The sequence below is a fragment of the Streptosporangium jomthongense genome, from assembly GCF_042650425.1.
Classification (GTDB): Bacteria; Actinomycetota; Actinomycetes; order Streptosporangiales; family Streptosporangiaceae; genus Streptosporangium.
On the sequence record NZ_JBHSBC010000019.1, the window covers coordinates 114789 to 170735 of the forward strand.

51 protein-coding genes and 1 riboswitch (2 of these 52 running past the window's edge) are annotated in these 55947 nt (G+C 71.9%); of the genes, 25 read left to right on the top strand and 26 right to left on the bottom strand.

Translation table 11 applies throughout. The features are described 5' to 3' along the window. Nucleotides 1-284: the 3' portion of a hypothetical protein gene (locus tag ACFOYY_RS19550; protein ID WP_386190517.1), read on the top strand. 340 nt of this gene lie to the left of the window's left edge; the window shows 284 of its 624 coding nt (coding positions 341-624); its start codon lies off the left edge, out of view; it ends in the stop codon at nt 282-284. 227 nt (nt 285-511) lie between these two features. Here ACFOYY_RS19550 and msrB read toward each other — a convergent pair whose 3' ends face one another. After that, complete coding sequence (msrB, locus tag ACFOYY_RS19555; RefSeq protein ID WP_352011308.1) at nt 512-913, bottom strand: peptide-methionine (R)-S-oxide reductase MsrB; 402 nt, start codon at nt 911-913, stop codon at nt 512-514. Nucleotides 914-1283: 370 nt separating this feature from the next. Between msrB and ligD the strand changes: the two genes are divergently transcribed. Next, the gene (gene ligD, locus ACFOYY_RS19560) at nt 1284-2279 is read left to right on the top strand and encodes a non-homologous end-joining DNA ligase (RefSeq protein WP_352011309.1); all 996 of its coding nucleotides are present in this window, start codon (nt 1284-1286) and stop codon (nt 2277-2279) included. A 12-nt stretch (nt 2280-2291) separates the two neighbouring features. Here ligD and ACFOYY_RS19565 read toward each other — a convergent pair whose 3' ends face one another. Continuing rightward, entirely contained in the window at nt 2292-3329 is a 1038-nt protein-coding gene (locus ACFOYY_RS19565; RefSeq protein WP_386190522.1) for an ATP-dependent DNA ligase, read from the bottom strand. 41 nt (nt 3330-3370) lie between these two features. Further along, a complete protein-coding gene (locus ACFOYY_RS19570; protein WP_352011311.1) occupies nt 3371-4093 on the bottom strand; it encodes a dihydrofolate reductase family protein in 723 nt (240 codons plus the stop codon). A gap of 126 nt (nt 4094-4219) precedes the next feature. Here ACFOYY_RS19570 and ACFOYY_RS19575 point away from each other — a divergent pair, with 126 nt between their 5' ends. Then, nucleotides 4220-4609, top strand: coding sequence for a hypothetical protein (locus ACFOYY_RS19575; RefSeq protein ID WP_352011312.1), 390 nt, complete (start codon nt 4220-4222; stop codon nt 4607-4609). Nucleotides 4610-4619: 10 nt separating this feature from the next. On the opposite strand, the gene glgX is transcribed toward ACFOYY_RS19575, so the two are convergent. Together glgX and ACFOYY_RS19585 are read right to left on the bottom strand one after the other, a co-directional pair. After that, a complete protein-coding gene (gene glgX, locus ACFOYY_RS19580) occupies nt 4620-6737 on the bottom strand; it encodes a glycogen debranching protein GlgX (protein ID WP_352011313.1) in 2118 nt (705 codons plus the stop codon). A gap of 331 nt (nt 6738-7068) precedes the next feature. Beyond that, a complete protein-coding gene (locus ACFOYY_RS19585) occupies nt 7069-7497 on the bottom strand; it encodes an OsmC family protein (protein ID WP_352011314.1) in 429 nt (142 codons plus the stop codon). Between the two features lie 199 nt (nt 7498-7696). On the opposite strand from ACFOYY_RS19585, the gene ACFOYY_RS19590 reads away from it, so the two are divergent. Further along, nucleotides 7697-8227 carry an RNA polymerase sigma factor gene (locus ACFOYY_RS19590; RefSeq protein ID WP_362775535.1) on the top strand — a complete coding sequence of 177 codons (531 nt, stop codon included), beginning with the start codon at nt 7697-7699 and terminating at the stop codon, nt 8225-8227. Further along, nucleotides 8224-9342, top strand: a complete 1119-nt coding sequence (locus ACFOYY_RS19595; RefSeq protein WP_386190529.1) for a hypothetical protein — start codon at nt 8224-8226, stop codon at nt 9340-9342. The genes ACFOYY_RS19590 and ACFOYY_RS19595 overlap by 4 nt, the downstream gene beginning before the upstream one ends. A gap of 57 nt (nt 9343-9399) precedes the next feature. Here ACFOYY_RS19595 and ACFOYY_RS19600 read toward each other — a convergent pair whose 3' ends face one another. Then, nucleotides 9400-9951 (bottom strand): hypothetical protein, encoded by a 552-nt coding sequence (locus tag ACFOYY_RS19600; RefSeq protein ID WP_386190532.1) that lies wholly within the window; start codon nt 9949-9951, stop codon nt 9400-9402. 197 nt (nt 9952-10148) lie between these two features. On the opposite strand from ACFOYY_RS19600, the gene ACFOYY_RS19605 reads away from it, so the two are divergent. Further along, a complete protein-coding gene (locus tag ACFOYY_RS19605; protein WP_352011318.1) occupies nt 10149-10748 on the top strand; it encodes a hypothetical protein in 600 nt (199 codons plus the stop codon). Here the strand turns inward: ACFOYY_RS19605 and ACFOYY_RS19610 are convergent. Both ACFOYY_RS19610 and ACFOYY_RS19615 read right to left on the bottom strand, forming a co-directional pair. Then, nucleotides 10741-12369 (bottom strand): isovaleryl-CoA dehydrogenase, encoded by a 1629-nt coding sequence (locus tag ACFOYY_RS19610; protein ID WP_362775541.1) that lies wholly within the window; start codon nt 12367-12369, stop codon nt 10741-10743. The genes ACFOYY_RS19605 and ACFOYY_RS19610 overlap by 8 nt on opposite strands. A gap of 4 nt (nt 12370-12373) precedes the next feature. After that, nucleotides 12374-13822: an ankyrin repeat domain-containing protein gene (locus ACFOYY_RS19615; protein WP_386190537.1), complete on the bottom strand. Its 1449-nt coding sequence runs from the start codon at nt 13820-13822 to the stop codon at nt 12374-12376. 96 nt (nt 13823-13918) lie between these two features. On the opposite strand from ACFOYY_RS19615, the gene ACFOYY_RS19620 reads away from it, so the two are divergent. The 3 genes from ACFOYY_RS19620 to ACFOYY_RS19630 all read left to right on the top strand — a co-directional run bounded on the left by ACFOYY_RS19620 (nt 13919) and on the right by ACFOYY_RS19630 (nt 16061). Next, a complete protein-coding gene (locus ACFOYY_RS19620) occupies nt 13919-14635 on the top strand; it encodes a DUF1707 SHOCT-like domain-containing protein (RefSeq protein ID WP_386190539.1) in 717 nt (238 codons plus the stop codon). A 92-nt stretch (nt 14636-14727) separates the two neighbouring features. Continuing rightward, nucleotides 14728-15231, top strand: coding sequence for a SigE family RNA polymerase sigma factor (locus tag ACFOYY_RS19625; RefSeq protein WP_352011322.1), 504 nt, complete (start codon nt 14728-14730; stop codon nt 15229-15231). Then, on the top strand, nt 15228-16061 hold the full coding sequence (locus tag ACFOYY_RS19630) for a hypothetical protein (protein WP_386190542.1): 834 nt from the start codon (nt 15228-15230) through the stop codon (nt 16059-16061). The genes ACFOYY_RS19625 and ACFOYY_RS19630 overlap by 4 nt, the downstream gene beginning before the upstream one ends. On the opposite strand, the gene ACFOYY_RS19635 is transcribed toward ACFOYY_RS19630, so the two are convergent. The 5 genes from ACFOYY_RS19635 to ACFOYY_RS19655 form a co-directional block, all read right to left on the bottom strand. Further along, entirely contained in the window at nt 16047-16817 is a 771-nt protein-coding gene (locus ACFOYY_RS19635) for a sirohydrochlorin chelatase (protein WP_352011324.1), read from the bottom strand. The two genes, ACFOYY_RS19630 and ACFOYY_RS19635, sit on opposite strands and share 15 nt — an antisense overlap. Continuing rightward, nucleotides 16814-17542, bottom strand: coding sequence for a phosphoadenylyl-sulfate reductase (locus tag ACFOYY_RS19640; protein ID WP_352011325.1), 729 nt, complete (start codon nt 17540-17542; stop codon nt 16814-16816). Before ACFOYY_RS19640 ends, ACFOYY_RS19635 begins: the two co-directional genes overlap by 4 nt. After that, entirely contained in the window at nt 17539-17682 is a 144-nt protein-coding gene (locus ACFOYY_RS19645) for an Insertion element protein (protein ID WP_184616917.1), read from the bottom strand. The genes ACFOYY_RS19640 and ACFOYY_RS19645 overlap by 4 nt, the downstream gene beginning before the upstream one ends. Nucleotides 17683-17710: 28 nt before the next feature. Next, entirely contained in the window at nt 17711-19393 is a 1683-nt protein-coding gene (locus ACFOYY_RS19650) for a nitrite/sulfite reductase (RefSeq protein ID WP_352011326.1), read from the bottom strand. A gap of 363 nt (nt 19394-19756) precedes the next feature. After that, on the bottom strand, nt 19757-19903 hold the full coding sequence (locus ACFOYY_RS19655; protein ID WP_386190547.1) for a hypothetical protein: 147 nt from the start codon (nt 19901-19903) through the stop codon (nt 19757-19759). Between the two features lie 129 nt (nt 19904-20032). Between ACFOYY_RS19655 and ACFOYY_RS19660 the strand changes: the two genes are divergently transcribed. The 6 genes from ACFOYY_RS19660 (at nt 20033) to ACFOYY_RS19685 (ending at nt 25128) form a co-directional block, all read left to right on the top strand. Further along, nucleotides 20033-20431, top strand: a complete 399-nt coding sequence (locus tag ACFOYY_RS19660; protein WP_352011328.1) for a YccF domain-containing protein — start codon at nt 20033-20035, stop codon at nt 20429-20431. A gap of 79 nt (nt 20432-20510) precedes the next feature. Beyond that, nucleotides 20511-21476 carry a YihY/virulence factor BrkB family protein gene (locus ACFOYY_RS19665; RefSeq protein WP_352011329.1) on the top strand — a complete coding sequence of 322 codons (966 nt, stop codon included), beginning with the start codon at nt 20511-20513 and terminating at the stop codon, nt 21474-21476. Between the two features lie 18 nt (nt 21477-21494). After that, nucleotides 21495-21575, top strand: a riboswitch (ZMP/ZTP riboswitch). Between the two features lie 33 nt (nt 21576-21608). Beyond that, on the top strand, nt 21609-22865 hold the full coding sequence (gene glyA / locus ACFOYY_RS19670; protein WP_352011330.1) for a serine hydroxymethyltransferase: 1257 nt from the start codon (nt 21609-21611) through the stop codon (nt 22863-22865). A gap of 300 nt (nt 22866-23165) precedes the next feature. Next, nucleotides 23166-24284, top strand: coding sequence for a ribosome small subunit-dependent GTPase A (gene rsgA, locus ACFOYY_RS19675; RefSeq protein WP_362775553.1), 1119 nt, complete (start codon nt 23166-23168; stop codon nt 24282-24284). 178 nt (nt 24285-24462) lie between these two features. After that, on the top strand, nt 24463-24831 hold the full coding sequence (locus ACFOYY_RS19680; RefSeq protein WP_352011332.1) for a hypothetical protein: 369 nt from the start codon (nt 24463-24465) through the stop codon (nt 24829-24831). 51 nt (nt 24832-24882) lie between these two features. Then, nucleotides 24883-25128: a hypothetical protein gene (locus tag ACFOYY_RS19685; RefSeq protein WP_352011333.1), complete on the top strand. Its 246-nt coding sequence runs from the start codon at nt 24883-24885 to the stop codon at nt 25126-25128. A 97-nt stretch (nt 25129-25225) separates the two neighbouring features. Here ACFOYY_RS19685 and ACFOYY_RS19690 read toward each other — a convergent pair whose 3' ends face one another. From ACFOYY_RS19690 to ACFOYY_RS19705, 4 genes are all read right to left on the bottom strand, one after another. Next, nucleotides 25226-25540, bottom strand: coding sequence for a WhiB family transcriptional regulator (locus ACFOYY_RS19690; RefSeq protein WP_012893126.1), 315 nt, complete (start codon nt 25538-25540; stop codon nt 25226-25228). Between the two features lie 103 nt (nt 25541-25643). Continuing rightward, nucleotides 25644-26558, bottom strand: a complete 915-nt coding sequence (locus tag ACFOYY_RS19695) for a sucrase ferredoxin (protein ID WP_362775555.1) — start codon at nt 26556-26558, stop codon at nt 25644-25646. Nucleotides 26559-26960: 402 nt separating this feature from the next. Beyond that, nucleotides 26961-28454: a glycerol-3-phosphate dehydrogenase/oxidase gene (locus tag ACFOYY_RS19700; RefSeq protein WP_386190553.1), complete on the bottom strand. Its 1494-nt coding sequence runs from the start codon at nt 28452-28454 to the stop codon at nt 26961-26963. Further along, the gene (locus ACFOYY_RS19705) at nt 28451-29026 is read right to left on the bottom strand and encodes a TetR/AcrR family transcriptional regulator (RefSeq protein ID WP_352011336.1); all 576 of its coding nucleotides are present in this window, start codon (nt 29024-29026) and stop codon (nt 28451-28453) included. Before ACFOYY_RS19705 ends, ACFOYY_RS19700 begins: the two co-directional genes overlap by 4 nt. Before the next feature lie 46 nt (nt 29027-29072). Here ACFOYY_RS19705 and ACFOYY_RS19710 point away from each other — a divergent pair, with 46 nt between their 5' ends. The 3 genes from ACFOYY_RS19710 (at nt 29073) to ACFOYY_RS19720 (ending at nt 33904) form a co-directional block, all read left to right on the top strand. Then, the gene (locus ACFOYY_RS19710) at nt 29073-30647 is read left to right on the top strand and encodes an FAD-binding oxidoreductase (protein ID WP_386190638.1); all 1575 of its coding nucleotides are present in this window, start codon (nt 29073-29075) and stop codon (nt 30645-30647) included. Between the two features lie 88 nt (nt 30648-30735). After that, the gene (locus ACFOYY_RS19715) at nt 30736-32253 is read left to right on the top strand and encodes a metallophosphoesterase family protein (protein WP_352011337.1); all 1518 of its coding nucleotides are present in this window, start codon (nt 30736-30738) and stop codon (nt 32251-32253) included. Between the two features lie 49 nt (nt 32254-32302). Then, nucleotides 32303-33904 carry a bifunctional 3'-5' exonuclease/DNA polymerase gene (locus ACFOYY_RS19720; protein WP_386190557.1) on the top strand — a complete coding sequence of 534 codons (1602 nt, stop codon included), beginning with the start codon at nt 32303-32305 and terminating at the stop codon, nt 33902-33904. On the opposite strand, the gene ACFOYY_RS19725 is transcribed toward ACFOYY_RS19720, so the two are convergent. The 5 genes from ACFOYY_RS19725 to ACFOYY_RS19745 form a co-directional block, all read right to left on the bottom strand. Then, nucleotides 33886-35127 (bottom strand): MFS transporter, encoded by a 1242-nt coding sequence (locus ACFOYY_RS19725; protein WP_386190560.1) that lies wholly within the window; start codon nt 35125-35127, stop codon nt 33886-33888. The two genes, ACFOYY_RS19720 and ACFOYY_RS19725, sit on opposite strands and share 19 nt — an antisense overlap. Before the next feature lie 112 nt (nt 35128-35239). Next, nucleotides 35240-37213: a serine/threonine-protein kinase gene (locus ACFOYY_RS19730; RefSeq protein ID WP_386190563.1), complete on the bottom strand. Its 1974-nt coding sequence runs from the start codon at nt 37211-37213 to the stop codon at nt 35240-35242. An 89-nt stretch (nt 37214-37302) separates the two neighbouring features. Further along, complete coding sequence (locus tag ACFOYY_RS19735) at nt 37303-38709, bottom strand: YlbE family protein (protein ID WP_386190566.1); 1407 nt, start codon at nt 38707-38709, stop codon at nt 37303-37305. Nucleotides 38710-38756: 47 nt separating this feature from the next. Then, a complete protein-coding gene (locus ACFOYY_RS19740; protein WP_386190568.1) occupies nt 38757-40208 on the bottom strand; it encodes an FdrA family protein in 1452 nt (483 codons plus the stop codon). After that, the gene (locus ACFOYY_RS19745; protein ID WP_352011342.1) at nt 40205-41107 is read right to left on the bottom strand and encodes a DUF2877 domain-containing protein; all 903 of its coding nucleotides are present in this window, start codon (nt 41105-41107) and stop codon (nt 40205-40207) included. Before ACFOYY_RS19745 ends, ACFOYY_RS19740 begins: the two co-directional genes overlap by 4 nt. A gap of 226 nt (nt 41108-41333) precedes the next feature. Here ACFOYY_RS19745 and ACFOYY_RS19750 point away from each other — a divergent pair, with 226 nt between their 5' ends. Together ACFOYY_RS19750 and ACFOYY_RS19755 are read left to right on the top strand one after the other, a co-directional pair. Next, nucleotides 41334-42902 carry a PucR family transcriptional regulator gene (locus tag ACFOYY_RS19750; RefSeq protein WP_352011343.1) on the top strand — a complete coding sequence of 523 codons (1569 nt, stop codon included), beginning with the start codon at nt 41334-41336 and terminating at the stop codon, nt 42900-42902. A 10-nt stretch (nt 42903-42912) separates the two neighbouring features. After that, the gene (locus tag ACFOYY_RS19755; RefSeq protein WP_352011344.1) at nt 42913-43134 is read left to right on the top strand and encodes an RNA-binding S4 domain-containing protein; all 222 of its coding nucleotides are present in this window, start codon (nt 42913-42915) and stop codon (nt 43132-43134) included. A 3-nt stretch (nt 43135-43137) separates the two neighbouring features. On the opposite strand, the gene ACFOYY_RS19760 is transcribed toward ACFOYY_RS19755, so the two are convergent. Next, a complete protein-coding gene (locus ACFOYY_RS19760; RefSeq protein ID WP_386190571.1) occupies nt 43138-45540 on the bottom strand; it encodes a terpene synthase family protein in 2403 nt (800 codons plus the stop codon). A gap of 284 nt (nt 45541-45824) precedes the next feature. On the opposite strand from ACFOYY_RS19760, the gene ACFOYY_RS19765 reads away from it, so the two are divergent. From ACFOYY_RS19765 to cutA, 4 genes are read left to right on the top strand one after another with little or no spacing between them, the layout of a single operon-like run. Continuing rightward, entirely contained in the window at nt 45825-47222 is a 1398-nt protein-coding gene (locus tag ACFOYY_RS19765) for a uracil-xanthine permease family protein (protein WP_386190574.1), read from the top strand. After that, the gene (locus tag ACFOYY_RS19770) at nt 47219-48112 is read left to right on the top strand and encodes an FAD binding domain-containing protein (RefSeq protein WP_386190577.1); all 894 of its coding nucleotides are present in this window, start codon (nt 47219-47221) and stop codon (nt 48110-48112) included. The genes ACFOYY_RS19765 and ACFOYY_RS19770 overlap by 4 nt, the downstream gene beginning before the upstream one ends. Further along, nucleotides 48109-48591 (top strand): (2Fe-2S)-binding protein, encoded by a 483-nt coding sequence (locus ACFOYY_RS19775; RefSeq protein WP_449343619.1) that lies wholly within the window; start codon nt 48109-48111, stop codon nt 48589-48591. Before ACFOYY_RS19770 ends, ACFOYY_RS19775 begins: the two co-directional genes overlap by 4 nt. After that, nucleotides 48588-51032 (top strand): aerobic carbon-monoxide dehydrogenase large subunit, encoded by a 2445-nt coding sequence (gene cutA / locus ACFOYY_RS19780; RefSeq protein ID WP_386190580.1) that lies wholly within the window; start codon nt 48588-48590, stop codon nt 51030-51032. Before ACFOYY_RS19775 ends, cutA begins: the two co-directional genes overlap by 4 nt. On the opposite strand, the gene cydB is transcribed toward cutA, so the two are convergent. From cydB to ACFOYY_RS19795, 3 genes are all read right to left on the bottom strand, one after another. After that, nucleotides 50990-51931 carry a cytochrome d ubiquinol oxidase subunit II gene (gene cydB, locus ACFOYY_RS19785; protein WP_352011349.1) on the bottom strand — a complete coding sequence of 314 codons (942 nt, stop codon included), beginning with the start codon at nt 51929-51931 and terminating at the stop codon, nt 50990-50992. The genes cutA and cydB overlap by 43 nt on opposite strands. 12 nt (nt 51932-51943) lie before the next feature. Then, the gene (locus ACFOYY_RS19790; protein ID WP_352011350.1) at nt 51944-53383 is read right to left on the bottom strand and encodes a cytochrome ubiquinol oxidase subunit I; all 1440 of its coding nucleotides are present in this window, start codon (nt 53381-53383) and stop codon (nt 51944-51946) included. Nucleotides 53384-53850: 467 nt separating this feature from the next. Next, nucleotides 53851-54726, bottom strand: a complete 876-nt coding sequence (locus ACFOYY_RS19795) for a polysaccharide deacetylase family protein (protein ID WP_362775581.1) — start codon at nt 54724-54726, stop codon at nt 53851-53853. Between the two features lie 282 nt (nt 54727-55008). Between ACFOYY_RS19795 and ACFOYY_RS19800 the strand changes: the two genes are divergently transcribed. Beyond that, nucleotides 55009-55947 carry the 5' portion of a fatty acid desaturase family protein gene (locus ACFOYY_RS19800; protein ID WP_386190642.1) on the top strand. Its footprint extends 9 nt past the window's final position, so 939 of the gene's 948 nt are visible here — the first part of the coding sequence; the start codon lies at nt 55009-55011; the stop codon falls past the right edge of the window.

Genomic DNA, 55947 nt, shown 5'->3' on the forward strand with positions numbered 1-55947 from the left:
TGGCCTACTTCGTCGAGCACAAGGCGACCAAGCGTCTGAAGGACATCCGGATCGTCGGCGGCTACCTGCGCATCTACACCGACCTTCCCGACTCCGCGAGCAACTCCAAGCAGGCCCTCAAGCTCTGCGAGACGGGTCGTGACTATCTCGTCGGGGAGGTCGGCGATCCGAACCCGGTGGTCTTCGTCCAGGCGAGGTTCGGCGAGAACGGCAACCCCGTCCTGGCGAACATCATCGGCTCCAAGGACCGTGACTGCCGCCTCACCTACCCCGAGCCGAAGTGACGACGGGTCATCTCACCCGGACCCTGGTCCTGCCACAGATCCTGCAGCGCTGGGTGATCACCCGGCCAATGGTCTCGACGATCTCCCACCTGTGCCGGAGGTGCACGGTTGCTCCCTGAGCAAGAACACGTTGCGGAGGCGGTAGCGTACTTTGAGTTATGGCGCCGTGCCGTGCCGGGCTCCCGCGCTCCCCATGGGGGATCGCGTCGCGGGGCGCCGGGCGCCGGTTATTCGGCGGGTTCGAGCCGCAGGGACACGGAGTTGATGCAGTAACGGTCGTCGGTCGGGGTGCCGTAGCCCTCGCCGTGGAAGACGTGACCGAGGTGGGAGTCGCAGGTCGCGCACCGGACCTCGACCCGGACCATGCCCAGCGAGCGGTCCTCGATCAGGGTCACCGCCTCCGACTGCGACGGCTCGTAGAAGCTGGGCCAGCCGCAGTGGCTGTCGAACTTGGTGTCCGAGCGGAACAACTCGGCCCCGCAGGCCCGGCAGCTGTAGACGCCCTCGGTCTTGGTGTCGACGTACTCACCGGTGAAGGGGCGCTCGGTGCCCGCCTGGCGGAGCACGTGGAACTCCTCGGGAGAGAGCTGGACGCGCCATTCGGCGTCGCTCTTGACCACCTTTTCCATCCCTCAAGCCTATGCGCTCCCGGCGGTGTCCCCGGGTGGTTCCCGCCGTACACCCGGGAGGAAAAAATCTTGGAGGCGAAGCATCCATTTATGCCGGTTTTGGCGTCTTTAGAGATGTGGGGGGTATTTCGCCTTCCTGCTGAAGGGTGAGATCGTCCGCCCGGTCGTCCGAGGATCAACAGGACGGCCGAAGAACGCCGCCGGCCGGGTGACGCGCCAGCGCTCGGACCGGAGAGCAGGTGGACGGTCACGTGGTCCGTCCCGTCGAGTACGCGGTCCCGCCGCCGCGGCGGCTCCGGGACGGACCCGCCCCACGGCCCGTCGTGTGGGAGCGGGCCCCTGAGGGCTCACAAGGGGTACGGTCGGACGTATGCCGTCGCCGTACATCGAACTCACTGTCGAAGACAGGGTGATCAAGGTCACCAATCCCGACAAGGTCTACTTCCCCGAGATCGGGGTGACCAAGCGGGAGCTCGTCGAGTACTACGTGAGCGTGGGCGAGGGGGCACTGCGCGCCCTTCGTGACCGTCCCACCCACCTCAGGCGCTACCCGGACGGGGTCGAGGGGGAGGAGATCTACCAGAAGCGGATGCCCGTCAAGCGGCCCGACTGGGTGCGCACGGCCACGGTCCGCTTCCCCAGCGGGCGCACCGCCGACGCGTTGTGCGTGACCGAGGTCGCCTCCCTGGCCTACTGCGCCAACCTGGGCACCATCGACTTCCACCCCTGGCAGGTGCGCTCCGGTGACACCGAGCACCCCGACGAACTGCGCGTCGACGTCGACCCGCAACCGGGAACGGGCTTCGCGCAGGCGCGGCAGGTGGCCTTCACGGTCCGCGACATCCTCCAGGAGCTCGGCGTGACCGGCTTCGCCAAGACCTCGGGCGGCCGGGGCGTCCACGTGGCCGTGCGCATCGAGCCGCGCTGGGACTTCGTCCAGGTGCGCCACGCCGGCATCGCCCTCGCCCGCGAGGTCGAGCGCCGGGTGCCCCACCTGGCCACCACCGCCTGGTGGAAGGAGGAGCGGGGCGAGCGGATCTTCATCGACTACAACCAGAACGCCCGCGACCGGACCCTGGCCGCCGCCTACTCGGTGCGGGCCAGGCCGAACGCCCCGGTCTCGGCCCCGCTCACCTGGGAGGAGCTGGCCGACGCAGACCCGCGCGACTTCGACATCCGCACGGTTCCGGCCCGCTTCGCCAAGCTGGGCGACGTGCACGCCGCGATCGACGACCAGGCCTTCTCGATCGAGCCACTGCTCGAATGGTACGAACGCGACGGCGCGCAGGACCTGCCCTATCCCCCCAACTACCCCAAGATGCCCGGCGAGCCGAAGCGGGTGCAGCCGAGCAAGGCGCGAGACTGATCCACCGGCCCCTCAGCGGGCCAGGATGTCGTCCAGGTCGTAGGAGACGGGCTGTTCGAGCTGCTCGAACGTGCACGACTCCGGGGTCCGGTCGGGACGCCAGCGGCGGAAGTGGGCGGTGTGCCGGAAACGCGTGCCCTCCATGTGGTCGTAGGCGACCTCGATCACCAGCTCGGGCCGCAGCGGCACGAACGACAGGTCCTTGGTCGCGCTCCACTTGGAGATCGCCCCGGGCAGGGACTCGGCGCTCCACGGGTGACCGTCCTGGCTCACGTACGGCGCCAGCTCCTCGACCAGCTCCGCCCTGCGCTTCATCGGGAAGGAGGCCGCGACGCCGACGTGCCTCAGGGCGCCCTCGGCGTCGTAGAGGCCGAGCAGCAGGGAGCCGACCACCGGCCCCGACTTGTGCTCGCGGTAGCCCGCGACCACGGCGTCCGCCGTGCGCTCGTGCCTGACCTTGAACATCGCCCTCTTGTCCGGCTGGTACGGCAGGCCGCCGGGCTTGGCCACGATGCCGTCGAGCCCGGCGCCCTCGAACGTCTCGAACCACTCGGCCGCCCGCTCCTGCGAGGTGGTCACCGGTGTCAGCCGTATGCTCCGGCCCGCGTCGCCGAAGATCGACTCAAGGCGTGCCCTGCGCTCGGCGAAGGGGACCTCCATGAGGGACTCGTCGCCGAGGGCAAGCAGGTCGAAGGCGACGAACGAGGCGGGCGTCTGCTCGGCCAGCAGCCTCACCCGGGAGGCCGCGGGGTGGATGCGCTGCTGCAGGGCCTCGAAGTCGAGCGCCTGGCCGCCGCGGATGACGATCTCCCCGTCCACCACCACCCGCTCGGGCAGCTCCGCCCGCACCGCCTCCACCAGCTCGGGGAAGTAGCGCGTGAACGGCCGTTCGTTGCGGCTGCCGAGGTAGACCTCGTCGCCGTCACGGAAGACGACGCACCGGTAGCCGTCCCACTTCGGCTCGTAGAGCATGGTGCCGTCCTGCGGCGGCAGGGACTTGACGGCCTTGGCCAGCATCGGTGCGACCGGGGGCCGCAGCGGCAGGTTCATGTCACTCCTCGTCGTCCGTTCGTCGGGCTAGCCTGACCTTTCTACCGGAGAGGACGGACATACCTGGTGAACAGGAAACCGTCCTCCTCCAGGACGTGGGCCAGGTCCAGCCGGACCGACGCCGGAAGGCCGTTGAGGATGCGCGCCGCGGGGCCGCCGGTCAGCATCGGGCTCACCGTCAGGCACAGCTCGTCGACCAGGTCGGCCTCGGCGAGCTGGGCGTTGACCTTGGGGCCGCCCTCGCACAGCACCCGCCCCAGGCCGCGTGAGGCCAGCTCGGCCAGCGCCGCGGCCAGGTCGATCCGGTCGCCACCGGCCACGATCACCTCGGCCACCTCGGCCGTCTCCGCACGCCGCCGCGCGGGAGCCGCCTCACAGGTGACCACGATCGTCCTGGCGTACGGCTCGGCCTCGGTGAACAGCGGGCTTTCGAGGTCCAGGTCGAGCAGCCGGGTGAGCACGGCCACCGGCGGCGCCGCAGGACGCCCCGCACGCAGGTGACGCCACGACTCCCGGGGCCTGGCGGGGCCGTACCCCTCGGCCCTGACCGTCGTGGCGCCGGCCAGGACGACGTCGGCCTGCCCGCGCAGCACCCCGAAGATCCGCCGGTCGCCACGGCCCGACAATCCGCCGGACAGCCCGTCGAGCCAGGCGGCCCCGTCGGCGCTGGCCACCATGTTGAGCCGGACGCACCGTTCGCGGGGATAGGCGTAGAGCCGGGCGAGATCGACCTCGTCGGAGGCGGCCGGGTGGATGAGACGCATCCTCCTACCTTGGCACAGGAGACCGTACGGCCCTCCCGCGAGAACGTTCGGTAACGGATTCGACACTTCCGGTGAAATCGGGGCGAGTGGCGTTACATGATGCGGCAAAAGAGACGGGGAGGCAGTGTGGGGCTGGCCGCGATCGTGACGTGGTTGATCACCGCGATGTTCGGCGTCCGCCTGTTGCGGCTGTGGCTGCTCCACGGCGGGCCACGCAGCCAGGCGGCGAAGGTCACCCGCTTCCCCGCCGCGCTGCTCTTCGCCCACCCGATGCTCGCCATGTCGGCCCTGAGCTGCTGGGGCGCCTACCTGGTCACCGACCGCCGGGTGCTGGCCTGGCTGGCGTTCGGGGCGCTCGCGCTGACGGCCCTGCTCGGCTTCACCATGTCCACCCGCTGGCTCGGCGGCGGCCGTCACGCGCGCGGCGCCGGCCAGCGCCCGCCGGTCCTCACGATCCTGCTGCACCTTCTCGCCGGGCTGACCACCTTCGTCCTCATCCTGCTGACCAGGCCCTAGCGAGGCGCCGTCAGGGGCGGCGGCAGCGCAGGATCCTGATCGAGCGGGAGGTCACCGGGACGTGGGCGTCGGCGGGCCAGGGCCCCTCGTGGGCGGCCTCGTCGCCGCCCTCCCGCGCGGTGTCCAGCACGGACAGCCAGCGCGCGCCGTACCTGGCGCCGGGGACGGTGAAGGTCAGGTCCTCGTGGTGGCCGTTGATCAGCAGCAGGAACGAGTCGTCCACGATCGGCTCGCCACGCGGGCCGGGTTCGGTGATGGCCGCGCCGTTCAGGAAGACCGCCAGCGACTTGGCGTAGCCGGTGTGCCAGTCGGCGGCCGACATCTCCTCGCCCGAGGGGGTCAGCCAGACGATGTCGCGGGTGCCGTCCTCGGCCTTGCGGCCGTGGAAGAACCGGCGCCGCCGGAAGACGGGGTGCTCGCGCCGCAGCTCGGACAGCCCCCTGACGAAGTCCAGCAGCTCCTTGTCGGTCCCGGCCGGGGACCAGTCGATCCAGGAGATCTCGTTGTCCTGGCAGTAGGCGTTGTTGTTGCCGCCCTGGCTCCTGCCGAACTCGTCGCCGGCCAGCAACATCGGCACGCCCTGCGAGACGAACAGGGTGGTCAGCAGGTTGCGGCGCTGACGGCGGCGCAGGGAGGTGATCTCCGGGTCGTCGACCGGACCCTCGGCGCCGCAGTTCCACGAGCGGTTGTCGTCGGTGCCGTCCCGGTTGTCCTCCCCGTTGGCCTCGTTGTGCTTGCGGTCGTAGGAGACCAGGTCGGTGAGAGGGAACCCGTCGTGGCAGGTGACGAAGTTGATGGAGGCGACGGGACGGCGCCCCGAGGTGGCGTACAGGTCGGCCGAACCGGTCAGCCGCGAGGCCAGCTCAGGCAGCGCCGAGCCGTTGCCGCGCCAGAAGTCGCGCACGCTGTCGCGGTACTTGCCGTTCCACTCGGTCCACAGCGGCGGGAAGTTGCCGACCTGGTAGCCGCCGGGCCCCACGTCCCACGGCTCGGCGATCAGCTTCGCCTGGGAGATGACCGGGTCCTGCTGGATCAGGTCGAAGAAGGCGCTCAGCCGGTCCACGTCGTGCAGCTCACGGGCCAGGGCGGAGGCCAGGTCGAACCGGAAGCCGTCCACGTGCATCTCCAGGACCCAGTAGCGCAGCGAGTCCATGATGAGCTGCAGGGCGTGCGGGGAGCGGACGTTGAGGGAGTTGCCGCAGCCGGTGTAGTCGAGGTAGTAGCGCCGGTCTCCGTCGTGCAGCCGGTAGTAGGCCGCGTTGTCGATGCCCCGGAAACCCAGCGTCGGCCCCATGTGGTCGCCCTCGGCCGTGTGGTTGTAGACCACGTCGAGGATGACCTCGATCCCGGCGTCGTGCAGCGCCCGCACCATCGCCTTGAACTCCAGCACCTGCTCGCCGCGCTGCCCCGAGCTCGAATAGGCGGCGTGCGGGGCCAGGTAGGCGATCGTGTTGTAGCCCCAGTAGTTCGTCAGCCCGCGGGCGACCATCGCGTGCTCGGGCACGAACTGGTGCACCGGCATCAGCTCGACCGCGGTGACGCCCAGGGCCAGCAGGTGGTCGATGACCGCCGGGTGCGCCAGCCCCGCGTAGGTGCCGCGCTGCTCGGGCGGCACCGCGGGGTGGCGCATGGTGAGCCCCCGCACATGCGCCTCGTAGATCACGGTCTGGTGGTACGGCGTGCGCGGCGGCCGGTCGTTCCCCCAGTCGAAGAACGGGTTGACCACCACGTTCTTCGGCATGAAGGGGGCGCTGTCGTCGTCGTTCCTGCTGGCCGGGTCGGTGAAGGGGTAGGAGAACAGCGACTCGTTCCACCTCAGTTCGCCCTCGACCGCCTTGGCGTAGGGGTCAAGCAGCAGCTTGGCGGGGTTGCAGCGGTGGCCGCGCGAGGGGTCGTGGGGGCCGTGCACGCGGTAGCCGTACCGCTGGCCGGGGGCGACCCCGGGGAAGTAGCCGTGCCAGACGAAACCATCCACCTCGGGCAGGTCGACGCGCTCCTCACGGCCGTCGTCGTCGAACAGGCACAGCTCGACGCGTTCGGCGACCTCGGAGAACACCGAGAAGCCGGTGCCCGCGCCGTCCCACGTGCCGCCCAGGGGGTAAGGCTCTCCCGGCCAGATCTCGCGCATGCGGCCCTCAATCTCCCTCAGCTAGCCCTCGTGCGCACAGGTGCCGTCGCCCTCCTCACCCTGGTCCGGGGGACACGAAACGAGGGGGCGGGAGCTCACAAGGTGTGCGGACTTTCCTCTGACGGTCTCGGCGGTCTCGGCCGGACGGTGGCCGTGAAAGAGGGACGGCCCGCCCGGCTGAATGGGGGTCGCCTGAGTGTACGCGCCCGGGGTCACCGGGTGGAACGCCTGGCCGCAAGGCTTTAACCTGCGCTTTTCCCGCCTCGCGGGGATGGGACGCAGGTCTCCCGGCCGCGCCGCTGAGGCGGGCACGGCCGGAAGACACGCTCGATCAGCCGACCAGTTCGGCGTTGAGGCTGATCGTGGTGCCGGAGAGGGCCTTGCTCACCGGGCAGTTGGCCTTGGCCGTCTCGGCGGCCTTCTGGAACTCCTCCGCCGACAGGCCCTCGACCTGGCCGCGGACGGAGATGACGATCCCCGTGATGCCCTCGCCCGGCTGGAAGGTCACCTCGGCCTTGGTCTCCAGGGACTGCGGCGGGGTGCCCGCCTGGGCCAGGCCGTGGGACAGGGCCATCGAGAAGCAGGAGGAGTGCGCCGCCGCGATGAGCTCCTCGGGCGAGGTCTTGCCGTTGGCCTGCTCGGCCCTGGAGGGCCAGGACACGTCGAAGGTGCCCACCTTGGACGAGTCCAGCGAGACGGTGCCCGATCCGTCGAGGAGCGAGCCCTTCCACTGGGTCGTCGCGGTACGTGTCGTCGCCATGGCGATGTCCTTTCGATCACGAAGCGTTAACCAGGAACGACCCTACTCGCCGAGATCACGAGGCTTGTCCCCGGAGCCGTCCGTCGCCCCCGTTCCCGAGGCGATTCGATTACCCGGCGTTACCTTACAAATGGAATCTGTAATCGATCCCTTGGTGGTGGACGTAAGAAACATGACGCCAGGTGGGGAAGGGGCGACCGTGCCGGAGGACGAGGAGAAGTGGTTCGAGGAGATGTTCCGCGCCTTCTACGAGCCCGTCTGGGCCTACGCGGCGCGCCGGGTCGGCTTCACCGGGGCCGATGACGTCGCCTCGTGCACCTTCCAGACGGCCTGGCGTAAGAGGAACAGGATTCCCAGGGACGACGACCGCGCCGTCGTCGCCTGGCTGTACCGCGTCGCCTGGGGGCACGTGCGCAACGCCACCCGCGGCGAGGGGCGCAGACAGCGCCTCATGGCGCTGCTGAGACAGCTGCCACCGGAGCTGTCCGGTGACGGGACACACGACGAGGAAGAGGTCAGGACCGCGATGGAGACGGCCATGGCGCGCCTGCGCCCCAAGGACGGAGAGGTCCTCCGCCTGCACTACTGGGAGGACCTCGCGATCGATGAGATCGGCGGGGTTCTCGGTCTGACGCCGAACGCGGTCAGGGTACGGCTGTGCCGGGCCCGCATGAGGCTGGCGGACCTGCTGCGGGGCATGTGCCTGTGGTGCGAGGAGGCGGGCCGGTGAGGGCGCGGGGACGAGACCGGTTCCGCGAGCTCATGGTCCGCTGCAACCCCGTGCCCCCGCACGAGGCGCGGCGGAGGATGGGCGACGGGCAGGAGGAGGTCCTACGGCGGATCATGAGCGAGAGCACCCCCCGGCGGGCGCGGGGCAGGGGGTCGGTCCTGGTGGTGGCCCTGCTGGCGACCGCCGTCGCGGTGGCGGTCCTGCCGAGGGTCGTGCAGCGGGGACAGCCGGGAGACCGGCAGGGGGCGGGGGAGGGCCCGCCGCCGGGCGCCGCCGCCTCGCGCACCGGCCCGCCCATCACCGCGGACCTGGCACGGATCGTCCACCTGTCGGCGGTCGAGCCGCTGCGCGGCCATCCGCTCCCGATGTCGTCCTTCCCCCGGGCCTCGGCAGGGTTGCTCGGCCTGGCCCGGCTCGCCGGTTCCCGCCCGGGCAGGCAGGAGGGGCCGTGGAGCTACGTCGAGACCGAGGAGTGGCTGCTGGCCACCAGCGTCACCCGGGACGGCACGACCTCGCGGATGACACCGTGGGTCGTCAGCCGCTGGACGCCGCAGGACGATCGGGGCACCTACCACAGGACGCGCAGGCCAGGAAGGCCGTTCGGGAGCGGCGGCTGGGCCGGTATCACGCCAGGGGCCGACCAGGCGACGGCCACCGAGGGCGGTGATAACACTGAGACCGGCGCCGCGGCGGACCTCGGCCCCAGGGCGGCCGCTCTGTCGCGCTCCGAGGAGGAGCTGCGCGACCAGCTGCTCGACGGGGAGCCGCAGGCGGGCATGACGCGCACGCACCGCCTGGTCAGGGCCGTCGAGGACCTGCACTCCCACGACGTGGTCGAGCCCGACCTCCGCGCGGCTCTGTGGCGGACGCTCGCCGCCCAGGAAGACCTGCGGGACATCGGGCAGGTCAGGGACCGCAACGGCAGGCCAGGGCGGGCCTTCGGGTTCGAGGACGGGCCGCTGCTCGGGGTGTTCGTCGTCAGCTCGGCGACCGGTGGGCTGCTGGCGACCGAGCTGATCAGGCTCACGGGCCCGGGGGAACCGCGCCCGGCCGTCGAGGAGTACCGGACCTACCTCACCGCCCGGTGGGTCGCCGGTCCCGGCCTGACCTCATGACCGGCGGCGGCGCCGTACGGTGCGATCCCGCCCAAACCGTACGGCGCCGTCGCCCTCTCATCGGCCGGGGCACTCACGCAGGCTGGGATGGGCGTTGACCCAGCGCCGGTCGGCGACACCCCGGAGATTGCCGTATCCCGACCCGCCGGGAAAACAGGCCCCCTCCTCGTCCCGGTTCCTCTTGACGAGGAAGACGAAGGGGCGGTCGTTCCTGAGGGACATGAAGAGGCCGATCCCGTCGACCCTCCTCGTGCCCGGCACCTTGATGGCCTGCCGCGATCCCTCGTAGGCCCTGCGGTCGTAGAGGCAGACCGCGTTGCCGGGAACGCCGTCCTCGTCGCAGTCGTGCTCGGCGCCACGCCTGGCCGGGCCGCACGACGGGGGCCGGAAGGTGATCACCTCGGCGCCGTCGTCGTAGGAGACCGTGTCCGGCGGGACGAAACGCCCGTCGGGTGCCTTCGCGAGCTGTTCGGCCACCGCCCGCGCGACGTCGGCCTGACACGGGGAGGGACGTTCGACGGAGGGCGGCACCGGCGTGGCCGGGGGACCGGTGAGCAGGCAGGAAAGCGCGCCGCACACCGCTCCCAGGGCTTTCAGGCTGGTCGTCATGTTCGATCCTTTTGGTGGGGGTGAAACCGGCCGTCTTCCGAGGGCGGGGACGGGCCGGAAACGACGCGTCCGCCGGGGAGGGGCCGCTCTCGCGCCCTCGCGGATCAATGAATATCCGGCCGCCGCTCGTAATGAACTCCGCTGCGACGGACGTTTACCACCGGAGAGCAATTCTTTGTCAGGACGGAGCGCTTCGGATGAGGACCCCCGGACCGGCCCGCACGGGCCACCGCGATCCGCTGCCGAGGGACGGCAGCCGGGACTGCGGCGTGCTGGAACGGGTGATCCACCGGCGTTGGACGGGGACACCGCGCAGGGAGCTCGTCGCCGCGATCGACGAACTGGCGAGCTTGCCGGTCCACCTGGCGACCCGGCTGTCCGAGGACCTCGACGGGATCTGGCTCGGCGCCGACCTGCTGCCCGAGCCGCCAGAGCCGGACGACTCCTGCGACGCGCGGGTCGCCGCGGAGTCGGCGGGCATCCACATGGGGCGCACGATCGTCGTCACCGGAGGGGCGCACTCGTCGGGCTCGCTGGTCCACCACATGATCGGTCACGCCCTGTGCCAGATGGACGAGATGGACCAGACCCCTGAGTGGCGCCGGATCATGCGCTTCTGCCGCCCCCTGCTGGTTCTCGACCGCTACCGCGACTGCCCGGCCGAGTGGTGGGCGGAGAGCTACGCGCTGTGCGCCGCCAACCGGCTCGACCGGCTGACCAGGCTGCTCGCCGACGACGTCCAGAGCGCGGCGGCCGTCGCCGCCTACCACCAGAGACGCCAGGGATGGGTCAGATGACGGCCCGGCCGATCACGGCCTCCAGGTCGAGGCCGGGCGGCAGGGTGCCGAAGGCACGGCCCCCCTCACCGGCCAGCCGGGAGGCGCAGAAGGCGTCGGCGACGGCCGCGGGCGCCAGCCGTACGAGCAGGGAACCCTGCAGGACCAGGGCCATGTCCTCGGCGATCCGGCGGGCGTTCGCCTCGGCGGCGGAGAGATCGCCGAGCGCGCCCAGCAGGGCACGCAGCCGTACGACCGCCGCGTCGAGACGCCGGTCGGCCCCCCTGGCGAGCGCGACCTCCGCGAGGAACGCCTCGACGGCCTCCGGCTCACGCCCCAGAGCACGCAGCACGTCCAGCGCCGCGACGTTTCCCGAGCCCTCCCAGATGCCGTTGAGCGGTGACTCGCGCAGCAGCCTGGGCATCTGGGAGTCCTCGACGTAGCCGTTGCCGCCCAGGCACTCCATCGCCTCGGCCGCGTGGGCGGGGGCGCGCTTGCACACCCAGTACTTCGCGACCGCCAGCGCGGTACGGCGCAGCGCCGCCTCGGACCGGTCCCCGGCGACGGCCCGGTCGGTGGCCCCGGCGAGCCGGGTCATCAGCGTGGTCGCCGCCTCCGACTCCAGGACGAGATCGGCCAGGACGTTGCGCATCAGCGGCTGGTCGGCCAGCCTCCTGCCGAAGGCGGCGCGGTGCGTGGCGTGGTGGACGGCCCTGACCGCGCCGTACCTCATCCCGGCGGCCGAGCCGATCACGCAGTCGAGCCGGGTCATGTTCACCATCTCCAGGATGGTCCGCACGCCCCGGCCCTCCTCACCGACCGGCCAGGCGAACGCCCCCTCGTACTCCACCTCGGCGCTGGCGTTCGACCGGTTGCCCAGCTTGTCCTTCAACCGCACCAGGCGCATGGCGTTGCGGGTGCCGTCCGGCAGGACGCGGGGCAGCAGGAAGCACGACAGGCCTCCCGGCGCCTGGGCGAGCACCAGGAACGCGTCGCACATCGGGGCGGAGTTGAACCACTTGTGGCCGGTCAGCGCGTAGCCGCCGCCGGCGAGGGGCTCGGCCCTCGTGGTGCCCGCACGAACGTCTGAGCCGCCCTGCTTCTCGGTCATCGCCATCCCGGCGAGCACCCCGCGCTTGCCCAGCGGCGGCCGGAGCCCGAAGTCGTAGCTCCTGGACGTCAGCAGCGGCTCCCATTCGGCGGCGAGGGCGGGGGCGTGACGCAGCGCGGCGACCGAGGCGTAGGTCATCGAGATCGGGCAGCCGTGCCCCGCCTCGACCTGGCTCCAGAGGTAGAACCCGGCCGCGCGGGCCACGTGCGCGCCGGGCCTGGCATCGGCCCAGGGCGCGGCGTGCAGCCCCTCGCCGACCGCGACGGCCATCAGCTCGTGCCAGGCGGGATGGAACTCGACCTCGTCGATCCGGTGGCCACGGGCGTCGTGGGTGCGCAGGACCGGCGGATGCTCGTTGGCCAGGCGCCCCCACTCGGCGGCCCGCGCTGAGCCCGCGAGCACGCCCAGCGCCCGCACCTCCCCCGTGGCCCAGCCCGCCCCCTCACGCTCGACGCCGGCCAGGAGGGCGGCGTCGTCGGACACGTCGTGCCCGACGAGCGGCGGAACCTGGTTGAAGACGTCGTGGGTCATCCAGTCAGGCCTCCTTGACCAGGTCGCGCAGGTAGTCGTCGTCCTCGTCGCTCTCGGCGAGGACCCGCTCGACCCCCTGCCTGGCCCGCGGGTCGCCGCGCACCAGCAGGCCGCGCGTCGCCTCGGCCACCGTGCCCAGCTCCTCGTCGCCGAGTCGCGCCGCCAGCGCGTCACGGATCGGCCCGCCGTCCTCGGACAGCCCGGCCAGGCCCATGGTCGCCCACTCGCGCACCTCCTCGTCGGGGTCCTCGCTCATCGAGATGAGCAGCGCGAGCCCCTCGGCGTGGCCGGGCGGCAGCACGGCGGCCAGCGCGGCCGGGTCAGCCTGGGTGCGGGTCCAGCCCGGGGCGGTGACGATCTCCAGCACCTCGGGCAGGGAGCGGGGGTCGGCGTGGTGGCCGAGCGCGCCGAGCACCGAGCGCAGCACCCGCTCGTCGCCCTCGGTGGCCGCCATCCGCCGCAGGATCGGCAGGGTCCGGTCGAGGAAGGGCCGCTCGTCGTCGGTGAAGCCGAACTCGGCGAGCACGTCGACGCCGAACTCCCGCCTGCGCGGGTCCTCACTGACGCACAACCGCGCCGCGGCCTCGAACGTCTCCTCGTCCGCGCGCTTGCTCAGCGCGCCCGCGATCGTCCACCAGGTCTCCGCCTCCTCGTCGACGTCCCGGTACGGCAGCGCCCGCTCGACCAGCGTCTCGACGCCGGGAAGCTGACCGGTCGCCTCCTCCAGGAGGGTCGCGACGGCCGCGTGGCCGCGCTGGCAGCGCAGCTCGGCCAGCCGTTCCCCGTCCTGGCTCACGGCGGCGACGGTCACCAGGTCGGTGCCGTCGGAGGCCCGGCTGCGGCCGACGACGAACTGGGAGTCCTCGGGGACCTGCTCGGTGAGCTGTTCGAGCAGCGCGCTCTCCAGCTGGGTGCCCAGCCAGTCGTAGGCGATGGCCAGCGGGGTGTCGCCCTCGCCGTCGGGCCTGTCGGCCTCGGCCCCGCGCTCCAGGAGCACCCGCGTCGCGCCGAGCGCCCCGCGCCTGGCGGCCAGGGTGAGCGCGGTCTCGCCGCTCTCGTTGGCCTCCTCCGGGTCGGCCCCGGCGTCCAGCAGCGCCGTGAGGGCCTCCTCCCGGCCGTTCGAGGCGGCCCAGAGCAGCGCGGTCCAGCCGTCCTCCTCCCTGGCCGAGGGGTCGGCCCCGGCGCGGAGCAGCGTCTCCACGGTCTCGACACGGCCCAGGGCGGCGGCCGCGCACAGGGGCAGGCCCTCCTCCTCGCCGCCGCTGATCCTGCCCGGGTCGGCCCCGTGCGCCAGCAACGCCTCGACGATCGCCGTCCTGCCACCCGCGGCGGCGGCGTACAGCGCCGTGCTGTGCCCGGCCGCCTCGGGGTCGGCGCCGAGGCCGTCCCGGAGCAGGCGCTCGACGCGCTCGACGTCACCGCGGGCGACCGCCTCAAGAAGTTCTTGGTACATGAGGGGACCCTAACCTGTTCCCGCCCTCCTCAGGGGCGGTCATGTCCTCCTCAGGGAGGAGCTGTTGACCGGACAACTCGCGATATGTTGTGAGTTATGAGCGATCCCGGTGCGATGCGAATCTCGGACGCCGAGAGGGAGGCCACCGTCGAGTGGCTGCGTGTCGCCTCCGTCGAGGGGCGGCTGACGCTCGGGGAGCTGACCGAGCGCACCGAGGCGGCCTACACCGCCGTCACCCAGGCCGAGCTGGCCGTCATCACCTCGGACCTGCCCGGCACAGGACGCTCAGCCCCGGCTCCCGCCCCCGCCTACGAGCCGCAGGGGCGGCCCCCGGGAAGGGCGCGGAAGTGGTTCGTCGCGGTGATGAGCGAGTCGAAGCGCCGCGGCAAGTGGCGCATCGACCAGGGGCTCGGCGCGGTCGCCGTGATGGGCGGGGTCGTCCTCGACCTGCGCGAGGCCGAGGTCCGCACCGACGTGGTCGACATCGTCGTCACCGCGGTCATGGGCGAGGTGAAGATCATCGTGCCGGACGGCGTGGACGTCGAGCTGGACGGCATCGCGATCATGGGGGAGAAGAAGGTCAAGGTCAACGAGGCGCCGCCCGGCGTGAACGCGCCGCTGATCCGGGTCAAGGCGTACGTGCTCATGGGCGAACTCAAGGTGATCGGCGACTCCAGGACCAAGCCCCTGAAGAAGCAGTGGGCCGCCTGGCGGGAGCAGTGGCGGGAAATGCGCGGAGAGCTCACGGGGGAACAGCACGGTCCCGGCTCACACGGCCGGCACGGCTCCGACCGCCGCGACGACCGGCGCTAGCCTCCCTCTGCCGTCCCGTACGGCCGTGCAACGTTCCCGGGGGTCTGGACGGTAGTGATCGGTGAACATCACCGATCAGTGAGGACCATCGGATGCGAGACCGGGCCGACTTCGAAGGCTACGTCGCGCAACGCTCGGCCCGTCTGCTGCGCACCGCCTATCTGCTCTGCCGCGACTGGGGGCAGGCGGAGGACCTGACGCAGACGGCGCTGGCCAAGGCGTGGCTCGCCTGGCGCAGGGTGCGCGACGACCCCGACCCGTATGTGTACCGGATCCTGGCCAACACCCACGCGAGCTGGTGGCGCAGGAGATGGCGGTCGGAGATCCCGACAGGGAGCCTGCCGGAGAACGTCCTGGAGGACCCCTCGGACGGATTCGGCGTCCGCGAGGAACTCCGTACGGCACTGGCCGCCCTGCCCGCCAAGCAGCGGGCGGTGCTGGTGCTGCGCTACTACGCGGACCTGCCGGACGGGCAGATCGCCGAGATCCTCGGCTGCTCGGCGGTCACCGTACGCAGCCAGGCCGCCAGGGCGCTGGCCAAGCTGCGCGTCGATCCCGCGGCCAGGGCCGCGGCCACCCTCGGGGAGCTGACATGACGAACATCGAATCCGAGCTGCGCGACCTGCTGCGACAGGACGCCGAGCGGTGGGAGGGCGCCGGGGGCGGCGTCACCGTTGCCCGGGTCCACGAGCGCGTCCGCGGGATCAGACGGCGCAGGATCGGCCTGCTCGGCGGTGCCGCCGGGGTGGGGCTCGCCGTCGCCGCCACCCTGATCCTGCCGGTCACCGGGGTCCCGGAGAGCACGGACGACACCTGGAACGGCGTCATGTCCGCGGCCTCATCACCCGGCTACGGCGTCGCCTCCAGAAGCAAGGTCGTCCTCGACGAGCGGTTCACCAAGATGGGCGAGCGCGTCGCCTTCGACATCCCCAGAAAGACGGACCGGGGCAACGCGACGGCGATGATCTCCTGCCCGCGCGGGGCGGAACTGCTCTACTGGGAGGACGGCGTCTACCGCAACGCCCTGTCATGCGCCGAATGGCTGCCCGGCACCGACAAGAAGTTCAGAGACGGCGTCAACCTGACCGTGCGACGGGGCTCGCGCTTCGAGGTCGCCGTGCTCCCGGCGGGTTCCGTCGCCCGGCTGGGCAGGACACTCGTCACCGGGGAGGACGCGCGCCGGGTGCTCGACCTCGCGAACGGGGGGCGGGCCGACATGCGGTTCAGGGTCACCGACACGTGGATCGAACCCTGCGAGAACGGACCCGACTGCACCTTCGTGGACGGGAGCACCCCTGAGCCCACGATGACCGTGACCGTCACTCCCAGCCCTCCCAAGCCTTCGCCTTCGCCCTCCGTCACCATCACGATCACCATCACCCCCGTCCATCCCACCACCGGTGGAACGGGGTCAGGCGGTGGCTGAGCGCTCCAGCCCGCCCAGGGCCTGCTCGTAACGTTCGATTAACACGGTGGCCAGCTCGGGGGCGGCGCCGAGGACGTCCGCGACGACCTCGGCGCCCACGGCCGTCGTGTCACGGCGGATCTTGTCGGCGAAGTGGCCGGGGGCCAGCAGGTAGGGGGCCACGACCACCCGAGGGGCCCCCGCGCGCAGCAGCCGTAGGACCTCCTCCTGCGGCGTCGGCTCCGCGGCCGTGGCGTAGGCGGCGGTCACCGACCACCAGCCCCGGCGCCGTCCCCACTGGGCGGCCACCCCGGCGACCGTCGCGTTGGCGCTGCGGCTGCTCGACCCGGCCGAGACCAGCACGACCGCGGTCGAGGGGTCCCCGGCCTCGACCCCCGCCTCGGCCAGACGCCGCTCAAGGGCGGTGACCAGCAGCGGGTGCGGGCCGAGCGTCGCGCCCCTGTGCACACGCAGCCTGGGGTTACGGGCCGTGGCCTCGGCCAGCGCGCCGGGGATGTCGACCCGGCTGTGGTAGGCCTCGGTGAGCAGCAGCGGCAGCACCGCCGCCTCGCCCAGCCCCGAGAGCGCCATGGCGAGCGTCGGCGGGGCGTGGTCGAGGTAGGCGGTGCGCACCGGGATCTCGGGACGGGCGCGCCGTACGAGGTCGAGAAGTTCCTCGACCGTCGCGGCGGCGCGCGGGTCGCGGGACCCGTGCGCCACCGCGATCAGGGGCGGTGCCGACGTCACGCCACGCGGGCGCCACGTCACGGACGTCATAGATGCAGCCCGCATTCCGTCTTGCCCATCCCCGCCCAGCGGCCGCTGCGCGGGTCCTCGCCGGGCGCCACCTGACGGGTGCAGGGCGCGCAGCCGATCGAGGGGTAGTTGTCGTAGTGCAGCGGGTTGATCAGCACGCCGTTGTCGGCCATGTAGTTGTCGACGTCCTCCTGCGTCCAGCGGGCGATCGGGTTGATCTTCACCATCTGGCGCTTGGCGTCCCACTCGACGACCTTGACCCCGGCGCGGGTGCTGGCCTCGTCACGGCGGATGCCGGAGATCCAGGCGAGGTACGGCTCAAGGGCGCGGTTGAGCGGCTCGACCTTGCGCAGGTAGCAGCACAGGTCGGGATTGCGCCCGAACAGGCGGGGACCGAGGTCGCGCTCCTGCTCGGCCACCGTCCTGGACGGCTTGACGTCGATCACGTTCACGTCGTAGACCTGCCGCACCGCGTCACGGGTGCCGATCGTCTCGGCGAAGTGGTAACCGGTGTCGATGAACAACACGTCGATCCCGGGCTTGACCCGGCTCACCAGGTCGATCAGCAGGGCGTCACTCATGGAGGAGGTGAGGCACAGCCGGTCGCCGAAGGTGGCCGCCGCCCAGCGGATGATCTCAAGCGCGGAGGCGTCCTCAAGGAAACGGGCCGCCGACTCGACGATGTCCTGCAGGTCCAGCGTGCCGCGCTGCTGCCGTAATCCGACTTCGATGTCCACCAGGCTCATGACCGCACTCCGATTCCGAGAAACTTCAGCTTGAAGGCGCGGGCGCACGAACGGCAGTACCAGCCGCCGTCGCCCTCGTAGGGTTCGAGGTCCTCTTCGCCGCAGTAGGGGCAGTGGAAGGGGACGGCCCGCTCGCTCATCTTTGGCCCTCCCCGTACGGCAGGCCGGTCACTTGAGGTCCGCCTCGTCGGCCCGCTGGACCCACTCGGAGAAGGTCTCGCCCTCGTTTCGCTGCTTGTCGAAGTTGCGCACCACGCGCTCGACGTAGTCGGGAAGCTCCGTGGCCGTCGTCTTCAGGCCGCGGACCTTGCGGCCGAAGCCCGAGCTGACGCCCAGCGAGCCGCCCAGGTGGATCTGGTAGCCCTCGACCTGCTCGCCCTCGTCGTTGACGATGAGCTGGCCCTTGAGGCCGATGTCGGCGACCTGGACGCGCGCGCAGGAGTTCGGGCAGCCGTTGAGGTTGATCGTCAGCGGCTGCTTGAAGTCGGGAAGGCGCCTTTCGAGCTCGTCGATCAGGTTGGCGCCCGCGCCCTTGGTCTCGACGATCGCCAGCTTGCAGAACTCGATGCCCGTGCACGCCATGGTCTGGCGGCGGAAGGTGGAGGGGTTGACCCGCAGGTCGTTCGCCTCCAGCTCGGCCACGACGCTGTCGACCTGGTCGGGGGCGACGTCGAGGATGACCATCTTCTGCTCGGCCGTGGTGTGCACCCGGCCCGAGCCGTGCCGCTCGGCGATGTCGGCGATCAGGTGCAGCGTGTCACCGCTGAGACGGCCGACCTTGGGGGCGAAGCCGACGTAGAAGTTGCCGTCCTTCTGCGGGAAGACGCCCACGTGGTCCCTGCGCCCGTTGCGGGGCGGCTCGGGCGCGGGGCCGTCGGGAAGCGCGTGGCCGAGGTATTCGGTCTCCAGGACCTGCCGGAACTTCTCCGTGCCCCAGTCGCTGACCAGGAACTTCAGCCGCGCCCTGTGCCGCAGGCGACGGTAGCCGTAGTCACGGAAGATGCCGATCACGCCGGCCCAGACCGCGCTGGCCTGCTCGGGGGTGACGAAGACGCCCAGGCGCTTGGCCAGCATCGGGTTGGTCGACAGGCCGCCGCCGACCCACAGGTCGTAGCCCGCCTCACCCTTGTCGTTGACCACGCCGACGAAGGCCACGTCGTTGATCTCGTGCACCGTGCAGTGCGCCGGGCAGCCGCTCACCGCGGTCTTGAACTTGCGGGGCAGGTTGGAGTAGGCGGGGTCGCCGATGTACTTGTCGCGGATCTCCAGGACCGTCGGGGTGCCGTCCAGGACCTCCTCGGTGTCGATCCCGGCCAGCGGGCAGCCCAGGAAGGCGCGCGGGGTGTCGCCACAGGCCTCGGTCGTGGACAGGCCGACGGCTTCCAGGCGCTCCCAGATGTCGGGGACGGACTCGATCTCGATCCAGTGGAGCTGGATGTTCTGCCGGTCGGTGACGTCCGCGGTGCCCCGGCCGTAGAGGTTGGCGATGTCGGCGATGGTGCGCAGCTGCGCCAGGCTGAGCCTGCCGCCGTCGATCCGGACCCGCATCATGAAGTAGCGGTCGTCGAGCTCCTCCGGCTCCAGGATCGCGGTCTTGCCGCCGTCGATCCCGGGCCTGCGCTGGGTGTAGATCCCGTACCAGCGCATCCGGCCCCGCAGGTCTGCCGGGTCGATGGAGTCGAAGCCCTGCTTGGAGTAGATGTCGATGATGCGCTGGCGGACGTTGAGCCCGTCGTCGTTCTTCTTGAGCTCTTCGTTCTTGTTGAGCGGTTCGCGGTAACCGAGAGCCCACTGACCTTCGCCTCGCGGGCGCTTGTGGTGGCGGTTAGCCGGCCTGGCCGGGGTCGTCATGTGCGCGTCCTTTGTAAATCGGTGGAGTGATTTCCGGACACGCGCAGACGTTGCCGCCGCCTCTTCGTTGAGTGCGGGGGAGTGGCGCTCACAGAGCGATGACGTCTGTCACGCGCCCGAGCTGGATGAAATCAGCGGAGGGCGACGGTCAACGGACGTCACGACAGATGGCGCTGCGGACACGAAGCAGGTCGACGTGGCGTCGCACGACGAGCAATGGGTCCGCTGGCATGTCCATGACGATACCTTGGCGGCCCGAGATGTCCAATGCGGGGTCCGGAATCTGGACTTTCCGCATCCTTCCCTGGCGCCGTCCGCCCAGCCCTGGCGCGGCCGGGTCCACCGGGCGGGAACGGCCGGAGATCACCCGTGTCTCAGCCAGTTCGTCGCGGGCTCCGCGGGAGGTTCCTCCTCCCGGTCCCGGCGGGTCTCCGGCTGGTGCTGGCAGTCGCACCACGAGCCACCCCTGCACTCGCCGTGCCTGCGTTCCTTGCAGCTCGCGCAGATCACCCCTCCATTGTGCGGCGGCGTGGGGCGTACCCCGTGGAGCGGCACTCCGTCCGGATCAGGGGCTTTCCAGGGTTTCGCCAGGGCTGTGCCCTATGGAGTTGTCTGTCCGCTCATTGAGATGATCGGAACATGCGCACGTTGTTGAACGTCATCTGGCTGGTGTTCGCGGGGATCTGGCTGGCCCTCGGTTATGTCGTCGCGGGCGTCATCTGCTGTGTCCTGATCATCACGATCCCGTTCGGCATCGCCTCCTTCAGGATCGCCGCCTACGCGTTGTGGCCCTTCGGGCGGACCGTGGTGCGCGACCCCGAGGCGGGTTGCCTGTCGACCGTCGGGAACGTCATCTGGTGCGTCGTCGCCGGGATCTGGCTGGCCATCGGCCATGTGCTCACCTCGATCCCGCTGTTCCTGTCGATCGTCGGCATTCCGCTGGCCGTCGCGAACATCAAGCTGATCCCCGTCTCCCTGCTGCCGCTGGGCGCCCGGATCGTCGACGTGGACGACGCGGAGGCGTTTTACCGCAGGTGACGACGCGACCGACCCGAGACTCGATCGTTTGCCGCGTGAGCTCGTGATCACAGGGGCGCTGCGCATACCGTGGTGTGCCATGACCTCCACCGACGCGCCGGCGCGCAGGCGAGGGCCACGCAGGCGCGAGCCGGGCGCGGCCAGGGCACGGCTGCGCGCGGGCCTGTCCTGGGTGCGGGGAACGGACGCCTGGGCCCTGGCGCGGGCGACCACCGGCGCGGGCGTCGCCTACCGTGTCACCGGGTTGGCGGGGGAGGCCGCCTTCTTCGCCCTGCTGTCGCTGCCGCCGTTCATGCTCGGCCTGATCGGCGTGCTCGGCCGGTTCACCCGTGTCTTCGGCCCCGAGACGGTCAAGGACGTCAGCGACTGGATCGAGACGCAGGCGCATCTGCTGTTCACCGACAACGCCGTCGACAAGGTCGTCTCCCCGCTCATCGACGACGTGCTGAAACCGGAGAACCAGGTCTCCCTCATCTCCCTGGGTTTCCTGCTGGCCCTGTGGTCGGGCTCCCGGGCGCTGTTCGTCTACGTGGACCTGATCTCCCTGGCGTACGGCCTCGGGGAGGAACGCGGCATCATCCGCACCCGCCTGATGTCCTTCGGGCTCTACCTGGCGGGCCTGCTGATCGGGCTGCTGGTCATGCCGGTCCTCGTCCTCGGCCCGGTCGCGCTGCGCAGCGCGCTGCCCCCCGACTACGCGGGCCTGGTCACCGGTCTGTACTGGCCGGTCGTCGTCGCGGGCTCGGTGTTCTTCCTCACCCTCCTGTACCACGTGAGCGTCCCGGTGCGCACCCGCTGGTGGCGGGAGACACCGGGGGCCGTGCTCGCGCTGATCATCTGGATCGCCTGCGCCGCCGTGCTGCGCGCGGTGCTGGCCGCCTGGTTCTCCCCCGTCTCCATCTACGGCTCCCTCGCCGCCCCCATCGCGGTCCTGCTGTGGCTGTACATCACCGCCCTGGCCGTGCTCATCGGCGCGACGCTCAACGCGGAGGTCGACAGGCTCTGGCCGGTCGACGGCGCGGGCCGCGCAGCGCGTGCGGGGTGAGCACGAAGGGTCCGCTATCGTCTAAAGCGCGACTGGCGCATTGGGTGGGAGCGACCACCGGGGAGCGAAAAGCGGAGGCCGTACGCCTGGGTCTTCGCAGGTTGTCAACGATGACAGGGGAGTGAAGGCGCCATGGGTTCTCTATCCGACGTCGATCCGCAGATCGCCGAGCTCATCAAGGCCGAGGAGCGCCGCCAGGCCGACACGGTGAAGCTGATCGCCTCGGAGAACTACGTCTCCAAGGCGGTCCTCGAGGCCACCGGCACCGTCCTCACCAACAAGTACTCCGAGGGGTACGCGGGCAAGCGCTACTACGAGGGCCAGCAGGTCATCGACCAGATCGAGACCCTCGCCGTCGACCGCGCCAAATCCCTGTTCGGTGTGGAGCACGCCAACGTCCAGCCCTACTCGGGCTCGCCCGCCAACCTCGCCATCTACCTGGCCTTCCTGCAGCCCGGCGACACCGTCATGGGCATGGGCCTGCCGTTCGGCGGCCACCTGACCCACGGCTGGTCGGTCTCGGCGACCGGCAAGTGGTTCAACCCGGTCCGCTACGGCGTCCGCAAGGACACCGGCCGCGTGGACATGGACGAGGTCCGTGAGATCGCCCTCCGCGAGCGCCCCAAGCTGATCTTCTGCGGCGGCACCGCCATCCCGCGCACCATCGACTTCCCCGCCTTCGCGGAGATCGCCCGTGAGGTCGGCGCTGTGCTGGCCGCCGACATCGCCCACATCGCGGGCCTGGTCGCCGGTGGCGCCCACCCGTCGCCGGTCGGCCACGCCGACGTCATCTCGACCACGACCCACAAGACCCTGCGCGGTCCCCGTGGTGCGATGCTCATGGCCAGCTCCGACGAGCACGCCACCGCGCTCAACAAGGCCGTCTTCCCCGGCCTGCAGGGCGGTCCGCACAACCACACCACCGCGGCCATCGCGGTCGCGCTGAAGGAGGCGGCGACCGACGACTTCAAGGACTACGCGCGTCAGGTCGTCCTGAACGCCCAGGCGCTGGCCGAGGAGCTCAAGAGCCGCGGCTTCGACCTGGTGTCCGGCGGCACGGACAACCACCTCATCCTGTTCGACCTGACCCCCAAGGGCATCGGTGGCAAGCCCGCCGCGCAGGCCCTGGACAAGGCCGGGCTTGAGACCAACTACAACACCGTGCCCTTCGACACGCGCAAGCCCTTCGACCCGTCCGGCATCCGCATCGGCACCGCGGGCGTGACCAGCCGCGGCATGGGCGTCACCGAGATGCGGCAGATCGGCGCCTGGATCGACCAGGTGGTCAGCGCCCTGGCCAAGGACGAGGACGAGGCAAAGCACGTCATCACCCGGGTGCACGGCGAGGTCCGTGAGCTGACGAGCCACTTCCCGGCTCCCGGCCTGTAACCCGCACGAGAGAAAGCCCCGGAGCCCGTGGTTCCGGGGCTTTCTCACGCCGTACGGCCCTGCTTCCCCGGCTCGCCGGAAAAAGGTTTGCGCGTGATGGGGGAGATCGCGCTAATGTTCTGCGGGTGGGCGTTGTCGCGCCCGTGGGCGACGCCACCGCCGCGAGCGGTGGCCGAGAGATGAGGAGGTGAGGACATGCGGGTCTTCTTCCTTGGCATGCCTTCAGCCGTCCTCCGGGTGCCCGTCTAGCCGACTTCCTTCACCGGGCACCCGACCTTCCTCGAAAAGGGTGTACCCACGTTGTCAGCTTCACGTTTTCCCGTCTCCTCCGACCTGTCCTCGCTCGGCTGGGACGACTCCCACGCCGCCTCGCTGCCCGACGGGCTGATCCCCGCCAGGGTCGCGCGCGTCGACCGGGGGGCCGCCGAGATCCTGTGCGCCGAAGGGCACTTCCAGGCTCACTACGGCGCCGCCGTACGGCGGGCCGCCGCGGCCGACCCCGTCGCCCTGCCCTGTGTCGGGGACTGGGCCGGGCTCAGGAAACTCGCCGAGGGCCGTTACGAGCTTGAGGCACTGCTGCCCCGCCGCACGGCGTTCGTGCGCGGCGGTGTCGCCAGGCTCTCGCGCGGCGGCCTGTCGGGCGACTCCAGGGGGCAGGTGCTCGCGGCCAACGTCGACGTCGTCTTCGTCGCCGAACCCGCCCTGCACGCCACGGACACCGCCGACCTCGGCCGGATCGAGCGGCTGCTCGCCCTGGCCTGGGAGAGTGGCGCCCAGCCCGTCGTGCTCGTCACCAAGTCCGACCTCGCGGGGGCGAGCCTGGCCTTCCTGATGGAGGAGGTCGCCGCGGCGGCGCCCGGCGTCGAGGCGCACGCGATCTCCTCCCTCACCGGAGAAGGGGTGGACATCGTGCGCGGGCACCTGGGCGGGACGCGCACCGCCGTCGTGCTCGGTGCCTCGGGCGCGGGCAAGTCCACCCTGGTCAACGCGCTGGCCGGGGCGGAGGTCATGGAGACCCAGCAGGTCAGGGCCGCCGACGGCAGGGGCCGTCACACCACGGTCCACCGCGAGCTCATCCCGTTGCGCGACGGCGGGCTCATCATCGACACCCCCGGTATCCGCCGTATAGGCCTGTACGACATGGGGGAGGGCGTCGACATGGTCTTCTCCGACATCGAGGAACTGGCCGAGCGGTGCCGCTTCGCCGACTGCGGGCACGACAGCGAGCCGGGCTGCGCGGTGATCGCCGCCATCGAGGACGGCACGCTTCCCGAGCGGCGGCTGGAGAGCTGGAACAAGCTCCAGCGCGAGGCCCTGTGGATGGCGTCGCGGACCGACGCGCGCCTTCGCAAGGAGATGCAGAACCGGTGGAAGACCATCCACAAGGAGATGCGTAAGCCGGGGCGCAGCCGTCCCTGATGCCCCGGGCCGCGCAGGCCGTGGAGAACGGGAAAGACCCGGGGTGGGAGACTCCGCCCCGGGTCCGGCACGGCGCCGTGTGTTTCAGCGGACCGGGGGAGGGTCGCGTTCCTCCGGGCGCCATGCCGGTCACCGTGGGTCGTGTTTCGTTGACCCAGAGTAGGCAAACCTTGTAGGTGTGATCGCCGGTTCGTGTTCGGGAGCGCCCTCGCGGCGCCGCTGGACGGTGCCGTGGGTCCTGCTCGCCGTCTGCCTCGGGCTCTGTCTCGGCTGGCAGCCGGGTGGACTGGTGGGCCTGGTGGCCGAACGCCAGTGCGTCGAACGGGTGGAGGAGGCCCCGCACCCGGTCGACGAGACGCCCGTCTCACCCCTGGCGCACGACGCCGGGCGGGGACGTGAATCGCACCTGCCCGCACCGCGCCCCGCCGGGGACGCGCGGGCGCCGCAGGGGCGGGGGCCGGAGCGGAGCGGAAACAGGGAGGACCTTCCCGCCGCCCTGCCCACCGGAGCCGGCAGGCTGATCATGATCGGTGTGTCTCGCATATAGGCCGACGTCCTGCCCACAGGCCGGTACGGAATCCATGCGAGAAGAGAGCACATGCGAGAGATCGACACTGTCGCCGAGGCCTGGGACTTCCAGTGCCTGCGCTGCCAGCACGTCTGGGGAGACCTCTACGAGACCTGCCACGCCGACGACGGGCGTCCGGTGGTGTGGCGCAGGAGGGGGATCGTCACCACTCCGCCGTGGGTCGACCAGAGTTGCCCCGAATGCTCGGCGTCCCACGTCAAACCGCTGCCCTCGCGCGGGCACCGGGACACACCGAAGATTCCACCGCGGAACTGACCGCCCGCACGTATCCATCCCTTACACGACAACGTGTGATCTCGCAGGGGAATCAGCGAGATCACACGTCAGGGGGAAGCCGGGTGGAGGTACTTGCTCAGGCGACGGCGCTGATGCCGGCGCTGGCGGCGCGGCGCATGCGACGGCGACGCTCGGAGGCGCGCTCGTCCTCGTTCAGACCGCCCCAGGTGCCGTACTTCTCCGGACGGGACAGCGCGTAGTCCAGGCACTCCGCGCGGACCGGGCACTGGGCGCAGATCGCCTTGGCCTTCCGCTCGCGGATGTCACGCTCAGGCTGACGCTCCCCGTCAGGACCGAAGAAGAGCACGAGGTCCTCACCCCGGCACGCGGCGTCATCCTGCCAGCCCCAGCTGGGCCGGGGCCGGGCGGTCTGCCGACGTACCTGAGACATGAGAAAACCACCTTTTAGTGAGAGGTATTTCGGGTTGATGCCGCATTGGACGTTTCCGGCGTCCTTGGGTCCAACGCCTGGATAGGCCGTGATGTTCCCCAGGTCAGGTCAGGGCGGGCGTGGCGTACCGCACAGGGGTGAGCCTGTCCAGCGCGACCAGCCGATAGGTAGTGATCTCCTCGGCGCAAGCCGTACCACATGGCGTCGTCAACGTCATGGGTTCAACCACTACCCGAAAACGAACGCCACTACCGCGCACAAATGCCTCGGTGGTGGCGCCGTCCGACCTGGAGGACTCCACGGCCACTCCGCCAACCGAGAGCTCGCCCGTGTGGGCGCGGACGAAATGCTCGGCGGCCTGCAGTGGCTCAGGGATGCCTGAACGTCCCCGGAAACGGTCGAGAGTGATCTCGCCGGACCGGTACGCATCGGCTGCCGCGATCGCAGCAGCCTGAGACATGCTGCCGTAGTAGAGGCCGTGTGGCAAGCACACAAGGTTGGCGGCGTAGCGATCGCCGCCAACATGTGATGTTTCCCATACTCTGTCCGGCAAAACCTTCGCCAGGGAACGAGCTAGGGGAAGTCCAATGCGGGCGCAGCACGCGTTGCGTTTGGCATGCGTGCAGACCAGAAAAACCGGCTCACTCACAAGTATGCAGGACTCCGGGACCACTCCGGCCATCAAGGCGTCCATGTCAAGATCGTCTGGACCTGCGACGACGCCCTCGGCGAGCCAGGGCTCGGCGGCGGTCGAGTCGGCGACCATGACGTGGATGCCGCCTGTCACGGGTCTGCGGCGTCCGGGACGGCGGATGAGCTGGGGCCGGACACCGGCGGCGACGGCCCTGTCGACGAGGGCGCGCACCCCGGAGGGCAGGCGGCATTCCTCCAGGTGGGAGGCCCAGGGGCCGGGGTGCTCGACCAGCAGCCAGAAGCGTGCCCCGACGGTGGCGCTCGCCAGAACGGGCAGGTCGCCGGTATGGCAGCCCTCGGGATGCGCGCAACCCCTGAGTGTCATATCCGGAACGCTCCCCCCGGTGACGTCTTCCCAATGCATACTTAGGTAAGACTAACCTAAGAGTGTTGCGAACGTGACGGAGGAGGAGCGGGGCGATCCCTGGGTGAATCGGACGTTCACTAAATCCTGCGGTGTCCCGCTGTCAATGGAACCGCCGAATAAAGCCGTTCCCCCGTGCGGGCACCCACACCCCTGCTTCAATGGGCGCTGTCAACGGGCTCACACCGGCGGGCGGTCGTCCGCCGTCCCGAGCCGGCGGTCATGGGGTGGTGGTGGGCCACCGCTCCAGGTCCGCCGGGAGGGGCCCGGTGCCCTGAACCTCCCCCAGCCTCTTCTCTGTTCTTCCGTGATCCCAGGTGACCCCCGCATGGGCGCACGGAAGTCGTCATACGGCGCCGCCGTTCAGCGGTCGAGCGCCGCCCGCGCCGCGGGCAGGGCCACGGCCCTGTCCTCGGCGACCAGCCCGATACGGGTGCGGCGGTCGAGCAGGTCGTCGACGTCGAGGGCGCCTTCGTGCCTGACGGCCCAGACCAGCTCGGCCCGGGTCACCCCGGTCGGCAGCGGTTCGGCCAGTGCCGGGTCCTCCCGTGTCAGTGCCTGGACCGCCGCCGCCTCACTCCCGTAACGCTCGGCCAGTCGTCCGGGTGTCCCGCTTCCCCCGGTCGCGCCGACCAGGGGCAGGCGGGCCGTACGGCTGCCGCCCGCCGGCAGGTCGCGCAGCCGTACCGCCAGGTCGACCGCGTCCTGCGCCATCCGCCGGTAGGTGGTCAGCTTGCCCCCGGCGACCGTCACGACCCCGTCGCGGGAGACCGAGAGCGCGTGCCTCCTCGACAGGTCCGCGGTGCGTCCCTCGGCGTCGAGCAGCGGGCGTAGCCCGGCGTAGGCCCCGGCCACCTCCCGCCTGCCGACCGCCGTTCCGAGCACCGAGTTGAGCACGCCGAGCAGGAACGTCACGTCCTCCTCCGGGACCGAGGGCACGTCCGGCACCGGGCCTTCGACCGGCTCGTCGGTGAGCCCCACGTGAACCCTGCCGTCGGCTTGGGGGAGCACCAGGACGAACCGGTTGGCCTCGCCCGGGATCGGCACGTGCAGCCCGGCGGACAGGCCCGGCAGGGTCTCGGGGCGCAGCACCAGATGGCTGCCGCGTGAGGGCCGCATCCGGACCTCGGGGACCAGCGTGCCCGCCCAGACGCCGGTCGCGTTGACGACCGCCCTGGCCCGGACCGTCAGGACCTGCCCGGTCAGCTCGTCGCGGACCAGCGCCCCGTCCCTCGTCAGTTCGAGCGCCCGGCACCGGGTCAGGATCCTGGCGCCGTGCGCGGCGGCCGTCCTGGCCAGCGCGACGACGAGTCTGGCGTCGTCGGTCAGCCGCCCGTCCCAGGACAGCAGCGCGCCGCGCAGGCCCCGGGACTCCAGGCCGGGCACCAGGCGCAGCGCCGTCCCCGCGGAAACCCTTGAGGGGCCGGGCAGCAGGCGCCTGGGCGTGCGCGCGGCGATCCGCAGCCCGTCTCCGAGCCGGTAGCCGGTCATCACCGTCGCCGCCCGGCCCCGGGAGACGGACGGGGTGAGCGGCAGCAGGTACGGCTGGGCCCGTACCAGATGGGGGGCGGTGCGGGTGAGCAGGACGCCGCGTTCGACGGCGCTCTCCCGTGCCACCCCGACCTGTCCTCTGGCCAGGTAGCGCAGGCCGCCGTGGACCATCTTCGAACTCCACCGTGAGGTGCCGGAGGCCAGGTCGCCCGCGTCGATCGCCGCGACGGACAGACCCCGCGAGGCCGCGTCGAGCGCGGCGCCCGTCCCGGTGACGCCGAGCCCGACGACCAGCACGTCGACCACGAGGCCGGGGAGTCCGGCCAGCTCGCGGGCCCGCCGCGCCGCGTTGAGGGAGGAGTTCACGGCCGCAGGTACCTCTCCAGGAGTTCGGTCAGCTCGGCGTCGAGGGCGTCCCCGGTGAGCGGGGCCAGCAGTACGGGGCCGGACAGCAGGAACGACTGGGCGGTGAGCACGACCGTCCCGGCCAGCCGCGCCGGGTCACCGGGCCGTACGGTGCCCCGCTCCTGGCCCCTGGCGACGGCCGAGCCGACCAGCGAGAGCATCACCTCGTGGCTGGCGCCCCTGCGCCACAGCAGGTACGGCAGGAGCAGTTCGGGGTCCACCTCGACGATCTTGCGCCAGAGCGGGTGGCCGCGTAGCGCGCCGACGGTCGCGACCGCGGCGGTCACCGGGTCCTCGGTGGCGAAGCGGCCCGCGACGCGCAGCCACTCGCGGGTCATCAGGTCGGCGACCAGGGCGTGCACGTCGGGCCAGCGCCGGTAGATCGTCATGCGGGACAGCCCGGCCCTGCGGGCCACGTCGGTGAGCGTGGTCCGCCTGACACCGACCGCGAGCACCACCTCCCTGGCCGCGTCGAGCACCGGGTCGGCGGGTGTTCCGCCCTCTACGGGGTCATTGTGACGAATGGACGCCATATGTCACAGTGTAGAGGTGGACACTCCCAAGAAAACAGCCGAGCCCATGCTCTGGTCCGGATGGGGCGACCCCGCCGGGGCCGTCGAGCTGCCCGAGGCCGTACGGTCGCTGCTGCGCGACCTGCTGGGGGTGCGCGCGCCGAGCACCCCCGCCGTCGGGCTCGAAGAGGTGAGGCCGGCCGAGGTCGTGCTCGCGCCGTCCGTCCTCGACGAGCTGCGCGCGGTCGTCGGCGCCGGGCACGTCCGCTCCGACGACGAGAGCCGGATCCGGCACACCCGGGGCAAGTCGACCCCCGACCTGATCCGCCTGCGGGCCGGGGACGCCTCGCGGGCACCGGACGCCGTGGTGCTGCCCGGCTCCCACGACGAGGTGCTCCGGGTGCTGCGGGTGTGCTCCGGCCACCGGGTCGCGGTCGTCCCGTTCGGCGGGGGCACCTCGGTCGTCGGCGGTCTGAGCGCCGACGGGCACGGCTTCGCCGGGGTCGTCGCGCTGGACGTGGGCAGGCTCGACCGGCTCGTCTCCCTCGACACCGAGTCGATGGTCGCCGAGCTGGGGCCGGGGCTGCGGGGGGCCGAGGCCGAACGGCTCCTGGGCGAGCACGGGCTCACCCTCGGGCACTTCCCCCAGTCGTTCGAGTACGCCACACTCGGCGGCTTCGCCGCGGCGAGGTCGAGCGGTCAGGCCTCGGCGGGCTACGGCGGGTTCGGCGACATGGTGGTCGGCATGACGGTCGCGACCCCGCGTGGCACCCTCGACCTCGGCCGTGCGCCCAGGTCGGCGGCGGGTCCCGACCTGCGCCAGGTGATCCTCGGCTCGGAGGGCGCCTTCGGCGTGATCACCTCGCTCCGGCTCCGGGTACGGCGTTCGCCCGCGGAGCGCCACTACGAGGGATGGCGCTTCGCCTCCTTCTCCGAGGGCGCCGCGGCGCTGCGGCGGCTGGCCCAGGACGGGCCGCTGCCGACCGTGCTCAGGCTCTCCGACGAGACCGAGACGATGATCGGGCTGGCCAGGCCGGAGGAGATCGGCGAACCGGTGGCCGGGGCGGGCTGCCTGGTCGTCGCGGGTTATGAGGGCGGGCCCCTGGAGGTCGCCGAGACGCGGGAACGGGCCGCCGCGGTGCTGTCCGAACTCGGCGGAACCTGTCTGGGAACCGAGCCGGGACAGGCGTGGGCGCGCGGCCGCTACGCGGCGCCGTACCTGCGGGACGCGTTGCTGGCGGAGGGGGCGACCGTGGAGACGCTGGAGACGGCGGGCTTCTGGGCCGTTCTGCCCCGGCTCTACGAGGCGGTGCGCGCGGCGCTGACCGCCTCACTCGGCGCGCCGCTGGTGATGTGCCACATCTCCCACGTGTACGCCACCGGGGCCTCGCTCTACTTCACGGTCGTCACGGCGCAGGAGGAGGACCCGGTGGCGCAGTGGGAACGGGCCAAACGCGTGGTGAGCGAGGTGATCGTGGCGGAGGGCGGCACGATCTCGCACCACCACGGGGTGGGACGCGACCATCGGGAGGCCTACGCGGTGGAGATCGGCGAGCTGGGCGGGGAGATCCTGCGCGGGATCAAGGAACGGCTCGACCCGGAGGGGGTTCTCAACCCCGGGGCGCTGATCCCCAGTTCTTGATCTACAACGTAAAGGGCTGGGCCGTCGCGGTGGGCGGTTTCACCACGAAACGGATGCGTCTCCGTAAGATCAACGCCAAGATATGACCATGGTCGATGTCGGGCGGGCCGCCAGGCGCGGGCGTGAGGTCTCCTCGCGGGTCTCAGAGGAGGGCGCGGGCTGGTCCTGCGCCCAGATGGGCACCTTCAGGGCCCTGGTGCCCGACAGGAAGACCTTCAGCTGGCTCAGCCCGCGCGTGCTGTGGAAGTCGAGGAACCAGGTGCTCGCGGGCCTGTTCGGCGACCCCTCGGGACAGGCCAGGGCGCGCTGGGTCGCCGCGCAGCTCGAACGGGGGGTCGACCCCTCCCTCCGCGTCCCGATGGACGTCGGGCCCGAGTTCTCCTTCCTCCTCCTCGGGGACACCGGGGAGGGCGACCTGTCGCAGTACGCCGTCGTCCCCGGCATGCTCAAGATCGGGGCGGACACGGCCTTCGCGGTCATCGCCAGCGACGTGATCTATCCGGCGGGCGCGGGCGACGAGTACGAGGACAAGTTCTTCCGCCCCTACCAGGACTATCGGGCGCCGATCTACGCGGTCCCCGGCAACCACGACTGGTACGACGGGCTCGGCGGCTTCATGCGGGTCTTCTGCGACGCGCCCGCGCTCGAACAGGAGCGGCGCGGGTTCAGGATGTCGCGCTCGGGGCTGCGCGGCACGCTGTGGCGTGAGCCGGAGGCGATCGACGAGGTCCGCCTGACCGGCGCGCGCAAACTCAGGGCCCGCCCCGAGCAGGGTACGGCCCAGCCCGCGCAGCCGGGGCCGTACTGGGCGATGGAGACGCCGAGCCTGCTGATCGTCGGCGTCGACACCGGCATCCACGGCGGCCTGGACCGGGAGCAGGGACGCTGGCTGCGCGAGGTCTCCCGGGACCCACGGCCCAAGATCCTGATCACCGGCAAGCCGATCTACGTCCGCAACGACTACAAGCCGTCCGGGATCGAGGGCGGCGGGACGATCGACGACGTCGTCACCGACCCGGCCAACAACTACGTCGCGGCCATCGGCGGTGACGTGCACAACTACCAGCGCTTCCCGGTCAGGGTCGGCGACCGGACGATCCAGTACATCGTGGCGGGCGGTTCCGGGGCCTTCATGCACGCCACCCACACCACCCCCAGGATCACCGTCGGCGGGGTGAACGAGGACGACTACCGGTGCTACCCGCTGCGCGGCGACTCGCTGTCGTTCTACAGCAAGCTCTACAGCGAACGGCTGCGCATGCGCTGGCTCTACCTCACCCCGGAGGAGGGGGTGGCGCTGATGTCGCGGCAGATCGGCAACACCCCGCCGAGGGACATCGGGCCGGTCCCCATCACGCGCAGGATGCGCTGGGCGGCGCGGATCCTGGGCGGCTGGCCCATGCCGTTGCGGCTGCCCGTCGGCAAGACCTTCCACCGCTACCTGTCGGAGCTGTCCGACTGGGACACCCCGCCGTTCTTCAAAAGCTTCCTGCACGTGTCGGTGACCCCGGCCAGTCTGCGGATCCGCTGCTTCGCCGCGACCGGCTGCCTGCCGCAGGAGATGGAGCCGCCGCTTGAGGACGAGGTCGAGATCCCGCTCACCTGACGGGAGGCGCCTGACCGGAAGTGTCGGTCCCGCGTGACAGGCTGGCCGGATGAACGTGGCAGTCGCCGCGGGGCCCGGCACCTCGGGGGTGCTGCGCCCCGAAGGGCAGGGGTCCCGGACGGTCGCCGATCTGGCGGCGGCCGTACGGGAGCTTGAGACGGGGGCGGGGACGCCCCGCTGGGTCTGGGCCGACACGCGGGAGGTCTACCCGGCGCTGTTGCGTGAGGGGGTGTGGCTGGGGCGCTGTCACGACCTGGCCCTCACCGAGGGGCTGCTGCTGGGCTACGAGGGGCGCCACGGCGAGCCCCGTTCGGCGCGGGCCGCGCACGCCAGGCTGCACGGCCTGCCGGTGCCCGAGGAGCATCCCGGGCCGCAGGCCAGGCAGGCGACGTTGTTCGACGAGGAGGCGCCCCCGCCGGACGCGGACCTGGTGGCCGAGGTCCACGCCGACCAGCTCAGGCGGATCGAGGCCCTTCCCGAGCCGGGACGGTTCCGGCTGCTGGTCGCCGCGGAGTCGGCGGGGGCGCTGGTGGCCGCCGAGATGGCCCACGAGGGCATGCCGTGGCGTCGTGACGCGCACGACGAGCTGCTGACCGACCTGCTGGGGCCGCGTCCCGTGCACGGCATGCGCCCGGCCAAGCTCCAGGCTCTGGCCGACGAGCTCGCGCGGGCCTTCGGCGGCCCGTTCAACCCCGACTCCCCGCAGCAGATCGTCAAGGCGTTCAAGTCCGCCGGTCTGTCGGTGACCTCGACCAGGGCGCGGGAGATCAAGGAGGTCGACCATCCCGGGGTCGCGCCCCTGCTCGCCTACAAGGAGCTGGCCAGGATCCACAGCTTCCACGGCTGGACCTGGGCCGACCAGTGGGTGCGGGAGAACCGCTTCAGGCCCGAGTACGTCGTGGCCGGGGTGGTCTCGGGGCGCTGGGCGACCAACGGCGGAGGGGCGTTGCAGATCCCCAAGGTGATGCGCAGGGTCGTGGTCGCCGACGAGGGCTGGACGCTGGTCGTCGCCGACGCCGCCCAGCTGGAACCCCGGGTGCTGGCCGCGATGGCGGGTGACCGGGGCCTGGCGGCGGCGGCCGGGCAGATCGACCTCTACCAGGCGCTGGCCCGGGCGTTCGGCGGTGAACGCGACCACGCCAAGATCGCCCTGCTGTCGGCGATGTACGGCGGGACCAGCGGCGACGCGCCCAAACTGCTGGCGGTGATGCGCCAGCGCTTCCCCAGGGCCTACCGGTTCGTCGAGGACGCCGCCAGGGCGGGGGAGGAGGGCAGGCTGGTCCGGTCCTGGCTGGGCCGTACCTCGCCGCCGCCCTCGGCACGCTGGCGGGAGCTGGTCTCGGGGCCGGAGGGGGCCAGGGCGGCGCGTGACTGGGGGCGCTTCACCCGCAACTTCGTGGTCCAGGCGACCGCGGCGGAGTGGGCGCTGGCGTTCATGGCCGTCCTGCGTGGCCTGCTGCCCCCTCCGGCGGCGCTGGTGTTCTTCCAGCACGACGAGGTGATGGTGCACTGTCCCGCCGAGCTGGGCCAGGAGGTGGTCGAGGCGGTCGGCAGGGCCGCGGAGGAGGCGACCGGGCTGCTGTTCGGGGACACGCCGGTGCGTTTCCCGATGCACGCCGTCGCCGTGCGCTGTTACGCCGACGCCAAGTGAACGGGCCGCAGGACCAGCCAGGCGCCGGTGACGGTCACCATGACCGCGACGGCCGTCCCGAGCACCCCGTAGGACAGGGTGCCGACGACCACCCCGGCGAGCGCCGCGCCCACCGCGCCGCAGACGTTCATCAGCAGGTCCGACACGCCCTGTACGGCGGGGCGGTCTTCGAGCCGTACGGCCTCGCTGAGCATCGCGGAGCCGGAGATCAGCCCGCAGGACCAGCCGAGGCCGAGCAGCGTGAGCCCCGCCGCCACCCGGGCGACGTCGTGGGGTCCGGCCCCGCCCGCCAGGACCGCGGCGGCCAGCAGGAACCCCATGCCGAGCACGAGCACTCTGACCCGGCCGATCCGGTCGGAGAGCCAGCCGACCACCGGGGACAGGATGTACATGCCCGCGATGTGCAGGCTGAGCACGATGCCGATGACCGAGTAGGTCGCGCCGCCGTGGCCCAGGTGGACCGGCGTCATGGACATGATCGACACCATCGCCGTGTGGCTCACCGCGATCGCGGCCAGCGCCCGGGAGGCGCCCGGCTCCCGGCGCAGGGTCCGCCAGGCGGTGCGCGGGGTGCCGCCCCGCCTGGGGCCTCCCTTCTCCGGGGCCGCCGGGTTCTCCGCAGGGGCCAGGGAGCGGGCCAGGAGCAACGGGTCGGGGCGCAGACCGGCCAGGATGACGACCAGGGCGACGGCGAAGGCGATCAGGGAGAGCGCGAAGGGGCCGGTGTCCGGCGCCAGGCCGAGGGAGCGGCCGAGGCGTTCCACGGGTTCGGCCAGGTTGGGGCCGGCGACGGAGCCGATCGTCGCGGCCCACACCACCCACGCCAGGTGCCGGGCGGTGTGCCCGGGCGGGGACAGGTCGGTCGCCGAGTAGCGGGAGGCCAGGCTGCCCGCGCCGGCGCTGCCGAACAGCACGAGCCCGCCGAGCAGCAGCGGCCATGACCGCACGGTGACGGCCGCGAGGATGATCACGCATCCCACCAGGGCGCAGCCGTAGGCGAGGGCCAGCCCGGCCCGCCGTCCGCCCTTGCCGGAGGTCCTGGCGGTCGGCAGCGCGAGCAGGGCGGCGCCGAGGACGGTGGCGGTCCCGGCGAGCCCGCTGATCGTCTTCGAGCCCGACAGCTGTGCGACGACCAGGGAGCTCAGGGTGAAGCCGACGGCGGTGCCGATCCCGCTGGCGATCTGCGCTACGGACAGTACGACGAGCGTTCGCCGCTGCACCACGGCTGCTTTCCGTGTTTCTTTATAGGAAATGGCGCTATTTGTGGGGGTTGCGGTCACAAATGAATTTTGTCATCACTTATAACGTTTTATCGGGTGGGATGGTGGGGGTCGCTCAGGCGTTCGGCTGGAACGTGGAGAAGAAGACCCGCCGTGCCTGGGTGCCCCGGTCCCAGTCGAGATCCTGGGCGGTGAACGAGATCAGGTAGGCGCTCTGCCCGTCCACCGCGACATAGCGCGTCAAACCATGCATGGGGACGGCCCCGGGAGACCTGACGTAGGTGTACTCCCAGTCGGCCGCCCGCCACGAGCCGTACGGCACCGTCTCAACCCCGACCTCGGTGTACTCGTCCAGGTCGTCCTTGGTGATCCCGTCGAGCGCCGCGACCGGGTCGGTCACCGCTGTCTGGGAGACGACGACGCTCTGCCCGCTGTTCCTCGGCCCGTGGAAGGTCACGACCCCGTCGGCCTCACGCACCGTCCAGCCCCCGGGCAGCGCCGCCGAGACACCCCCGGCGCCCAGGGTCCGGTAACCGCCGGGGATCTCGGCCCGGGACGGCGACGGCGCGGCCGAGGAGGGGGCCGGAGCGGCCGGGGAGGGAGCCGCCTGCGGGGTGGCCGAACCGGGGAGGAACAGCAGGAACAGTACGGCGGCGACCGCGGCCAGCGCCGCGACCGCGCAGACGGCGATCAGCAGGGGAGCCGGACGGCCCCCGCGCATCCAGGGGCCCTCGTTCACGGCCCTGCGCCGCGCGCTCCTGCGGCCGCCCGCGGCGGGAGGCCGTGTTCCGGCCAGGGTGTCCTCCTCGTCACGTCCGCGCGCCGAACGCCGCGCCGAGGCGGGAGGAGCCTCGGGAAGGTCGACGAAGGAGCCACGCCCGAGACCGGAGGCCGGGCTGCGTAACGCGTCGTACCCGCGGCCGTGCCCCGTCTCCTGACCGTCGGGGCGGGTGGCGGGGCGGCCGTCGGGATGGACGGCGGAGGTCCCGGAGACGAGCCCGGGCGCGTCGTAGGGCACCCGGACAGGCCCGGAGGGGGTCTCGATGATCCGCGAGGGCAGCGGTCCCGTCGGCCCCGAAGGTCCCGGCGGTCCCGGCGGCTGGGCGGGCGCGGACTGCGTGAACGAGGTCTGGGAGAACGGTGAGAACTGGGCGGGCTGCGGGGCCGCGGGCCGCACCGGGGTGAGGACCTCGGGCGCGGGCGGCGCGGTGGGCAGCTGGTCGTGGGCCGCGGAACCGTGGCTGCGCAGCACCCGGCCCAGCAGCTCGGAGACCTGTCCGGCGGTCATCCTGTCCGCCGGGTCCTTGCGGAGCAGGCCCTCGATGACGGCGATCAGCGCCCCGGCCCGCTGCGGCCGGTTGGGCTCCTGGGTGAGGATCGCGCCGAGCACGGCCACCGCGTCCGGCCCCTCGTACGGCGGCCGCCCCTCGACCGCCGTGTACAGCGTCGCGCCGAAGGACCACAGGTCGGCGGCCTGGGTGATCGGCTTGCCGGACAGGCGCTCCGGCGGGATGTAGGCGGGCGAACCCATCAGCAGGCCCGTCTGGGTGACCGAGACGTCGCCCTCTATCGCGGCGATGCCGAAGTCGGTGAGCACCACCCGGTCCGAGGTGAGCAGCACGTTGCCCGGTTTGATGTCACGGTGCAGCACCCCGGCGCCGTGCGCGTGCCGCAGCGCGTCGAGCACGCGGACGGCGATCTCGGCGGCCTGCACGACCGGCAGCGGACCGTTGCGCCGTACGGCCTGCTCAAGGGACCAGGCGCGGACCAGCTCCATCACGATCCAGGGACGGCCGTCCTCCTCGACCACGTCGTGGACCGTGATGATCCCCGGATGGCTGAGCCGGGCGGCCGAGCGTGCCTCGCGCAGCATGCGCCGGTGCGCGGCGTGCATGCCCTCCTCGTCGAGACCGGGCGGGAGGATCAACTCCTTGACCGCCACGTCACGGTCGAGCAGCACGTCGTGCGCGTGCCACACCACACCCATACCGCCCCGGCCGACCGGTGAGATCAGGCGGTAACGCCTGCCGACCAGCCTGCCCTGCGCCTCCGCCTCGGTCGTGCCGATGGTGTCGCCCTCCGAACCCATGGGGGGCCCTCCCGGCAGACGATCGGTCGTCCTGCCTCGTCCCCGCAACCAACCCTATGCGCAAGGTTGGACACGATATCGGGATCGTGTCAGGCAACGGAAGTCGGCGGCCCGCCGGTGACGGCGACCTCGGTGACGGCGACCTCGGCGACCTCGGCGAGCGCGGCCAGCGCGGAGGTGAAGGCCGAGACGGGCGGGGTCACCAGGCCCGCGCCGACCTGTCCCGTGCCCGCGACCCTGCCCGCGATGCCGGTGTTGACGACCGGCAGGAGGCCGGTCCTGGCGACCAGCGTCACGTCCACGCCGACCGGGGTGCCGCGGAAACCGAGCCCGGGGATCCGGTAGACCGGGTGTTCGGCGAGGGTGATCTCGTACATGGAGAGGGTCGCCTCCGTCGCGGCGGCCACCTCCCCGCCGACGAACCGGACGATCGCCGGGGCCGCCGCCATCGCGAAGCCGCCCAGGCCCGCCGTCTCGGTGATCGTGGAGTCACCGATGTCGGGGTTGGCGTCCCGCGGGCCGTACGCGCCGAGGTAGAGACCGTCGGGCACGGCGGCGGGGCCGGTGAACCAGCGCTCGCCAAGCCCGGAGACCTGCACGCCGAAGTCGGTGCCGTTGCGGGCCATCGCCACGACGAGGCTGGAGCCGGGGACGTCCCTGGCGGCGTCCGCGCTCACCTTGCACGCCGCCATGGCCGCGTTGAGGAAGAAGTGGTCGTTGCCGCCGACGAAGCGCAGCACCTCGGCCGCGTGCAGGGGAGCCGTCTCGACCAGGCCGCAGGCCAGCTCCCGCACCAGCAGCGAGGTGGCGGCGCGGTTGCGGTTGTGCAGCTCGTCACCCATCTGCAGGGCCTGCGCCATCAGCGCCCCGAGGTCGAGCGGCCCGGACGCCCGCAGCGTCTCGCGCAGCGCGGGGCCGAGCACCTCGCCCATCCAGCGCAGCCGCCGCAGCACCCCGTCGTCGTAGGCGCCGTAGCGCAACACCCTGCCCAGGCCCTCGTTGAGCGAGCAGCAGGCGGTGCCGCCGTTCTCCTCGTCACGCACCTCGAACATCCACATGGACGGGCTGACCACGCCCGCCATCGGCCCGACCGCGCCCCACCCGTGGCAGGGCTCAAGGCGGACACGCCCCTGTTCGAGCAGCCGCAGCGCCTCCTCAGGGTCCCCGGCCAGTCCTTCGAGCAGCACCGCCCCGGTGAGCGCGCCGCGCAGCGGTCCCGAGGCGCGTTCCCAGCGGATCGGCGGGCCCGCGTGCAGGAACGTGCCCGGCGGCAGGCCGAGGGCCTCATCCGCCCGCCGTACCCCGACGAGGTGGGGCCTGGCCGACGTCATGCGGCCGAGCGCCGTCGCGTTCGCGCGGGACCTGCGGGGGTCGGCCAGCACCCGTGCGACGTCGTCCCCGGTGCCCGGCAGCGGCGGACGCCAGTCGACGGCCATCCTCGGTACGGCCTGCGCGTCCAGAGCCTCCCCGAACACCTCGGCCCCGGCCGTGACCACCCTGGGCTCCCCGTAGAGGGCCGGCAGCAAAGCCGGAGTCGCCGGAGTCACCGCGCACCCGCCAGAAGGGCCGCCGCGTACCCGGCCGCGTGGGCGTTGGAGACGAAGACCGAGGCGCCCGCCGCCCGCAGCGCCTCCGCCTGGGCGGTCAGCCCCTGCGGGTCGTCACGCGAGCCGACCAGCGCCACCACGACCGGCACGCCCCGGGCCACGGCCGAGGCGATCCCGGAGGCGAGCCCGGCGGCAGGGTCGGGGTCGGCGGCGTGTCCGAGGACCACGTCGAGCAGCGCGACGTCCCCCGCAGGCACCCGTGCGAGGGCCTCAAGGCGCAGGGAGGGGTCGATCATCGGGTGCGCCCTGCCTCGGGTGTAGACGTCGTCGCCGAAGTCGGTGAACTCCCCGGTCCCGGCGACCGTCCTCGCCTCCGCGCACAGCGTGCCCCCCGAGTAGACGCCGCGCAGCGTCCCGGCGGGGCCCGCCCGCGGGCTCACGGGTGCGGGCCACGAGGGCCACACCGGGACCGGGACACCCAGGGCCCGCAGTACGGCCTCCGCCGCGTGGGTCAGGTCGCCGGGGCCGCCCCCGGAGTCGCAGGTGAGGGCACAGCCGGAACCACCGCCGGACCCGAGCAGCGCCGTCACGACCGGGGTGGACAGCGCCCGCGCGGCCCGCCGTACGGCCAGGCCGGTCTCGGGGGCGGGCGGTTTGGAGACCAGCACGATCAGCTCGGTCGCGGGGTCGGCGTCGAGCGCCGCCAGGGCACGCAGTGTGGACAGCCCGGCGACCTCGGCGGACAGGTCCCTGCCGCCGACGCCGAGCACGTGGCTGACCCCGACGTCGGCCAGGTCCAGCAGACAGGTCACCTGCTGGGCGCCCGTCCCCGAGGCGGCGACGACGCCGACGGGACCGGGCCGCAGCACGTTCGCGAAACCGAGACCCGCGCCGCAGACCACCGCGGTGCCGCAGTCCGGCCCCATGACCAGCGGGCCCAGCTCGGCCGCGCGCCTCTTGAGCAGCACCTCCTGCTCGACGGGGACGTTGTCGCTGAAGATCATCACCGAGAGACCGGCCTCGATCGCGTCCATCGCCTCGGCGAACGCGTAGGGCCCCGGCACCGAGACCAGCGCCAGCGTGGCAGCGCCTTCACCGCTCTCACCGGCCCCGCGCAGCGCCGCCGAGCGCACGGTGCGCGCGGGCCGTTCCCCGCCGCCTCCCTGAACGGTTCGTACGGTGAGGTCCGTGAGCAGCCGGTCCAGCTCGGCGCGCGCCGTCTCCAGGTCATCGGGGCCCGCGCCGCGCAGCGCGACCAGCAGGTCGCCCTGTCCCGCCTCGGGCAGCGCGAAACCCAGCCCGGCGGCGAGGCCGAGGTTCAGTTCGGTGGCCATCGCCACCACCGCCACCTCGATCCCGGGCAGCGCCGACAGGGCCCCGCTGACCCGCATGAGGCTCACCGAGTCGTGGTAGACCCCGGGGCGCACCCGGACCAGGTCGGCGCTCAACGGCCCGCTCCCGCAAGCCCGGCCACCGCGGCGAGACCGGCGCGCACCCCCCACGCCAGGTCGGCTCCCGAGGTGTGGCCGATCTGGAACAGCCGGTGCAGCGCGGGTTCGAGCGCCTGCCGCCCGGCCAGGCCCCGCAGTACGGCCAGCACCTCCCCGCACGCCTCACCCCTGGCGGCGCAGTGCAGCAGCGCCGCGGAGATGGGCGTCGTCCGCTCACGGGCTTCGAAGGTGACCGCCGCGGCCAGCCAGTCGGCCAGCCACACGGCCCGGCCGACGCCCGAGGCGGTGCCGAGATGGCGCAGCGCGACCAGCAGCCCGGCGATCATGTCGTCACCGCTCGGGGTGAGGCCGGGGCCGAGACCCACGAGCTGCTCGGCGGCCGTGACGCCGCGCAGCAGCGAACCCTCCGCGCACCCGAGCGCGAGCCGTACGGCGGCGTCGTTGCCCTCAAGCCCGGGACGTCTCGGCGAACGCTCGCACAGTCCGGAAAGCACCGGCAGCCAGGAGGCCAGCAGCGCGGGCTCGACGGGACCGAGCGGCGGCGCCGCGTCCCACCAGCGGTGCGCCCGCAGGCCGAGGCCGCCGAGCTCGATGGAACCGTCACCGACCCACGCCTCCTCGCCCACGGCGACCCGGGGCATCGGGCCGTTGATCACCATCGCGTTGGGCAGCCGGACCGCGTCCCCCGAGAGCACCGCGACCACGTGGGGTTCCAGCTCCGTGCGGACCTCAAGGTAGATCCCGGCGGGGAAGGCCGCGAGCACCCGCGCGGGGCGGCGGGGCGACTCCAGCAGCGCGCGCAGGGCCGTGCCGGCCGCGCCCGTCGCGTGCGCGCGTACATGTCCTGGCTGGACGCCCCGGCTCCGCCGGGCCCTCGGACGCGCTCCGACGGTCATGAGCCCTCGCCTGCCTTTCACCGTGCCGTGCTGTGCCGTGCTGTGCCGTGCTTGTGCCGCGGTCGTGTCGTCACCGTGTCGCGCGGCTGTGACCGGCCAGGACGCCCCCGTTCCACTGAGCCGACGGTAGAACGCCCGGCGAGCTCGCCGTACGGAGAAAGGTGCCAACAGAAACCCCAAAGGTTGGTTCTTCCTGACAGACGGCCTTATCGGTGACAATCACGTCATGGAACCTCCTGTACGGCTGGCGAGCACCGGAACCATCACCCACGGCGTGGCCGTAGGCGAGGTACTGGGCGCCTCGACACTCGCCGGGGCCAGGCTGCTGGCCGGAGGACGCGGCCTCGGCAGGATCGTGCAGCGGCTCAACGTCATGGAGGTTCCCGACATCCTCGCCTGGGTGAAGCCGAACGAGTTGCTGCTCACCACCGGCTACCCGCTGCGTAACACCCCGCAGTCACTCGACCGGCTGGTCAGCGACCTGGACGAACGCGGCCTGGCCGCGCTGGGCATCAAACTCGGCCGCTATCTGGACCGGCTGCCCGAGGAGATGGTCGAACAGGCCGACCGGCTCGGGTTCCCGCTCATCCAGCTCCCCGAGGACGTCGGCTTCGACGACATCCTCAACCAGGTCCTCACCGACATCCTCAACCGGCAGGCCGCGGCGCTGGCCAGGGCGGAGGAGGCGCACCGGGCGCTGGTCCAGGTCGTGCTCGCGGGCGGCGGGCTGGGCGAGGTGACCGAGGAGGTGGCCGGGCTGCTCGGCGCCGCCGTCGCCGTACTGGACGGGGCGGGGCAGGTGCTGGCCGCGGCGGGGCCCGCCGAGCAGGTGGCCGGGCTGCGCGCGTCGGGAGCGCGGGACCGGGGGGAACACCTTTTCGTCCCCGTCGTCGCGGGCGGCCACCACCACGGGCGGATCGTCGCCTGCGCCCCGCCGAGGCCGGGGGAGAACGACATCGGCATCCTGGAGCGCGCGGCCACCGTGGCCGCGCTCGTGATCACCAGGCAGGAGGCGGTGAACGCCGTCGAGAGCAAGTACCGCGCCGACTTCCTGCGCGACGTGCTCACCGGCAGGGCGGGCAGTGCCGAACGGGTCGCCGCGCGGGCCAAGGCCTTCGGCTGGGACCTGCGGCGCCCGGTGACCGTCCTGGTCGCCGAACTCGACCCGGACGGCGACGAACGCGTCGCCCAGGACAGGCTGGTCACCTGCTGGACCAGCGCGATGCGCCGTCACGACGGGCACGGCGCGGTCGCGGGCTTCTCCCACGAGGTCGTCGCGGTCGTGGACGCCGCCGTGGACACCACCCGCCTGGCCAGGGACGCCGTCGCCGCGTTCGCCGAGTGCCTGCCCGCGACCTTCTCGACCGGCGCGAGCCGTACGGCCGCCGGGATCGAGGTCCTGCCGGAGGCGTACGGCCAGGCCGTGAAGGCCGCCAGGGTCGGCCGCCAGCTCCACGGTCCCGGCGCGGTCGCCCACTTCGACCAGCTGGGGGTCTACCGGCTGCTCTCCCTGGTCAGCGACACCGAGGAACTGCACGCCTTCGTCCGTGAGACCCTCGGCCCGCTCGCCTCCGACACCGACGCCGACAACGGCGACCTGCGCAGGACCCTGCAGGTGCTGCTGGAGACCAACCTCAACGTCGCGGAGACGGCCAGGCGGCTGCACTTCCACTACAACACCCTGCGCTACCGGATCGGCAAGCTGGAACGGATGCTGGGTGACTTCACCGAGGACGCCCATCTGCGGCTGAACCTGACCCTGGCCCTGCACGTCCTGCGGATGCGGGGCATCTAGACTCACGGGCGTGGACGAGACCTTTGAGCTGGAAACCGACTACATTCCGTTGTGCGACCTGCTGAAGTACTGCGCCGTGACCGACACGGGCGGCCAGGCCAAGCACTTCATCGCCGAGGGCAACGTGACGGTCGACGGGCGGGTCGAGCTCCGCAAGACCTGCAAGATCCGCGCCGGACAGGTCGTCGCCGGGGACGGCTTCGAGATCCACGTGGTCGCCCCCGGCGGCTGACCGTCACGCCGGGCCGCTCCCCGAGGGGGACGGCACGGAGACCGGGGAGAGCCTGGCCGCGGACGTGCCGAGCCCGGAGGGCCTCCTGAACGCGGCGACCCCCGCCGGGGCCGGGGCCGGGGCCGCCGGAGCCGGTGCGGGGGAGGAGGGCACGTCGCGCGCGGCGGCGGGGCGCAGGCGCAGCGCCGAGGTGCCCGGCCCCGAGGGCAGGAACCGGGAGACCACCGTCGCGGGCACCACCGCGGACACGGAGCCGTGGTGGTGGCGGCGCAGCTCGGCCTCGGTGTACCGCGCGCACCTGCGGTGCCACTCCAGGATTCCCGACATCCACTCCTTGAGGCCGTCGGCGTGCCGGGTGAGGACGCCGCGAACCTCGTCGCCGAGGCCGAACTCCTCGAACATCGCGGGCAGGTCCTCCTCGACGATGTGCTGGAACTGCCGCATCCGCGCCGTCATCAGGTCCGCCACGACGTCCCTGGCGGTCAGCCGGTCCACCTGGAGGAAGTTCTCCACGACCAGCACCATGTTGTGGACCTCACCCTCGAACTCGACCTCCTTCTGGTAGGAGAACAGGTCGTTGGTGAAGGTCGCGTAGTCCTGGGCGGCGGTGTCCAGCTCACGCATCACCCTGGTGTGGTACAGCTCGGCGGGCACCAGGTCGTAGTGCGCGAGCTTGGCCAGGCTCATCGTCAGGCCGGAGCCGAACGTGTCGCGGCGCATCTCGACGTAGTCGACGGGGTCGGGGACCCGGTTGCCCGTCTGGTTGCCCAGCTCCCACAGCCAGCTGCTGGTCATCGCCTCGATCGCCGCGCGGAAGTCACGCCTGGCGGCCTCGTTCATCGGCGCGGCCGTACGGTGCCACAGGTCGGCCAGGCCGCGTTCGAGCGGGTTGAGCGGCTCGGGGACCGCGCCCAGGTCGATCGGCATGAACAGGCCGAGCCGCTCGTCGCAGAGCTTGGCCGCGGCCAGGTCACGGGAGGCGCCGAAGACCACGGGGTAGTAGTCGTCGCCGTAGGTGCCCCAGGACAGCCAGTCGGACGACAGATTGAGCTGTTCGAGACTCGCGTCGGCGTGGATCATCGAGGCGCAGTGCGCCAGGTCGAAGAGCAGGAAACGCCGCTCGTCCCAGACGCCGCCGGCCTCGACTCCGGGGATCGCGTCGAACAGGCCGACCCGGCGCGCCCAGCCGACCGAGTCGCGGCGGGCGGCGTCCAGGTGGGGGCTGATGCGGACGGGATAGGGCATGTGGAAGTCGGGTAGCGGCAGGTGCCCGACCGGCTCGAAGGGCCGGTGGGACTGCTGGCGCGTCCTGCGGGCCAGGCCCGGCGTCAGCGCCGCGGTCGGCAGCCGCGCGGCCGAGGTGCCCAGGCCGAGCGGCCCCCTGGAGACGCCGGGGGAGGTGACGGCCCCCTCGTTCATGTAGCGGCTCGACCTGGCGTGCCACTCGTGGCCGCCCGACTGCCAGTCCTGCAGGCCCTTGACGTACAGGCCGACCGCGACCTGCTCGTCCGGGGGCAGGGCGTGCTCGGCCAGCAGCGCCGGGATCTCGGCGAGCGCGGTGTCCTCGAACTGCAGCAGCCGTGAGGTCAGCAGTTCGTTGACCAGTTCGGCGGCCTCCTGGGTCGGGCAGTCGAGGAAGCGCTCGAAGACCAGGACCGCGTTGGAGTTCTCCCCCTCCTCGCGGACCTCGCGCTGGTAGGAGAACAGGTCGTTGCGCAGGTGCACGGCGTCGGAGAAGGTGTCGCACAGCACGTGCAGCGGCCTGGTCCCGGCCAGGACGTCGGGGATCTCGGCGCCGACGGCGTACTCGACGAGGTTGGCCGACCAGGGTGCCCCGCCGACCCTGCGCCGCATCTGGATGTACTCGATGGGGTTGGCGATCCTGCCCTGGTCGATGTTGTGCAGCTCCCACATCGACTCGATCATCAGGTTGTGCGTGCTGGTGATGAACCGCCGCCGCCACCCGGCCGACATCGAGGGGATCGTCCGCCTCCACAGGTCCTTCAGCCCGGCCTCCGCGGGGTTCTCCGGCTCGGGCGGCTCCTGGCCGTCCACGGTCATGAACAGTTCGAGCCGGTCGAGGTGCGCCTTGGCGCCGCGCAGGTCACGCGAGTGCTTGAAGTGCTCAAGGAAGTGGTCGTCGAAGAAGAACACCCAGACGTACCAGTCGGTGATCAGGTCCAGGGCGGGGCCGTCGCAGTCGGGGTGGGTGTAGGCGCACATCAGCGCGTAGTCCATCTTCGCCAGCGCCTGCTCGTCCCAGACAAGACCGCCACCGGGCTTGGGGGAGTCGAGCATGCCCATCTCGCGGGCCCAGGCGTTGCTGTGCGCGCGGGCACGTTCCAGATGCGGATTGAGCCTGGCGGGGTGCGGGATGTAGAAGCCGGGCAGCGTGAAAGCCTGCATGGGGGCGCGCCTACTCTTCTCTGGGGCCGATCAGGACGGTTCACTCAAAGTCGCGAAAGCGCCACTCACCGTACTGCATCACATGGTCGTACCGGGAGTTCTCTGACCAATCTCTCCAACCTCCCCATGATCACACAGCTGGGTTTCGCACGTGGTGCCTACGGGAAACCCTCCGTAGACCCTCGCCCGTCCGTGGCGCGGGCCGCGACGACGGCATGGGAGTTCGCCGGAGGGAAGCCTGCGGGGCGGCCGCCGACCGACGGCCCGGTGAGAGGTGGGGCTTGATGGTTGCGGGGTGGACCAAACACGGGGACGGCAGGACCCTCGCACCCGGTGAGGTCGTCAAACCGGACGAGCGGATGTCCTGGCCGCGCATGGTCGGCTTCGGCGCGCAGCACGTCGTGGCGATGTTCGGCGCGACGTTCGTCTTCCCGCTGGTCATGGGTCTCGACCCCAACATCGCCATCATGTTCTCCGGCGTCGCGACGATCATGTTCCTGCTCGTCGTGAACGGCAGGATCCCCAGCTACCTCGGCACCAGCGCCTCCTTCGTCGGCGGGGTGCTCGCCATCAGGTCCCTGTACGGCGGGGACACGCCCGCGGCCGACGCGGTCGTCACCGGCGCCGTCCTCGTCGTCGGGCTGGCGCTGGCCCTGGTCGGCCTCGCCGTACATCGGCTGGGCGTGCAGGTCATCAACCGGGTCTTCCCGCCGGTCGTCACCGGCGCGGTCGTCATGCTGATCGGCTTCGGGCTGGCCTACGTGGTCGCCGACGTCTACTGGCCGCAGGACCAGTGGATCGCGCTGGTCACGATGACCGCGACCTTCCTGTTCCTCGTGGTCCTGCGGGGGTTCGCCGGCCGGATCGCCATCCTGCTCGGCCTGGTCCTCGGCTTCGCGCTGTCCTGGGCGGCCGACCGGGTCCTCGGGGACGTCACCGCCTACAACGCGGTGACCCAGCGGATCGACACCCATCCCAGGGTGAACCTCTCCGCGGTCGCCGACGCCGCCTGGGTCGGGTGGCCGGACACGCACCTGCCGGACATCAGGGTCTCCGCCGTGCTGCTGGTGCTGCCCGCGGTGATCGCGCTCGTCGCGGAGAACGTCGGCCACGTCAAGGCCGTCGGTGAGATGACCCGCACCGACGTGGACCCCTACCTGGGCAGGGCCATCGCGGCGGACGGCCTGGCCACCGCCGTCGCCAGCGCCTTCGGCGGCTCCCCGACGACCACCTACGCGGAGAACATCGGCGTCATGGCCGCGACCAGGGTCTACTCGACGGCCGCGTACTACATCGCGGCCCTCATCGCGATCCTGTTCGGTCTGTGCCCCAAGTTCGGCGCGCTGGTCGCGGCGACCCCGGGCGGTGTGCTCGGCGGCATCACGGTGATCCTCTACGGCATGATCGGCCTGCTCGGCGCGAAGATCTGGGTGGAGAACCGCGTCGACTTCTCCGACCCGGTCAACATGGTGCCGATCGGGGCGGGGATCATCCTCGCCATCGGCCCGGTCAGGCACACCTTCGGCTCGGCCTTCACCCTTGAGGGCATCGCGCTGGGCACCATCGTGGTCGTCGGCGGCTACCACCTGCTGCGGGTGCTGCGACGCGGAGAGCGGGAGGGCGGGGGAGCGGCAGGCGGCCAGGACAGCGGAGGAACGGGCGAGGGAAGGGCGGCCGGGTGAAGCCTCCCCCGTTCGACTACCACGCCCCCCGTTCCCTCGGCGAGGCGCTGGAGATCCTCGCCGCCGCCGGGCGGGAGGGCAAGGTCCTCGCCGGGGGACAGAGCCTGATCCCGATGCTGAACATGCGCCTGACGCATCCCCGGCACATCGTGGACGTCAACGGGCTCACCGAACTGGCCACCGTGGAGGCCGGGCCCGGCGGCGTCCTGGTCGGCGCGCTGGCCAGGCACGCCCAGGTCGAACACTCCGAGCAGGTCGCCGCCGTACAGCCCCTGCTGCGCAGGGCGCTCAGGCTGGTCGCCCACCCGGTGATCCGCAACCGGGGCACCGTGGTCGGCAGCCTGGCGCACGCCGACCCCGCCGCCGAACTGCCCGCCGTGCTGGCCCTGCTCGGCGGTTCGGTACGGCTGGCGAGCGCGGGCGCGACCAGGGAGGTCCCCGCGGGCGCCTTCTTCACCGGTCCCCTCGAATCGGCGCTGCGGCCGGGAGAACTGGCCGTCTCGGCGCTGTTCCCCGCCTTGGCGCCGCGTTCGGGCACGGCCTTCCACGAGGTGGCCAGGCGGCACGGCGACTACGCGGTGGCCGGGGTGGCCGCGCTGGTCGTCCTGGACGAGGACCTGCGGGTCGTCACGGCCAGGGCGGCGTGCGTGAGCGCCGGGCCGGTCCCGGTGGTCGTGGACGTCTCCGGGGCCTGCGGCCACCACCCGTGGGGGTCGGCCGACTGGCGGGGCGCGGCGGCGGTCGTACGGGACGGGACGGAACCGGAGGCCGACATCCACGCGAGCGCGGACTACCGGCGGCACCTGCTGGGGGTGCTGGCCGAACGGGCGCTGACAGAGGCGGCCCGGCAGGCGGCGCAGGAAGCGGAGCGGAAGGCGGCGCGCGGGTGAGGGACATCGCGATCACCCTGACGGTCAACGGGGTCGTACGGCGGGTCACGGTGCCGGGGCGGCGGCTGCTGTCGGACTGCCTGCGGCACGACCTCGGGCTGACCGGCACACACGTCGGGTGCGAGCACGGCGTCTGCGGCTGCTGCACGGTGCTGTTCGACGGGCGGCCGGTGCGCTCGTGCCTGATGTTCGCGGCGAGCGCGGACGGGCACGAGGTGACGACCGTGGAGGGGCTCGCGGAGCCGGACGGCACGCTCTCCCCGGTGCAGCGGGCCTTCGCCGAGTGCCACGGCCTGCAGTGCGGGTTCTGCACGCCGGGGTTCCTGTGCACGGTCACCGCCCTGCTGCGCGACAACCCGGCGCCGGGTGAGGAGGAGGTCGTCGAGGGGCTCTCCGGCAACCTGTGCCGGTGCACCGGCTACCAGAACATCGTCAGAGCGGTCCACCGGGCCGCCGAGATCCTGGCGGAGGAGCGGTGACGACACGGCTGTTCGGGGAGCCGGTACGGCGCAGGGAGGACCCCAGGCTGCTGACCGGCGGGGGCCGCTACCTGGACGACATCGGCGAGGGCGCCTTCGAGGCGGCGTTCGTCAGGTCCCCGCACGCGCACGCCGTGATCCGCGACATAGACGTCTCGGCGGCGATCGACGTCGAGGGGCTGGTGGCGATCTACACCTGGGAGGACCTGCCCGCCCGGCTGGCCGAGCCGCTGCCGCTGCTGATCCCGCATCCGGCGCTGACCCACGGCCGCACCGCCCACCCGCTGGCGCGGGACGTCGTCAGGCACGTCGGCGAGCCCGTCGTGATGGTCGTCGCCCGCGACCGCTACCTCGCCGAGGACGTCTGCGCGCTGATCGAGGTCGACTACGAGCCGCTCACGCCGGTCGTCGGCATCGAGCGGGCGAGGCGTGCCGAGACGCTGGTCCACCGGGACGTGCCGGGCAACGTCGGCGCCCACCTGGTCCAGGAGGTGCGCTCGGCGACCGGACTGGGCGCCCGGGAGGCGATCGAGGCGGCGCCGTACCGGCTGGAGTTCGGCCTGGACATCGAGCGCAGCGCCGCCACGCCCCTTGAGGGGCGCGGGGTGCACGCCCGCTGGGACGCCGGGGACCGGTCGCTGCGGGTGCATTCGAGCACCCAGACCTCCACCAGCGTCAGGATGGCGATCGCCGCCAAGCTCGGCCTGCCGCTGCCCCAGGTCGAGGTCGTCGCCCCGGACGTGGGCGGCGGGTTCGGCGTCAAGATCGTGCACCCCTGGCCGGAGGAGGTGCTCGTCCCGTGGGCCGCCATGCTGCTCGGCCACGAGGTCAGGTGGACCGAGGACAGGCGTGAGCACTTCGTCTCCTCGGCGCACGAGCGCGCCCAGGCGCACCACGTCCGGGTCGGCTTCGACGACCGGGGACGGGTGCTCGGGCTCGACGTGACGATCCTGCACGACCACGGCGCCTACACGCCGTACGGGATCATCGTGCCGATCATCACCTCGACCCAGCTTCCCGGCCCCTACAGGCTGGGCGCCTACCGGGTGGAGTTCTCCTCCCTCTACACCAACACCGTGCAGGTCACGCCGTACCGGGGGGCGGGGCGCCCGCAGGCGGTCTTCTGCATGGAACGGACGATGGACCGCATCGCCCGGCACCTGGGCCTGGACCGTACGGCGGTGCGCGAGGCCAACTTCATCCAGCCGGAGGAGTTCCCCTACGACCAGGGCCTGACCTTCCAGGACGGCCGTCCGCTGATCTACGACAGCGGAGACTACCCGGCGTCGCTGCGCATGCTCAAGGAACTCGTCGGCTGGGACGACTTCCCCGCGCTGAGGGAACGGGCCGCGGGACAGGGACGCAGGCTCGGCATCGGCATCGGCTGCTACGTGGAGGGCACCGGGGTCGGGCCGTACGAGGGGGGTCACGTCCAGATCACCTCCGACGGCCGGGTGCACGTCTCGACCGGCCTCACCTCACAGGGCCAGGGCCACGAGACGGTGTTCGCCCAGATCGCCGCCTCCGAGCTCGGCGTGCCGATCGAACGGGTCAGCGTGGTCACCGGCGACACCCGCAGGTTCGGCTACGCGGTCGGCACGTTCGCCTCGCGGGCGGCGGTGATGAGCGGCAACGCCATCGCCCTGGCCTGCGGGAAGGTCAGGGAGAAGGCGCTGCGGATCGCCTCGGACGCCCTGGAGGCCGACCCCGGCGACCTGGAGATCGTCGACGGGGTGGTGCGGGTCGTCGGCTCGCCGGGCGCGGGCCTGCCGCTGGCCACGGTCGCGGTGCTGTCCAACCCGCTGCGCTACGCCTTCGACGCGGAGGCGGGCCGGGCGACCCAGTTCGCGGGCACCCCGTCCCCGGACAGGCCGCCGGTCGCCGAGGGGGACGAGCCGGGGCTTGAGGGCCGTGGCTACTACTCGCCGATCCGCTCGACCTTCGCCTCCGGCATGCACGCGGCGATCGTGGAGACCGACCCGCTGACCGCGGAGATCCGCATCCTGCGCTACGCCGTCGTCCACGACTGCGGCAACCTGATCAACCCGATGATCGTCGAGGGGCAGATCCACGGCGGGGTCGCCCAGGGCGTCGGCGGCGCGCTGTACGAGCGGATGGTCTACGACGAGCACGGCCAGTTGCTGAACGCCTCGTTCATGGACTTCCTGATGCCGTACGCGACCGAGGTCCCCCACGTGGAGACCGCCCACCTGCGGACGCCGTCGCCGTTGAACCCGCTCGGCGTCAAGGGGGCGGGGGAGGCGGGGGTCATCCCGGTCTCCGCGGTGATCGCCTCCGCCGTCGAGGACGCGGAGGGCATCAGGATCGACCGGATGCCCATCTCCCCGTCGGAGCTGTTCGACCTGCGCCGCTCGGCTTCCCCTGACCGGCGGACCGGTCAGACCGGCTCGGCGACCAGCCTCTTGCGGAACACCCAGTAGGACCAGGCCTGGTAGCCGAGCACGAAGGGCAGCGCGGCCAGGCCGATCCAGGTCAGCATGCCCAGCGTGTACGGCCCGGAGGCCGCCCCGGCGACGGTGAGGCCGGGCAGCGGGGCGGGCCACAGGGCGCCGAACAGGGCGACGCCGCCCAGCGCGAGCGAGGAGGCGGTCGCGGTGAACGCCCAGCCCTCCCTGCCCCGCCAGACCAGCGCGACCCCGGCGGCCAGGGCCGCCATCGCGGTCAGCGCGCAGGCCCACAGCCACGGCGCGGCGGTCCAGTCGGCCACGGCCGTACGGGCCGCGGGGATGCCGGACAGGGCGACGACCGCGGCGGGCACCGCGACCGCGGAGACCGCCATCGCGGTACGTCGGGCCCTGGCCCGTACGGCTCCGGTCGTCTTGAGGGCGACGAAGACCGCGCCGTGCAGCGCGCAGACCGACAGCGAGAACACCCCGCCGACCAGCGCCGCCAGGGCGCTGCCGTGCAGCAGGTCGGCGAAGACGGCGCCCCACAGGAAGGCGGTCAGCCCGCTGCCGACCATGACGCCCAGGTCGCACCAGGCGCGGTCGGAGGCGTGCTGGACCTTGCCCCGCCACTCAAGGCCGACACCGCGCACGATGAGCCCCGCCAGGATCAGCGTGAGCGGCAGGTAGAACGTGCTGAGCATCCCGGCGTACCAGGCGGGGAAGGCGGCGAACATCGCGCCGACCGCGGTGATCAGCCAGACCTCGTTGCCGTCCCAGACGGGGCCGATCGTGCCGAGCACCTGCTTGCGCTCCGCCTCGTTCCTGGAGAGCACCGGGGCGAGCAGCCCGACTCCGAAGTCGAACCCCTCAAGGACGAAGTAGCCGGTCCACAGGAACGCGATGATCGCGAACCAGAAGGTGGTGAGTTCCATGATCTTGACGCCTCAGTACATCAGGGTCGGCTGGAGTTCGGCGGTCGCGTTCCCGCCCACACCGGAGGGCACGTCCGGCCGGCGCGCGGGGACGGGTTCGGGACCCGCCTTGACGTGCCGGACGATCAGTACGGCCTCGGCCAGCGCGAGCGCGCCGTACAGGGCGGTGAACAGGGCGAGGGAGACGGCGACCTGGCCGAGCCCGACGCCGGGGGAGACGCTGGCGGCGGTGAGCAGCTCACCCTGGACGGTCCACGGCTGGCGGCCGATCTCGCTGAGCAGCCAGCCCGCGATGATCGCGAGGGTCGGCAGCGGCAGGGCGAGCAGGAACGCGCGGGCCAGCCACGAGGGCACCGCACGCGGCGGACCCTCCCCGCGGCGTCCGCGGCGGCGCCCCCGGGTCAGCCACAGGCCGAGTACGGCCAGGCCGACCGTGGTCATCCCGAAGACGATCATCACGCGGAAGGACCAGAAGACCACCGGCAGGTTGGGGCGGTAGTCGGCCGGGCCGAACCGCTCGGTGAAGCGCTTCTGCAGGTCCTCGGTGCCCTGCACCACGGCCTGCGGGTCGTTGGTCGCCAGGAAGCTGAGCAGCATGGGCACCTCGACGCCGGGCACCGGGGAGAAGGGCGCCCCGGCGGTGTCGTGCCTGAGCCCCTCGGCGGCGGCGAGCTTCATCGGCTGCTGCTCGTACATCAGCTTGGCGGAGGTGTCGCCGCTGACCGCGACGACGGCTCCCGCGATCGCCGTCATGACCAGGGCCGCCCGCACCGGGGTCCGCCACATGTCCGCGCCACGCCGTACGGGCCTGGTGCGGTCGGGGTCGCGCCGTTCCCGCAGGATGCGGTATCCGCACACGGCCAGCACGAAACCGCCCGCCACCACGAACGACGCCGCCACCACGTGGGGCACCTGGGCGGTCGCGGTCGGGTTGGTCAGCACCGCCCACAGGTCCGTCATGCGGGCCTTGCCGTCGACGACCTCGTAGCCGACCGGGTGCTTCATCCAGGCGTTCGCGGCGAGGATGAAGTAGGCCGACAGGTTGGAGCCGATCACCGCGGCCCAGATGGTCGCCAGGTGGACCCGCTTGGGGAGCCGGTCCCAGCCGAAGATCCACAGGCCGAGGAAGGTCGACTCAAGGAAGAAGGCGAGCAGCGCCTCAAGGGCGAGCGGCGCGCCGAAGACGTCTCCGACGAAGACCGAGTACTCGCTCCAGTTCATCCCGAACTGGAACTCCTGCACGATGCCGGTGACCACGCCCATCGCGAAGTTGATCAGGAACAACTTCCCGAAGAACTTCGTCAACCTCAGGTAGTGCTCCTTGCCGGTACGGTGCCAGGCGGTCTGCAACCCGGCCACGAAGACGCCGAGGCCGATCGTCAGAGGTACGAAAAGAAAGTGATAAACGGTGGTGACCCCGAACTGCCACCGTGCCAGGTCTAGTGCGTCCATCTTCCCCTCGCGGGCTGGAGCTCTACAACTCGTAGTTCTACTACTAGTAGTACTACAAGGTGTAGAGCATTGAGAGGGGTTGGCGCCGCGAGCACATGCGATCTCTGTCACATGGCCGGTGGGAGACCGCACATCTCCTCCGGACCAAGATCGTCCCCTCCGGCTCGCGGCGCCTGCTTTCCCCGTGCCACCGGGGCTCCGGGCCCCGGTCGTCCCGGCGGGCGAGGTGCGCGCCCCACCCGCCGGGGAGGGCTCGCGGGTCACCAGGTCCCGCGAGCACACGACCATCGTCGGTCACGTGACCCCCACGGGTCGTCAGCCGCCGGAATGACTCCGGCGTACGCCGGGCGGCGGACCCGCCTCCTCACCGAGACCGGGACGATCCTCCCCGCGCGGATGACCGGGACCTGTTCCGCGGGCCGTCGGCCGGGCTGCCGCGGTGGGCGTGAAGGTTCGCGGAACAGGCCCTAACGCAGCGCCGCCTTCAGGTAGGCGTCCAGGTTGCCGAGCTCGAAGCCCCTGCGTTCGATCTTGTCGACCAGGATGCGGAAGTCCCGCGACAGGTTGGGCCTGAAGTGCATCAGCAGGACGTCTCCCGGGCGCAGCTTCTTGTCCGGCACCTGGTAGGCGATCTTCCCGCCGGGCTGCACGGTCGCGGTCCACAGCAGCAGGGCGTCGACGCCGCAGGACTTGGCGGCCTTACGGGTCAGGGAGTTCTGGTTGCCGAACGGCGGGCGCAGGAGCGTGGGCCTCCTGCCGGTCTGCCTGCGGATCACCGTGGAGGCGCCGCAGATCTCGGCCCGCTGTCCCGCGTAGCCCAGCGTGGGCAGGTTCGGGTGGGTCAGGGTGTGGTTCTCGATCGGCGCCCCCGCGTCGCGCAGGTCGCGCATGTAGCCCCACTTGCCCGCGCCGAGGAACCTGCCGCCCTGGGCGGTCGGGTCGGTCGTGCCCCTGGCCTCGACGGCGTCGCGGGTGACGAAGGCCGTGATCGGGATCCGCCGGTCGCGGACCCGCGCGAGGAAGCCGGGGTCCTGCTCCCAGCCGTCGTCGATGGTGAGGAAGACCACCTTCCTGGTGGTCGGGATCGAGCTGATCACCGGCGGCAGCCCGTCGGCGGGCCGGGGGATCCTGCCGACCTCCCCGGGCCTGGGCAGCACGCCGGGCGGTCCCTGCGGGCGGGCAGGGGCCGTGGTGGGGGTCGTCCTCGCGGAGGGCTCCCCGGCGGCCCGCCCGCCCGTGCCCGGCCTCGCGTCGCCGCCGGTCCCCGCCGCACACCCCGCGCTCGCCGCCAGGGCCGTGAACACGGCCGCCGTCCTGATCGCCCACGACGTCCCCGAAGTCATGGGGCACCATCCTGCCAGTAACAGAAGCCTCAATTGGCTGGTAAACCCCTGATCTCCCTGCGAAACCCCTTATAACCGGTGCATCAGGGGTGGGGCCAGCACTACCACGATCCGGGGTGGCGGCGGGGGTCCGCGCCCCCGGCCGCTGCCGCGATCCTGTGGCGGGTGCCACCCCGGCACTCCACGGATATAGGGGGAAGTGTGACCGAAACGACCATGCTCAGGAGCGCCAGGGGCAGCGACTTCGCGCGCCTGTCGCGTCGCGTCACGGAGGCGGGGCTGATGAATCCACGGCCGGGTCACTACGTCCTGCGCCTGGGGATCGTCGGCGGCCTCTACGTCGCGGGCTGGGCGGCCTTCCTCACGGTCGGCGACTCCTGGTACCAGCTCCTCGTCGCGGTCTTCCTCGCCGTGGTGTTCGCCCAGGTCGCGCTGGTCGCCCACGACCTGGCCCACCGGCAGGTCCTGCGCGCCAGAAGCGCCGCGGAGGCCGCCGGTCTGGTCGCGGGCAACCTGGCGATCGGCATGAGTTACGGCTGGTGGATGGACAAGCACACCCGCCACCACGCCAACCCCAACCACGCCGACCATGACCCCGACGTCGCCCCGGACGCCCTGGTCTGGTCGAGGGAGCAGGCGGTCGAGAGCCGGGGACTGGCCAGGCTCATCGGCGGGTGGCAGGCCTACCTGTTCTTCCCGCTGCTCACCCTGGAGGGGTTCAACCTGCACGTTTCGAGCTTCAGGGCGCTGGCCCGCCCCAGCCTGCGGCGCAGGGGGCTTGAGGCGGCGCTGCTGGCCGTACACGTCGTGGCCTATCTCGGTGCGCTGTTCGCCGTGCTCTCGCCGGGCAGGGCGGTGGCCTTCCTGCTCGTGCACCAGGCGGTCTTCGGCGTCTACCTGGGCTGCACCTTCGCCCCCAACCACAAGGGGATGCCGATGCCGACCGACGAGGACGGGCTCGACTTCCTCAGGAAGCAGGTGCTGACCTCGCGCAACGTACGCGGCGGCCGGGTGGTCGACGTCCTGCTCGGCGGGCTGAACTACCAGATCGAGCACCACCTGTTCCCCGGCATGCCGGCCCCCAACCTGCGTCACGCCCAGCCCATCGTCAGGAGGTACTGCGCGGAACTGGGCATCCCCTACCTGGAGTGCGGCCTGATCGAGTCGTACGGCCAGGCCCTGCGGCACCTGCACGAGGCGGGTGAGCCGTTGCGGACGCGG

Excerpts from the sequence above, each read along its gene's own strand:
- ACFOYY_RS19610 (WP_362775541.1), bottom strand. The coding sequence starts at position 12,369 with ATGACCCACGACGTCTTCAACCAGGTTCCGCCGCTCGTCGGGCACGAC.
- glyA (WP_352011330.1), top strand. The coding sequence starts at position 21,609 with ATGGGTTCTCTATCCGACGTCGATCCGCAGATCGCCGAGCTCATCAAG.
- ACFOYY_RS19635 (WP_352011324.1), bottom strand. The coding sequence starts at position 16,817 with ATGACGTCCGTGACGTGGCGCCCGCGTGGCGTGACGTCGGCACCGCCC.
- ACFOYY_RS19645 (WP_184616917.1), bottom strand. The coding sequence starts at position 17,682 with ATGAGCGAGCGGGCCGTCCCCTTCCACTGCCCCTACTGCGGCGAAGAG.
- cydB (WP_352011349.1), bottom strand. The coding sequence starts at position 51,931 with ATGGAACTCACCACCTTCTGGTTCGCGATCATCGCGTTCCTGTGGACC.
- ACFOYY_RS19695 (WP_362775555.1), bottom strand. The coding sequence starts at position 26,558 with ATGACACTCAGGGGTTGCGCGCATCCCGAGGGCTGCCATACCGGCGAC.
- ligD (WP_352011309.1), top strand. The coding sequence starts at position 1,284 with ATGCCGTCGCCGTACATCGAACTCACTGTCGAAGACAGGGTGATCAAG.
- msrB (WP_352011308.1), bottom strand. The coding sequence starts at position 913 with ATGGAAAAGGTGGTCAAGAGCGACGCCGAATGGCGCGTCCAGCTCTCT.
- ACFOYY_RS19705 (WP_352011336.1), bottom strand. The coding sequence starts at position 29,026 with ATGGCGTCCATTCGTCACAATGACCCCGTAGAGGGCGGAACACCCGCC.
- ACFOYY_RS19585 (WP_352011314.1), bottom strand. The coding sequence starts at position 7,497 with ATGGCGACGACACGTACCGCGACGACCCAGTGGAAGGGCTCGCTCCTC.
- ACFOYY_RS19650 (WP_352011326.1), bottom strand. The coding sequence starts at position 19,393 with ATGACGACCCCGGCCAGGCCGGCTAACCGCCACCACAAGCGCCCGCGA.
- ACFOYY_RS19690 (WP_012893126.1), bottom strand. The coding sequence starts at position 25,540 with ATGTCTCAGGTACGTCGGCAGACCGCCCGGCCCCGGCCCAGCTGGGGC.
- ACFOYY_RS19625 (WP_352011322.1), top strand. The coding sequence starts at position 14,728 with ATGCGAGACCGGGCCGACTTCGAAGGCTACGTCGCGCAACGCTCGGCC.
- ACFOYY_RS19710 (WP_386190638.1), top strand. The coding sequence starts at position 29,073 with ATGCTCTGGTCCGGATGGGGCGACCCCGCCGGGGCCGTCGAGCTGCCC.
- ACFOYY_RS19715 (WP_352011337.1), top strand. The coding sequence starts at position 30,736 with ATGGTCGATGTCGGGCGGGCCGCCAGGCGCGGGCGTGAGGTCTCCTCG.
- ACFOYY_RS19600 (WP_386190532.1), bottom strand. The coding sequence starts at position 9,951 with ATGACGACCAGCCTGAAAGCCCTGGGAGCGGTGTGCGGCGCGCTTTCC.
- ACFOYY_RS19565 (WP_386190522.1), bottom strand. The coding sequence starts at position 3,329 with ATGAACCTGCCGCTGCGGCCCCCGGTCGCACCGATGCTGGCCAAGGCC.
- ACFOYY_RS19630 (WP_386190542.1), top strand. The coding sequence starts at position 15,228 with ATGACGAACATCGAATCCGAGCTGCGCGACCTGCTGCGACAGGACGCC.
- ACFOYY_RS19685 (WP_352011333.1), top strand. The coding sequence starts at position 24,883 with ATGCGAGAGATCGACACTGTCGCCGAGGCCTGGGACTTCCAGTGCCTG.
- ACFOYY_RS19615 (WP_386190537.1), bottom strand. The coding sequence starts at position 13,822 with ATGTACCAAGAACTTCTTGAGGCGGTCGCCCGCGGTGACGTCGAGCGC.
- ACFOYY_RS19765 (WP_386190574.1), top strand. The coding sequence starts at position 45,825 with ATGGTTGCGGGGTGGACCAAACACGGGGACGGCAGGACCCTCGCACCC.
- ACFOYY_RS19750 (WP_352011343.1), top strand. The coding sequence starts at position 41,334 with ATGGAACCTCCTGTACGGCTGGCGAGCACCGGAACCATCACCCACGGC.
- ACFOYY_RS19605 (WP_352011318.1), top strand. The coding sequence starts at position 10,149 with ATGAGGACCCCCGGACCGGCCCGCACGGGCCACCGCGATCCGCTGCCG.
- ACFOYY_RS19720 (WP_386190557.1), top strand. The coding sequence starts at position 32,303 with ATGAACGTGGCAGTCGCCGCGGGGCCCGGCACCTCGGGGGTGCTGCGC.
- ACFOYY_RS19620 (WP_386190539.1), top strand. The coding sequence starts at position 13,919 with ATGAGCGATCCCGGTGCGATGCGAATCTCGGACGCCGAGAGGGAGGCC.
- ACFOYY_RS19790 (WP_352011350.1), bottom strand. The coding sequence starts at position 53,383 with ATGGACGCACTAGACCTGGCACGGTGGCAGTTCGGGGTCACCACCGTT.
- ACFOYY_RS19795 (WP_362775581.1), bottom strand. The coding sequence starts at position 54,726 with ATGACTTCGGGGACGTCGTGGGCGATCAGGACGGCGGCCGTGTTCACG.
- ACFOYY_RS19745 (WP_352011342.1), bottom strand. The coding sequence starts at position 41,107 with ATGACCGTCGGAGCGCGTCCGAGGGCCCGGCGGAGCCGGGGCGTCCAG.
- ACFOYY_RS19570 (WP_352011311.1), bottom strand. The coding sequence starts at position 4,093 with ATGCGTCTCATCCACCCGGCCGCCTCCGACGAGGTCGATCTCGCCCGG.
- ACFOYY_RS19730 (WP_386190563.1), bottom strand. The coding sequence starts at position 37,213 with ATGGGTTCGGAGGGCGACACCATCGGCACGACCGAGGCGGAGGCGCAG.
- ACFOYY_RS19640 (WP_352011325.1), bottom strand. The coding sequence starts at position 17,542 with ATGAGCCTGGTGGACATCGAAGTCGGATTACGGCAGCAGCGCGGCACG.
- ACFOYY_RS19665 (WP_352011329.1), top strand. The coding sequence starts at position 20,511 with ATGACCTCCACCGACGCGCCGGCGCGCAGGCGAGGGCCACGCAGGCGC.
- ACFOYY_RS19660 (WP_352011328.1), top strand. The coding sequence starts at position 20,033 with ATGCGCACGTTGTTGAACGTCATCTGGCTGGTGTTCGCGGGGATCTGG.
- ACFOYY_RS19760 (WP_386190571.1), bottom strand. The coding sequence starts at position 45,540 with ATGCAGGCTTTCACGCTGCCCGGCTTCTACATCCCGCACCCCGCCAGG.
- glgX (WP_352011313.1), bottom strand. The coding sequence starts at position 6,737 with ATGCGCGAGATCTGGCCGGGAGAGCCTTACCCCCTGGGCGGCACGTGG.